A 57671-nucleotide genomic window follows, 5' to 3' on the forward strand; every position below is an offset into this window, starting at 1 on the left:
CCTATGGGACCTGCAATTGAAGGCGGCGTTGGCATTAATGCGCAACTGTCTCACAATTTCTCCCTTCATGGTGATGTCAGCTATCAACAAAAGCTTCAAAAAACTGGTATAAGTGGTGCAAGCTTTTCAGGAGGAATACGCTATCAGTTTTAAAATAAAACTGTCAAAACAGCGTATTTCTTTTCTATGCATTAACAAAAAAGGCAGCCACAATATGCTGCCTTTTCGCTTTATAAATCCTAATAACACTACACTATCCCTCCTTAAGAGAGCCCTTGCTTTTTCTACTGCCTGTAAAATCAACATCCACGCGCAACGCCCATGTTTAAAACAAAGCTTGAGACGCATCAGTGCTGTATTAGCAGCTCCAGCTTTTGTATGACAGATGGGAGCGAGGATATTGCGTATTTCTGTTTGTGTAATCTCTGAAATAGGCAAACAGCCTAATTTGAGGAGAATATGGAGTTTTAAAGGTGAAAACCCGTTTCCATCTTTACCATCATTTTTAATTCAGCTTTACAACTTTCAAAAGCATCTAAGGCAATGTCTTTTAAGTAATGGAGATTACGCATTGCCTCACGTTTTCGTTTCTCACGTTCTTTAATGGGGGCACGCCCCTCACGTAAAACAGCACGCCACCCAGTTGCCAATTCACGAGCTTGTTTTAAAGGGACATCTCTCAAGGCACCCAAGCCCATTTCACGCCGGCGCCCCCCGTGAAAGGTATAACGGTAAAGCCATTGAGCGCCCCCATCTTTACATTTGTGAAGGAGCAATCCGGCACCATCATTATATTTTCCAGCTCGTGGGTGTTGCTAAAGCCCTTGGCTCTTGAGACGATTCATAAGAGCCATTTTTAGTCCTTTCTTATACATTTTTTACCCACACGCCAGCCCCGCTTGTGGTGTGCAAGAGAATGTTTTTTCTTGATTTAAGACAAACAGGTTTAAAATGAGAGAATCTTACGTTATTCAGAACTCTAACTCAATGAAAGTAACGATAAATTATCATTATAAATCATTACATTATACCATTTTTATCAAGATAAAAGATAAGGTATTTTTATCTAGAATATGTCACAAAGTATGCAGCCTTTTCGTACATGAAATCCATTTTTTCCTGAAGTGTTTTCTTTCCACTTAAATACAATTTTTCTCCTCTTCACATGGGTTGCGCAGCTATTCATCATCGAATTTGCCCATAAAGCTAAAAAAGTGTATTTTTAGATAATATAAAGATAACAGCATTAAGAATAAATCTTAAAAAATAGAAGATTTCTTGCTTTTTCACTTATGGAAGTACAACAACTTTACCGTTCAATTATGCTCCTCTTTGAAGGTAGATATGGTGCTAATATGCGCCATAGAGCTGTCCAAGCAAAGATGATATTAGAAAAATGAAAAGTTAATCACTACACATTTGAAATAGATAGGAACCTACAGCCACTCTCATTCACTCCAAAGGATATAGAAAATGAAAAAAAGCACACTGGATAAATCATCAATCATAGCTTACAATATAACAGAGCATAATGGTGTTTTCATATGGCTACACTCTTCCCTTGTGATATCTGTACAGCAGATATCTCTAAAACTTCTATAAAAAATACTATTAAAGTTATGCTGTAAAAATGTTAATTGCCTCAACAATCATTTGTCAAAAATTTGCAAAGAATAATCAGAGAACTAACCTTTTGAACCACGAACATAATTTGTGTGCTAAGGATTTGATTTTTACCAACTTTTAACATATTGATGATCTTAAAATTAAATCAGACAGCCTCCCCAGTTAGTCCGGATAGGTAGGTATCTAACAAAAACTATTGTTAGGACCGTAGAAGATCGTACCCCATCCTTGTATGAGAAAGTGAACTTCCTTAAAAAACTTTGATATTGATGATACTAAACAGATTGGTATTCATTTTTACCTTAATCCGATAGATCCTGCCATTAAAGGTGCGTTTAGCACAATACACAGTTATCTCACAATTTAACCTTCTATATTGATGTAAACTATCAGAAAAAATTTTAAAAGACGTATAGCCGAGACAAGTTTTTCTGATAGAATACACTACCAATTTTAATATAAAATTATAAAAAAATAAGCATATTGATCCGTTTACTATTAACAAAAAAACGGAGTGTATTTTTTTGTTATTTACAATCTATTATAGCAATAAAATAAATTCTTTCTTTACGATGTGTTGTCGCTATCTATAAAGATTTATTTACACTTCCATTGCTGGTTCTTCTAAACAAACAGTTTTGAGAAAATTAATGCATGAAAAGAAAATCTAACAACAAGCGCTTTATCTTTCACATACAAAACGCTCAAAAAAGCTAATTTTTTCATTTATAAAATGAAACAACTCAATAAAGTTCTTTTTGTATCAATAAAAGATGTTTTAAATGAAATATTCAAAATATTGATTTATAATGATAATTTAGCGTTACTTTCATTGAGTTAGAGTTCTGAATATCGTAAATTTCTCTCATTTAAAATCTGTTCCATGTTGAACTAATCAAAATCATTCACTTACACATTACAAGCGGGACTGGCGTGTGAAGCAAAGTTATATAAGAAAAGCCTAAGAATTCCTCTCATGCACCGCCTCAAGTGCCAAAGGCTATCCACACAACATTGGGAGCTAGCAAAGTATGTAATGGGGTTGCTCTTTTATTAAGCCGTAAAGGTATCGGCTTGCTCCTTCGTAAGCATAAAGATGATGGGACTCTATAGCTTTAGCGTTATAGCATTCATGAAAACCATCGCGAAATGGGCTGTGCGACCTTAGAAAAATGGACTTTGCTACCCTTAAGGAAAAGCTTCTTTAAAGAAAGCCTGTGAATAGCCCCCTCATCACTTCTTCTAGCAGAGAAAATTTTCTGATCGTTTTGGTGAGTACATCAAATAATACATCTCAATGCGATAGAGCTTTTATAGCGATTTATCTTTAATAGACAGTTTTTAAATATCATACTTCATAGTGCTTTTAGCATAAGCTTAACCAAGCTAGGTTTTATGAAATCCACTTTTCTCGACTTTTTATGATCATGAACAAGTTTTTCTGAAGCAAAACTTCAAATCATAGAGAACACCATAAAATATAATTCGTTTTGTTATTTACAATAAAAACGTAATGATATAAAAATGATCGGGTACTTGCGCCATCAGGGGAATGAAGTAAGCATCAAAGCATACCAAATACTAAAGGCATATCTATGTGTAAGAAATATATTTATAAGAAAAATTTTTTGTTATGTACAATTGCTGGAACTTTCATTTTTTCTCATTTTGCTCCAACTTATGCAAATAGACAACCTCCTGAAATTATTAGTGAGTTTAAGCTGGAGAAAGGAGAAGAAAAAACTCTTAATAATGTTTTTATCCGCAATGGACCGAGCGCAGTGTATGCCAAAGAAAAAGCAATTGCCACAATTACAAACTCAACAATACATTCAGCTTCGTTTGCTTTTGCTGTATCACAAGGCGGACGTATTAATGCTAAAGAAGTGAAAGTCAATGCCTTGGATACTGGTCTATCAATTGAAAACGGTATCATTAACATTGAAGATTCATTCATAGAAACCAAAAGAAAATCCGGTATTATTTTTCATAGCATAAATTATCTGAAAGATGGTGAAGAAGTTATCAATAAGGCAATTCTTAACAATACAAAACTTCTTGTGAGAAATGGTATCGGTATTTTAGGACCGTCATCTTCAAAGTCTGTTGCCGAAGTTCAACTTAGAAATTCAGAAATTCGTTCTGATGTATTATTAAAAAACAATGTAAAAAAGAAAACAGATTCAGATCCTCATCCTGTGACTTTTGTGTTAACTGCCGATAATTCGATTATAGAAGGAAGAGCAAGAACCTTAGCAGTAAATACGACTGTTTTTAATTTAAACAACAATAGCAAATGGTATTTAAATGTAAGTCAATACGACATAAATCGTGATTTTAGTCCATATAATTATGCACTCCATGACATTAAGCAACGAGCTCTATCTACCGTTTCAGTACTGAACTTTAGTAATAGCTCTATTGTGTTTAATGCGCCACATAGGCTGGCAAAGAGTCAATATCAAACCTTGAGTGTAGGACGAACAATTGAGTTCCCTAATCCACGCGAAAACAGGGAATCTGCTATAGAAACCGTTTATAATGCAGTAGGCAATGCAAGGATTTATTTCAATACAGAATGGAGTGATGGTTTAGAAAGAGAACAACAAAAAACGGACCGCCTTCTTATCCATGGAGATGTATCAGGCACCACAACAATTAGTTTCAATAGCCTTTCAAAAGGTGTGTCATCAAAAGAAGAAGCTTCTATTCCCGCGAATATGCGTGGACTGTCGCTCATTCAAGTATCTGGAAAAACAGATGAAAATGCCTTCAAACTAGCAAATGGCTATGTCACAATGGGCGGCTTGCCTTATAAATATGTCTTAAATGCCTATGGACCGACATCACGTCTTGGAAAAGCAGAGAGCACACAAAGCCATTTAGGAGAAGTAAGTCAACAATCACAAGAAAAGGACTCAAAAACCGACATGACCTTCGCTGCATTTGGCGGAATAGCTTTAAGGGATGAGAATAATATAAAAGCTGAATCAACACCAAATTCTGAGCAAATAGGGAGCATACAAAACCATTTGAGGAAAAATCAGAATTCTTGGGATTTTCGCTTGCAAAGTGCAACGCTCGATGATGAAGGAAAGATCAGAGCTCTCGTTCCTCAAGTGGCAAGCTATTTGTCCATGCCTAACGCACTATTCTCAGCTGGACTGGCTGATGTAAACAATCAAAACACTTTACTGAACACGATACAAGAAACAGGCTTTGAGAAAAAAAATCATAAAAACAAAGGGATCTTCTTCTCGACTTATGGCAATAAAATGACATTATCCTCTCACCGTACGCCATTACAATATGGCTATGGTGCCGATATTCACTATGCTTCTTTACAAGCAGGCTTTACATTAGTAGCTCTAGAAGATCAAAACATGACCACCAATGTGGGGCTTTTCGGGACATATGGGAAATTAGCTTTCACCCCAAAAGACATGGAAGGTGCTGACAAGAGTACACTCAATAAATGGTCAATTGCTGCATATAGTGGACTGCACCATAATAATGGTACATATATCCATGCTCTCTTTTCCTATGGAATGCTCAAGGGAGATATCACCACAGCTCTCATCGGAAAGACTGCAGAATTGAAAAACGCTGATACATTCAGTGCATCGGCGACCATTGGACAAAAGTTCGAAACCAGTACGAAAGGATTGGTCTTTGAACCACAAGCACAAGTTGTTTATCAGCGTCTCATGCTTGGCACACTCTCAGATGTCGATGGCTTTGATGTAGATATGGGAAATCCTCATCAATACTTAGTGCGTGTTGGTGGGCGCTTAACACAAACGACGATTTCTATTGAAAAAGGCAGTATTCTTTCTTTCTATGGTAAATTAAATATTGTTAAAGCTTTTTCTAACAATGGCACCATACAGATTGGTGAACCATTCCACCTTGATTCTATGGGAGCTGCCCTTGAAGGTGGACTTGGTATAAATGCACAATTATCACAAAATATCGCCCTTCATGTTAATGTTAACTATCAACATAAGCTTCAAAAAACTGGTATATCAGGAGCAAGCTTTTCAGGCGGAATACGCTATCAGTTTTAAGAAAAAGCAAAAAACAATTTATAGTCTATTCATTTTTAATAAAAAAGCAGTACGCGTGTGCTGCTTTTTTTCAATCTTTCGGAAAGAGGCATCAATGATGGTTCTTTCTATACAGCTTTCTTGAAAGGATTAATTTCATTCAAACCAAATGCAATAAAACTCTTTATCTCTTAATGACTGTTGAAGTCTTTAGAGAGCTGCCTTTTTGATTTATAAAAATCGAATGGATTCAATAAAAATTGTTGTATATCAATAAAAAATACAAAATATTTTGACTCTTAGCACTTTAAAACAAAAATACTTATCAAGCTAGATTTTATGAAGTCCATTTTTCCCGACTTTTTATGACCATGAAAAACGCTTTTCTTAAAAAAACTTTAAATCATAGAGAACACCATAAATATAATTCGTTTTGTTATTTACAATAAAAACGTAATGATATAAAAAACTGATCGGGTACTTGCGCCATCAGGGGAATGAAGTAAGCATCAAAGCATACCAAATACTAAAGGCATATCTATGTATAAGAAATATATTTATAAGAAAAATTTTTTGTTATGTACAATTGCTGGAACTTTCATTTTTTCTCATTTTGCTCCAACTTATGCAAATAAACAACCTCTTGAAATTCCTACGGTCCAAGTAGCTAATGGAGAAGAGAAGAGCCTTCATAATGTTTTTGTTCGTGGTGAGTATGATGCCGTGGTTGCTAAGAAAGGTCATATTACCATTACAAACTCAATAATGCACTCAGGCTTTTCTTTGCTTTCTGCAACGTCAGGTGGTCAAATTAATGCCAAAGGAATTGTGGGAGAGGCAAAAGAGCATGGTTTGTCACTCACAAACGGCACAATCCATATTGAAGATTCAACATTAAACGTCATAGGCCACGGCAAAGCCTATGGTATCAACTTTGGTTATATTGCAAGCTCTACAATAAAAGAAGGAGAAGAAGTTGTAAACAAAGCAATCCTCAATAATACAAAACTTCTTGTAAACGACGGTGTAGGTATTTTCGGACCTTATTATTCCAAAGCTGTTGCTAATGCAGTGTACCTTAAAAACTCAGAAATTCGTTCTGATATGTTATTAAAGAATGACGTTTTACCCTTCTTCAAGATTCAACCTACTACTTTTACATTAGACGCTGATAATTCGATTATGGAAGGAAGAGCCAAAACGTTTCCTCAAAATACAACGGTTTTCACCCTAAACAATAACAGCAAGTGGCATTTAAAAATTAGTCTATTTGAATTGGAAGATAGTTTTAGTCTATTTGATTACAAGCTCCTTGATCTTAAGCAACGAGCACAATCAATCGTTTCAGTCCTAAACCTTAATAATAGCTCTATCATATTTAATGCGCCGCATAAACTAGCAGACAATCATTATCAAACCTTGCATGTAGGAAGACATCCACAAAAAGCAGAGCAAAACAGAAGCTCCGATGCAACAACGGTTTACAATGCATTGGGCAACGCAAGGATTTACTTTAATACCGAATGGAGTAATGGTCTTACAAAAGAACAACAAAAAACTGACCGTGTTCTTGTTCATGGTGATGTCTCAGGCACCACAACGATCTATTTCAACAATCTTTCAAAGCATGCAGAACCATTCGATGATGAAGAAGATTCAATTCCTTTGAATGCGCGTGGTCTCTCACTTGTTCAAGTGTCTGGAAAAGCAGAAGAAACCGCCTTCACGCTGGCAAATGGCTACACCACAATGGATGGATTACCCTATAAATACATACTCAATGGCTATGGACCAACATCCAGCCGTGGGAAAGCTGATAGGGCACAAAGTCATTTAAGCGCAATACCACAAGAATCAAAAAAGCAAGATGCGCAAAATACCAATGCATCATCTCTTGGAAAAGAAAACAACGGACAAGCTCCGTTGGAAGAAAATGAGAATTTCTGGGATTTCCGCTTGCAAAGTGCGACTCTCGATGATGAAGGAAAGATCAAAGCTCTTGTTCCTCAAATGGCAAGCTATTTGGTTATGCATAATGCAATATTCTCCTCTGGCTTGGCTGATATAAACAATCAAAATACACTGTTAGATAATATGCACTCAACAGTTTTCGGATTAGAAGGTCATAAACAGAAAGGGATATTTTTATCGACTTATGGCAACAAGATGACGTTATCTTCCAGCCGTAGTCCATTGGAATATGGTTATGGTGCTAATGTTCACTATGCTGCTATACAAGCAGGCATGACATTAGCAACGTTAGAAAATCAAAATATGACCGCGAATCTTGGTCTTTTAGGCACATATGGAAAGCTCGCTTTTGCGCCAAAGGATATGGAAGGTTCTGACAAAAGCATACTGGATAAATGGTCCTTTACGGCCTATGGGAACCTCCACCATGACAGTGGTCTCTATGTTAATGCACTTTTCTCTTACGGCATTTTAAACGGACATATTACAACAGCCCTTATCGGCAACACCACAGAATTAAACAATACGGATACATTAAATATATCAGCTACCGTTGGACAAAAACTAGCAACTGGTGTTGAAGGAGTGTCATTTGAACCACAAGCACAACTTATTTATCAACATATTGCCTTTGACACTCTTTCAGATATTGATGGCTTCCAAGTTAATATAAAGCCACCTCATCAATGGTTGGTCCGTATTGGAGGGCGTTTAACAAAAACAATGCTTCCTATTGAAAAAGATCGTGTTCTTTCTTTTTATGGTAAATTGAATGTCATCAAAGCTTTTAGTGAGAAGCGCACTATCGATGTTATGGAATCTTTCCATCTCGATTCTATGGGCTCGTCCCTTGAAGGTGGGCTTGGCATTAACGCGCAGCTTTCTAAAAATATCGCACTTCATGCTGACGTTAATTACCAACATAAACTTCAAAAAGCTGGGTTCTCTGGAATTAATTTTTCCGGTGGAATGCGTTATCGCTTTTAGAAATCTTAGCTCTCTATTTTGACGCGTAAGCAGCGCTGAGATGAAAAACAGTGCTGCTTATATTTTGCTACATTACAAAAAAACGCAATGTGTCAAAAAGTGGTTCATTTTTAGCAAAACAAAGAAAATATCTTAAGGAACATCTCTATGCATAAGAATATTTTGTTATGTACAGCCGCTTGTGCTTTATTTTTTTCTTCTTTTAATTTCACATCTACCAGCACCGCCTCTGGTCTAAGCCCCCAGGAACGCCATGCCCTTGAAGGGATCATGAAATTACCTGAACAATATCGCCATGCCATTGATTTAATAAACACACCAACACAAGCAGAAAAAAATCTTGAGAAAATAGCCTCTGGCGCCATGATGCAAGATAATTCGCACTTCAACCAAGCACTTGAAAATCATATGGATCGTGTAAGAGATACGATTAACAACTCTTTTGCAGGTGCAAGTCGTTACGGTTCTGATGCACATATAAACGTGGTGAACCACGAAATGGATAATATACGTACCCAAGCCATGGCAAACAAACATCATCTGGATATGCAACATATGATGAAAGCCAGAGCAAAACTTGAACAATTGCGTCAGAATCGATTAAAAACAAGAGAAAATTTATTACGTGGCTACGACAAAGCAGTTTCCGATGCCGTAAAGGCGGCAGCAATCCTTGAAGCTGATAACCAACAGCGTGTTAATGCTGCACACCAACAATGGGTAAGCCAAGACAATCGTGATTGGCACAAACTGCAAAATAAAGCAGAAATATCACATAAAGCAGTACAAATAGATAGTGCTTTACAAGAACACAACAAGGAACTTTCCAATATTTTACGCAAAGCGGTATTAGAAGCTTTGAACAATAATGAAATAACCAACGTGGAGAGAAAAGGAGATATAACCTCTCCTTCATCTGAAGAGAATAGACAACCTCTTATTGTCTCCAGTACAAGACAAAGACGCTCTAGTGATAAATTACCACCCGCTCATGTTGCTGCCCAACACAAGGATAATTCAAAGGACAATTCATTCACAAGAACAGATCATGGAATGAGACAGCCTAAAATAAATGAAAATTCGCAATCTGATATTGATCCCCAAACAAACACCACTTCCTCGGAATCGAAAACGACTCTTCCATCCGAAAAAGCGCATATGAATTTGCTCCCAAAAGTTGGAAATACCGCTACCGCGGCTACAGAGAGCACCTCTAAACTTACAGATGATGATAAAGCAACCGCAACTTCTACTTCTCTTGAAGGGACAGCAAAAAGAACAATTCTTACACCACAAGAAGAAAGCTCTTTAGTCATGCCTATCGCGATGTTTTCTGTTGGGTTTAGTGATGTCAACAATCAAAATATCTTGTTAGACAATATGCAAATAACAATGTTTGAACCCAAAGATCATCCAGAAAGAAGCGTTTTCTTATCCTCTTATGGCAATAAGAGCACGTTTTCTTCCAAGGTTCAAGCAGAACAAGATGGTGTCCAAGCAGATATTCGCTATGCTGCATTGCAAGCAGGAGCAACATTAATAGCGCTAAAAGATAAAAATATCAGCAGCAACTTTGGCCTTTTCGGAACATACGGAAAATTATCTTTTACTCCTAAAAACAAGGAGAGCTTTCAAAAAAATATGTTTGATAAATGGTCACTCACCGCATATGGAAATATTCAGCATGACAGTGGCATCTATGCAAGTGCATTTCTCTCTTATGGAATTTTCAAAGAAGATAACGCCACAGCTCTCATCAAACATACCTCAAAAGTGAAGAATAGTAAAACATTAGGAGCCGCAGCAACTATTGGTCAAAAACTGTCAACCAGTTTGGAAGGTGTAATCCTAGAACCGCAAGCACAACTTGTGTATCAACGTCTCATGCTTGGTTCTTTATCAGATAGGAGTTCTTTCTCAGATGACGATAACTCTAAATCAGATGGCGATAACTCTAAAATAGACATAAGCAAACCTCATCAATGGTTGATCCGTATTGGTGGACGTTTGACACAAAACAAAGGCCATGCCCTTTCCTTCTACGGCAAACTGAACATGATCAACACTTTTAGTGAAAACTTTCCGTTTGCTGCTATGGAATCTTTAATCGAAGGTGGTTTTGGTATTCAGGCGCACTTATCGCAAAATATCGAGCTTCATAGTGATCTCAGCTATCAACATAAACTCAAAAAAGATGGCATCTCTGCAATAAATATTTCCGCTGGAATGCGCTATCACTTTTAAAAATACTTATATTCCTATCTTGAAATATAACGTGCTCTCATTATGTTTCGTTTTGTCTCTTACAAAATAAACATAATGAGGCCAAGGTTTTATCTTCTATTAAGAGAGGGGAAACATTTAGGAATACATCCATATGAAAAAAAGTTTTTTACTATACACAGTTTCTGGAGTTCTGTTTTGTTCTTCCACCAGCTTGTCTAATGCTCTTCATGATACGAATACACAACCTACGATAGCTCTCTCTTCTCTGCAACCCACTCATCAAATAGGTGCATCCAGAACTTCTAATCCCTATTCAAATGCATCATCTTCGTATCCACCTTCAACATCTAGGTCTACAAGAACGACCAGAAGCTCTTCTCCTACAGGGAGTGAATCTACAACGCCTACTTCCACGAGCACTCTACCTCCCAAAACGCAACTTGAAGTAAATACAGAAGATGTACAATCTACCCCTACAGCCACACAAGACACTATTACACAATCTCCAGCGATAAGAACAGCTTCAACGACAGGAATGGAAGCAAAATCTAGAAGACGTTCAGGGGCGCCATCCTCTTCTACAAACTCTTCCAGAAAAAAAACGCCCGAAAATTCTGCTGTATCCTCACAGTCAGAACCTACAAGCACGGAAGCTACAAGACTAACAACAGAGCTATCGCCAACGCCTAAAGAACCAGAACTCGCACAGCCAATATCTTTAAGGCTAGAAACTGGACAATCAGCATTACCGGTACCGCCAAAATTCATAAAACCAGCGCCCGTGCAATCTGCCTCAACACAAAAGGTATCTGCAAAATCAGAGCTTGAAAAACCAATATCACCAACAAAACAACCTGAAAAGCCTGCACAAACTGAGGATATAAGCTCTGGAGTTGAGGCTACAAACGGTAAGACCATAACGCTACATAACAAAAAAATTCAAGACAATGGTTTTGCTGTACATGCAGATGGAAATAATTCAAAAGTCAACATGATAGGGGGAACAGTTGATGCACGTTTTGTTGCACTAAGCGTATCAGATGGTGGAGAAATTGATGCTACAGGTATTACTGCAACAGCAGAAACAGCTGGTTTGCTAAACATGAGGGGCACAATCAAACTTAAGGATTCAAGCGTACATGTCACGGGAAATCATGAAGCAGACGGTATTATTTTCCGCAATAATCAATACTATACCCCTGGAAAACAATATACACGCAATGCTGAAAGAAATGCCAACGCCGTTCAAGAACAAGCTATTCCTAATAAAGATAAAGTAACTCTAGAGAATACAAAGCTTTTTGTTGAACATGGTAGCGGTATCAACCTTTATGGAACAGGCGTAGACGGAGAAGTCAACCTTAAAAATTCAGAAGTCCATGCCGATATTTTATTAAAAAATATAAAGAACGAAAGTGCCTCCACAAACACTATTACATTAGTTGCAGACCACTCTTCTTTAGAAGGTCGGGTAAGAACTTCTAAAGATAATAGAACAGTTTTTGATCTAAAAGAGGGTACGAAATGGCTTTTAAAGGCGAATAAAAATGCCACAAATAATGATAATATTTTAAATGACTATAGACAGTTTGATGTTGATGAAAAATCATACTCTAATCTTTCTGAATTGCACCTTACAGACAGTGTCATTATGTTTGACAAGCCAATGGAGGGACATTATCAAACTCTGTTTATAGGACCTAATCTTTCGCAAGAAGACGAAACGACCCACACAGCAGCGGTTTATAGTACAACAGGTATTGCAGAAATTTATGTAAACACTCAATGGAATAAACATTCTCCTATCACGGAGCAACAGACTGATCGCATTGTGATTAATGGTGATGTCTCAGGGAGTACTGTTGTTCACATCAATCTCCAAGAAACAGATAAAAAAATAACCGATAGCTCTGCTGTTTGGGAAGAACGCATGGCGTCACTTCCTTTAGAGACACATGGGATTTCAATCATTCAAGTTTCCGGACAAGCAAATGAAAATTCCTTCACGTTAGCAGGAAACTATATGACAATAGGGAAACAACCTTATAAGTATGTACTTACAGGCTATAAACCTGGAACATCTCATGAGAGCCAAAATCTTTTTGGTAAAAACAGTAATTTCTGGGATTTTCGCTTACAGAATGCCTACATTGATAAGGATAAAAAGGTTCGAGCCCTTTTACCACAGGTAGCAAACTATTTAACCATATCTAATACTTTGTTTTCTGCTGGATTTACTGATGTAAACAATCAAAACACGTTGTTAGACAATATGCGCACAACAGTATTTGGGGCAAAAGACAATAAAAAAAATGGTATCTTTTTCTCTTCCTACGGCGAGAAAGTCACCTTATCTTCCAACCGCGATCCATTACATTATGGCTATGGTGCTGATGTAAACTATACTGCTTTACAAATAGGTGTCATATTAGCCGCCTTGGAAGGTAAAGACATAAGCACACATTTTGGTCTTTTAGGAACATACGGAAAACTTGCCTTTACGCCCAAAGAGATGCAAGATTCTGAAAAGACAACTCTTGATAAATGGTCTCTTGCCGCTTACAGCAGCATCCAACATAGCAATGGTATATATCTAAACACACTTCTTTCTTACGGAACCTTAAAAGGAAATATTACCACGGCTCTTGTTGGGAATGCCGCAAAATTGGATGGCACCGAGATGCTTAATATATCTGCAACCATTGGTCAGAAATTAGCAACCAATACAAAAGGGCTGGTCTTTGAACCACAAGCTCAATTCATTTATCAAAATCTCATGTTTGATATTTTCTCAGATACCAATGGCTTAAAAGTAGACATGGGCAATCCACATCAATGGTTGATCCGTTTTGGTGGACGTTTAACAAAAACGATAATGGCTGTTGAAGAAAACAAGGCTGTTTCCTTCTATGGTAAAATGAATGTTATCAGAACTTTTGGCGATGGTAAAACAATAAAAATTGCTGATACCTTTCATGTTGATCCTACCGGCTCTTCAGTTGAGGGAGGCATGGGGGTGAACGCATATCTTTCTCAAAATATCGTACTAAACGCCGATATCAGCTATCGGCAAAAACTGCAAAAAGCCGGTGTATCTGGCACCAATTTGTCTGGCGGAATACGTTATCGTTTCTAAAGCAGAAGTTAATTTTAACTTAAATAAAAGGGCAGCACAAAGTGCTGCTTTTTTATTTAAATTTATATATTTTTTAAAATTCTCAAAAATCATTATCACATCAAAGAAGATTTTGACTTATAATATTTCTTTTGCATATTGAATAAAAAACTAAATACCTTAGCATTCTCTCATCAAAATACCCCATAAAGTTTTATGTCTTATATCACCACACCTCAAGCGATGATGTTTTTACAGCACAACAGAATAAGCATTCATGCATATTTTTAAAAAAGTCAGCCCCTTCTTCGCTGTGGACGCTCTATTTATTTTAGATGATGTGCATTTAATATACCTGCTATAAAGACTTAGTATCTGGTATAAATTCTTAAAGGCATGTTTTTCCTCTAAAATCTCAATGCTACAGCAACTCCATCATAAGACAAGCATTTGATTTATAAAGACAATTAATTGTTTTGCATGTTAAATGAGAATCCAGAATATCGTAAGATTCTTTCATTTTAGACCTGTTCCATGTTGAATCAACCAAAACCATATCTCTTGCAAGTGACAAGGGGGAAGAGCCATAGGGATAAAAAACTATTAAGAAAGGATTAAAAATGCCTCTAATAAACCATCTCAAGTGCTAAGGGCTGTAGCAACATTGGAAGAAAGCAAAGAATATAACAATATCAAATTGCTCTTTTATTAAGCATAAAGATGGTCGTACCCTATAGATTTTATATTATTTCCATGGGGACTTTTTATTATACCATTCACAAGCGCCGTTGCATCAAAGATGTCGTTGCGCCGCCCCACAAACACCATCACGAAATAGACTTGAGAGCTTAGATATCTCTTTAAAACAAGGCAGTGAATTAGGAATAACAAATCCATTCTATTTTGAGCATTTTGTCGTGCATAAAGGACGTGCCCCCAGTAAAAAACACAATAAAAAAAGCGTGAAACAATACGTAATCTTCATTATTTAACAGATAGTGCTTTAGATACTTTTGAAAGACATAAAGCTAAATTAAAAGACGGCAGGACAGAGGGAAGCTGATTTCTCCCCCTTTATTCTTTCACAATGAGATTGCCGCCCCATTTCAAATATTACGCCAACAAAGATATACGCAATATATCCACTCAAATCTGGATGCTCTCTCCAATCTGACATACAAAAACTAAAAACAGCAGAAAGAAAATACTAAACCGCTTTAATTTTTATCTCAAACATATAGATTTAAACAACGAACCGCTTCATATCACCACACTTCAAAGGACAATACTCCATGAGGCTTATAGGCAATACTCATCACATACTCTTCATCATTCATGCTTTTTGCTGACTTGGTGGTTATGGCGGAGTGAATGCACCAAATCCCATCCCGAACTCGGCCGTGAAACGCTCCAACGCTTGATGGTACTTTGCCTTAAGGCACGGGAGAGTAAGTCGCTGCCAGATCTGCTAAATGCATGCAAAAGACTCTAATGTATGAACCTTACATTACCACAGCCCCAAGGAAGCTGTTTTTAAGGCATCACAGGCTGGTCTAAATATCCTCTTGATCGGCCTCTCCCTAAACTAAAAAATGAAGCCCCCTATTAACTTAGTCTGCAAACAATTCTCTGTAAATAATCCGCCTTCTCTGAGTTCTCTTTCAGCCAGTTTCCCAAAGCATGCGGTTCACATCACTACACCTTAAAAGACACTCTTTTAAGAACAGCATTTTACAGTACAACAGGATAATAATTTAAATACCCAAATGCACTTAAAACAAGTCTACTCACTAAACGCACTATTTATCCAAATCAACTGCCCTACCTAATCATTGTCATGACTTAGAACAGCCCGTATTAAGCAGATTTGATCATTCCTCTATTTCTTTTGCACGTCCAGATAGTTGTATAGCTCTAGAAAGATCATTAACTGCATTTAAATGTGTTTGAAGTAATTCACTATTACGCTGTAATTTTTCTTGTAAATCAGACAACAAACTTTCAACCTCATGCTCAATATCTTGATTCATGTAGCGCTTCACATCACTCATGGATTTATTAAGATCACGCAAACCACGTATTTTACGCAAATTTATTTCTTCGTAATCTGGAACACCACTGCTCTCTAGCATATTGCTTTCATAATCAACAACTTGAGCTAATCCTTTAACAGCAGCAACAAATTTTGTCATCGCCCAATCACGATCAATAAGATTATTATCAAGAACTTTTGCTTTTGCTGCAAAACTATCATCACCATATTGCACTACAGACATTTTTACTTCCCCTTCAACACTATTGTTCAATCTTACTTTCAAATGAGGGAGATTAAACAGGTTCTCTTCAATGCTGATACACTCAACCAAGCTCGTGGTGCAAACATTGCTCAAACAACAGCACGACAATCCTTCAAAGCGTATACCACTTCAACTTTCAACGCATTCTCTTCAAATATTTTTCTTGCTTTGCTCCAAAACCATCATTGCGGCTATACTAATTCATCAAAACGCTATAAACTCAAACCTTACGACAATATCGAAACTTCCATATTTGTTCTGTCTATTTCGCTTTACCGATTTTATCTTTGCCTATTTTATCACCAGTACGTCTTCAACAGAAAACAACAATGCTCTCACGAAAACTTCGGCCACAAAAACTATCTGCCGACAAAAACCCGCAGCCTATCTTGCAGCATATAAAAACGTAAGCCCATTAAAAATTTCAGCATTTTACCGATAGCAGCATTTTACCCTCCATAACCGTATGGCTCTCTCTGCACCTAAACCTGTATACCTTCTGGCGTCCCATAAGATGGCACCCTACAAGATCAGTTTGCACCTATTCAAAAAGACACCCCCTCTCCCATGCTCTTTCCGCACACATGCAGTATTTCGCATAAAACACAAAAAGAATGCTCTTTTGAACAGATCAGCCATACAGCAATATAAAAAAAGACATCTTAAAATAGCTAAACAGCCATCAATCTTCCTTTTTTAAATTATCATTCGCTTTTCTTTGCAATGAACGACTATATAAGATTTTTTGAACCTTTTCAAGAGTTTCTTAGCTAATCAGTTCGATACGTCTTCAATCGCATATTCACGCGCTTGTTTTAAAGAAACATCTCTTAAGTGCACCCAAGCCTATTTCGCGCCGCGGCCCATGAATGGTATAATGATAAATCTTCCATGACATGTATAAAATCCATTGAGCACTTTCCATCTTTACGCTTAATAAAAGAAGCAAGCCAGCACCATCACATATTGTTCTAACCCCTTATGTTCTGATACCCTTGGCACTTGAGATGGTTCATAAAAGCGTGGCCTTTCTTGTACAATTTCTCTGCGCATGGGAGCTCCCTGCTTGTAACTGCAAAAGACATTGTTTTGATTAATTCACCACGAAACAAATTTGGAATGAAAAAAATTCCAGTATTCAGGGCTCTAATTCAAGTTGAATAACGATAGATTATCATTATAAATCAAAATATTATCCAATGCATAATGCTTAATGCTCCCCCACATTGATATTTTCAGAATTTCCACAGTATCTTCCTATAGATTATTTCGCTCCATAAAACAGTTTGCTCTTAATATCGCGGCTTTACATGCGCTACTAGTATAAAAACAGAGAAACAATCATTTTATAATCAAGGTACAATTTTTGTTACGAACTTTCTCTCGTTTTTAACCTTTTAAATGCGGCTCTTCTCTTTCATAATCATCACATTTCAAATCTATTCCATGTTGAATAAATTAACATCACTTGCTTGCACATCACAAACAACGCCCTGATGTGTTGATAAAATACGCTGAAAGAAAAATGCCTCTTATGAACCTTAGCAAATGCCAAGAACTATAATAAATATTGGAAGCAAGCGTACGATGATTGTGACTTGCTCTTTCATAAGTATAAAGATGATAGCATTCTACAGATTTTTATATTATTCAAAGTTTATATTATTTCACGAGAGCTTTACTGTTATACTAGTCACATTTACCGTTATACCATTTACGAGTGTCATCGTAAAATGTCTGTCGTGTGCGTTGAGAGATGTTTCTTTAAAACAAGTACATAAATATGCAATACTAATATACAACATAAGTATATTTCGTTTGGAACGTTCTTTACTTTTGTGCAAAACATGCCCCATTAGAACAGCATTAACCAATCTTGCTATGAGATAAACGATCAAAAAACATTTTTGTCTTCCTCCGCTCACTTTAAAGGACCAAGATCTTAACTCCATCTGCTCTGTACGCAGTCCGAATTTTTGTCAAACGATCTTCTCTTGACTTCCACTCTTGTGATTCACTTAAACGAAAGGCTCAACAAATAAACCTACGAATATTCATCGCACACTAAAAAATACTTAAACATTCCAAAAAAACTTATATGCCTTATATTACCGTTATAAATGACAGTGCTTTATAGCATAACAGGATAAAAAAGTTTCCAGCAACACAAAACTTACAAAAGCAATCAATAGTCCTTTTAAAGCTTTCTTTTTTAGGATTCACAATACTCCCACTCCTTAAGCTTTTATAAAAAAGGAACGATTTTAAGCTTGCCGAATATATTGTAGCAGCATATATTACAGATATGTAACATATTGTTATTCATAAAATCACCTCAAAAAGAACAGAAAGAGGTTTTTATGGCTGATCTCGTAAAAGCCGCTATGCTTTACTCAACCTTGATTATCACCATCAATGCTTTTGTTGTTATTTTAGTTCTCGTAATAGAAATATACTAAGCATACTCTCTTGGCTTATTGTAATTTGCGCAAATAAGCATCTTAATTTCACATAAGATCAAAGAAAAATTTTAATTCTACAGATAAACCACACACCCAATTTCAAACATCACTTGCAACTATTTGAGTGTAAACTCTGCTTTTTGTATGCATTTTTAACCATCAGTGTCCGTCTTTTCACGCTATCTTGAATCTCAACTTCATTCCCACCTTAAAAAACGAAATTTTCTACCAGATCCGATCTGTAAATACTTTGTCTCCATTATTGAGTAAGTTCCTCTTTCTTCCCCCCTTCAGGGCATATCACAATTCTAAAGGATAATATTTTCATGAAGCTTATAATAAATCTATTGAAAACCATCTTTACCCTTATGAGAAAATAAACCAGCAGCATCACACACTTTTCCAGCCCCAAATGTTGCAACAATCTTTAGCACTTGAGATCGTTCATAAGAGGCATTTTTACTTCTTTCTTCAACAGTTTTTATCCACACGGCTCCCCATGCTTGTAACGTGCAAGCAGATGGTTTTAATTGATTCAACCTAGAACAGATTTGGAATAAGAGAATCTTACTATATTCGAGATCCTTATTCAGTATAAAATAATTAAATTATTTTTATAAATAAAAGTGTTATTCAAAAAAAATATTCATCACACACTCGAGAACAAAAAACACCTCATACGTAAAGTTTTATATGAGCTCCACCGCTCAACATGATAATATTACGACACAATCACGATAAAAAAATAACAAGGGAAACCCTTGCAAACTCAGAAAAGAGAAGGGAAAAATAAAAAGGTGTGGAAGGCGCTCAATTCCTCACAAATCCGGCAAAACCGTCCTAGCAAAACTGCCTCACATCTTAACTAATGTTATAATATTCTCAAATCAAAAGCAATTTTTTAAAATAGTTTGAGAAAAACATTTGAGTATGAAACGATAATAATTACATTCAGAATGTTTTTCTCTTTATTAAAACAGAGAAAAGTAATTTCCAAACAAATGTTTCCTCCCAATTTTTCCGAAATTAGCCGCAACACTTAAAGACGATCTTAGTGTGATGAAACATTTATTTGTGATAAAGGCAAAAAAACACCCCAAAGATAGATTTAATCTCATATTTTAAATACATGTAACCAAAACATTAAAAAATTAGCAGTAACACGTAACAACTCATTGAGAGGAAATACTATCTACAATTGAAAGCACTTTTGGGCTGAACAAATGACAGTATAGCATCCGTTTACACAAAGAGTACAGATCGTAAACGACTAATTCTTGAAGCCATAAAAAGACTCTCTAAAAGTTAGAGAGAGCCTAAAAAACGCAATAGAATCAAGAACTAAATAATTCCTTACTTATTGAACTGTATGTTTTTAATGAATGCCAAACATAAGTTCCATATATGCTTGTCTGGCATGTTGGCAATTTTTAGATTTCTCCATAGAAGATTGATCCAGCTTTTCACATTTTTTTGCCCACTCTTCGAGTAATGTTTTATCTTTCTTAAATTCCGCTACGCTGTAAGTTTTTTCGCAACCAGCAACGACAAGTCCAGTACAAACCAGCAATGCTATAATAATGGCTTTATTCATGATTTAATTCCCTTCCTTTTTCTCTTCAGTGTTTTTCTCGTCATCATGTACAAAGCTCGAACCAGGCCAATCTCGGGCATGAACTTCACGATACGCTTTATCTGCGTTTTTACAATTTTGAGAATCTAAATCCCCTGATATCATGCATTTCATTGCCCATTGCTCGAGTAATTTTGGATCTTTCTTAAACTCTGCTACGCTATAAGTTTTTTCACAACCAGCAACGACAAGTCCAGTACAAAGCAGCAATGCTGTAATAATGGCTTTATTCATCAATAAAATTCCCCTTTTTTTCAAATTTACAAAGTTTAGGACATAATTTAGGGCCTTAAAAAAAGTTCTACATATGCTTGTCGAAGGTTTTTACAATTTTGAGAGGATTTGAGCGGTGAATCATCCTTCTCACATTTTTTTGCCCATTCCTCGTATAATTTTTCATTTGTTTTAAATTCTTCTACGCTGTAAGTTTTTTCACAACCAGCAACAACAATTCCAGTACAAAGCAGCAATGCTGTAATAATAACTTTATTCATCAATAAATTCCCCTTTTTCAAATTTACAAAGTTTAGGACACAATTTAGCACCCGATTAAAATTGTACATTCGGTTCATTGTGCATTTTCAAAAATTTTAAAATCCACTTCTGTGCGCGATTTTTCCCAATCTATGATGATAAATCGCGTACAAAGAAAAATACCGCTATCAATATATTTTTATGATTTAATTATTGTCCTGCTGTTTTTCAGTTTCATTCCCCTTTTTGCTACTTTCACGAAGTTCCTTTGCAAGATTTCTATAATGCTCTTGAAAAAGTTCCATATCGGCTTGCATGACATTTTGACAATTCTTGATTGCAAAAGCAGAGGGGCCCATTTTATCGCATTTCTTTCCCCATTCTTGCATCAATTTTTTATCTTTCTTAAATTCTGCTACGCTATAAGTTTTTTCACAACCAGCAACAACAAGTCCCACGCAAAGCAGTAGCGCTGTTATAATGATCTTGTTCATGATTTAACCCCTCTCTTTGTTTTATATTTTATTAACAATATCTTTGGATTCACATCCCCTCCTATATTGTGACCTTGCGTCTAATTTTCCTTTGCAAATACGTACACTTCCAACGCAAACATGTTAAATCATGAAAACTGCCTTTCATTTATCAGACTTGCATTTGTAACATTATCTGCACGGCAGCTCTTTGTATTTGAAGTGTTAAAACTTCAGCAAAAATTCTGATATCTTGACATTCTCAAAAAGCTTTTTAATCATTTCTTTTCCTTCAAGAACCTCTTGGTAACGAGAAGCAGCACGATATCTTACCCAAAATTCGTCATGCCTATATCCATTGCAAATTCCCTGCAAACGAAAAAATACACCTTTTAATCAACAGATTGCGCTCTTATCATTTCTAAACCACCGGAAAAGAAAGAAAGCTTTAAGTCCCCCCTGTACTTTTTAAAAGCCAATAGAAATGCTAAAAAAGCGATCTTATACATTCCAATTGAAGAAAAAAGCCTATTGCCTTGCGTATCATTACAACTGGCATTAACTATTTAAGACTATAAAATCATATAAATGTAAGAAATATTGTCTATAATATGCTCAATGACTTCTTTTGTTTATTAGGAAAACTTATAGCGCGTCAATATCAGTAAATTTTACTTATTTTTATCCCCCCCCCTTATAAACATGAATATAATTTAATAAAACGGATTGCTGCATAACAGAAAAAAATAATCAACGCTACTCTTAATTACATTATTTACGCATGTATTAAGTACAATAAACAAAAAAATAACCTGATGTTTAAAATCATTATCAAGATAATTTTTATGGAAGAATAAACTTATCTACTCATCTAGCGGATAAGATCACAAGTAGTATGATGATTATCACATTTATAGGGAAAAATTTGAAACGGAGAATTTTTCGCAAACTCATAGCTCTTTCATGCGATGATACAGAACCTTATGAGAAACAACTTGAATGAAGCAACCATCGTGAAAAAGGAAGAGCACTTTTATTATTAACTTCGTATAAAAACAATCGATATCATCTCTAGAAAAAGCACTCAAACCAACGAAATTATCGTATCATTTTTTACACTTTTCCGTATTTTTGTGAAAGCAATTCGCGGACCTCATCAGCTATTTTAGTTCCACGACTTGCACAACTGACCTTAATCAACCGATGCAAACTTTCTGGTATATCAATCGTGAGGCGCTTCATACCTCCACTCATGCTCCCTTTGTGGCTTCCTACCCATGCATCCGCTGTTAAAGGAATTGATTTATTCGTTGGTTTTGTGCCAATTTTAATTTTTTTATTCATCGCGCTAACTCCTTGATTTCGGCTGCAACCGCTTCAATCTCTGCTGCTGCTGGTCCTTGCTTATCAACTTCATAAACCGCCTTCCCCTGTGCTGCTGCTTCTGCAAAAATCACGCGCTGCGCAACGCTAGAAGAAAGAACATGCACAGGGTATATGCCAAGAGCTTCGTTCACATCACGCCCTATCGCTGTATTGACTATTTTACGATTAATAACAAAAGCAGATTTGAGATTTTCTTTATAAACACGTGCTTCATCAATCAGCTTTACAATTCCATCCGCTGCCCAAATATCATAGGGACTAGGCAAAACAGGTATAAGCACCAAATCCGAAGCCATAAGAGCACTACGAGCAAGATCAGTTACACGCGGAGGACCATCGATAATAATATGATCATAACCATGACCAATCTGTGTAATCTCTTTGTGAACCGTTGCACGCGGTAAACCAATAACCGAAAACAAAGGTGCATCTTCACGCGCAGCAGCCCAATCCAATGCGCTTCCCTGTGGATCAACATCAATAAGCAATACCCGTGCACCGGTACGGGCAAAACTGGCCGCAAGATTAACACTCAACGTCGTTTTTCCGACACCTCCCTTTTGATTCAAAAGTCCAATAATCATTTATTACGCCTTTCAGCATTATCGTTTTTACGATTATACAGAAAGTAATAAAAGAAACAAGCATCCAATACGTGCAAAATAACCATTTCTCCTATTTTTAGGATAAATAACAATAGCCCGCAATTTTTTATAATATTCTTTTAGCATGAGCAAAAACATTATGAAGATGATATTCTTGAAAAGAACAAAATAAATTTAAAAGAGGCATGCTCTTCTTCCCCCTCCCTAAAACGAAGATTCTTAAATCCATGTCGATCTGTAAACAATGCGCTGTAAATGATCCAGCTTCTTATTTTGCGCCAGCCTTTTGGGCTTCTCCCTTCATGCAATCCACTTAATACAACTCTACAAACAAGCTCCACTCTGAATATACAACAAACTATAAGGAGAATTCATTGTTTTGCACGTTGAATGAGAGAGCCGAAATCAGGAAGATTCTCTCATTTCATGCCTCTTATATTAAATTAATCAAAATCATATCTCTTGTACGTACAAGCAGGGCTGGCGTGTGGGCAAGAACTGTACAAAAAAGGATTTAAAATGCTTCTTATGCAGAATCTCCAGTACCAAGAACTATTACAATATTGGGGGCTGGCAAATATAATAGGTGCCGACTTCCTTCTTCATAAGCGTAAAAAGGGTGGTGATCCATGAATTTTATACTCTTTGACGCTCGACAGAGTAAAATGGGCTTAAGAGAAATAAGGGTGCCTCTAGCAAGCGCGTAAACAAGCAACACAATGAAATGTCTATGTTTAGTAAACACTATAGATTATCCATAAAGACCAAACATCCGTCTTTCATAAATCGCATAACGAACATATTGCGGAGTGAGATATTTTGCATCTTATAGCTCATTTTTCCCAAATAGATTTTCTCGACAAAAAGAATATTTTTGTTAAGATGCCACTGAAAAACTTACCTTCATTATGTTCTTTCTATATACCAGACCAGAGGGTATCGTGAAGATCATGCAATTGGGAATAAACAAAAATGAATTTACAACAAATTGAACATGATATTTTTATCAGCGCCCAACTTAGCATAGAAAATATCAAAACATTGGCACAAGCTGGTTTTAAAACAATTATCTGTAACCGCCCCGATCACGAAGAGCTCCATCAACCTGACTTTTCTAGCATTAAAACGGTCGCAAATGAATATGGCATAAAAGCCTATCACATTCCCATTTCTCCTCCAACTATAGAAAAGTCAGCTGTTGAAGCCATGCAAACAATTTTAAAAACAGCCTCTCTGCCTCTTCTTGCCTATTGTCATCACGGATCACGCTCGCTGCATCTTTATCGTTTAGCGCGTCTTTAAACAGAGGTTTCGCACACTTCCTCCTCGCCTTAAAAGACTAAAATTCTTAAATACACATCGATTTGTAAAAAACAATCTGTCAATAATCTTTGTCTTGCGCCTTTCCCTTGGCTTGCCACTTCATAAAACTCTACAAGCAAGCTTTGCTCCTCAATATACAACAAGCATGCACACCCGACGCCATAAAAATGCGTAAAATTCATATGATGATCAAAGAAAATTATTTTCACCTCACTTTTTATCACTGCTCCACCTTTTTTTCTCTTCCTTTACCAATACGAGCTCATTCGTACGCCACAGACACCTAAAACGACAGTAAAACCACTAAGAAAACCCCATATTCCGAATAAAAGGCGTGCAGAGTATTTTATAAAAAAAGCCGTAAGCCATAATCTATGGTTAACTACAACATATTGATTTATAACAATTAATTATTTTGCACGTTGAATGATAAATCCTAATACCGTAAGATTCTCTCAAACCTATTTATAGTGAAGCAATCAAAAGCGTGTTTCTTGCATGTCACAAGCAGGAAGTATTCGTGTGAAATAAAACGAGTTAAGAACAAACTCTCATAAACGCTCTCAAATAGCCTAGACTGTACAAAACTGAAGGCTTGTCAATATAACGGATGGTGTCGGATTGCTCTTTTATTAGGCATAAAGATGATAGCGCTCAACGAAGCTTGCACGATACCATTCATGAGAGCCATCATGAAAATGAATATGGGAAGCGTTGAGAGATATTTCTTCAAAAGAAGCGCATAAATTAGCAAAACAAGGATATTCCAGCATTTTATTTTACCTGTGGGGCGTGATATCCTATTCAAAGAACAACAAAAGCCTGAAGCTGTTATTTTCATGATTTAAGAGATATTTCTCTGGACCCTTTTGAAAGTAGCAAAGCCGAATTTAAAAAAGACTGTCATCTGGACTGATTTTCCCCTTTATAACTTCATATTTTCCCCAATAAAGCTGTAAACCGGTTTCAGAGATTACGCAAATGGATAATGCAATAGGGCTCTCCTCATCTAGCATACAAAAGCTGTAACAGTAGAGAGAGCATTAAAGCGCTTTAATCTTTGTCTCAAACATACTGCTCGCGTTGAGGAACACTAAAGAAAAAGTTTTATAAGAAAAACAACACCATAAAGTCATGAATAGACCGAACATAGATTGGAAAGATGTTCTAACTTTTATCCAATATTTCTATCAAAAAACAACAAAACATTATTGGCTTTGTGTTTTCATATCCTTACAAGACTGTCTTTCCTTTTCATTATAGGCGTTACATTTGTGAAAGACAAAGGAAATATATGGATAGTTTTTAACTTGAAAATCTGAAAGATTGACGTGTTACGACAACAAAATTGTGCCTTTATCCATCAAAAGCATTAGAAATTTTGAAACAAATACACCTGCTTTCTCGCAATGATTTCTTTTATCTACAATCAATCGCAGTCTCCTTAATATGCATTCCCCATCACAATATACAAGAGAAACGAAACGTAAAGCATTTTCCAGCAGCTTCATTCTCGTTTACGTGATTGGTTAGCACGAAAACTGCTGCTGAGCACTAAATCTTCTTCACAAGACTCGACAAACAAAACTTTTGTAAAAATATTCATTACATAATACAAAATATCACATGCGTAAGGTTACACGAACCAACTCTCATCATAAACGATGATACGGCATAAATGACATAATAAGCCAAATTAGAAAAAAGAAACAATAAACTTTTAAAATAAAAAAAGTCATCAATTAAATTTTATCAAACTATAAGCTTAAAATCGCAAGAAATTTTAAAAACAGCCTTTCTCCTTCTTCACGTCTATTATTGCTAAATAGGCTGGTTGCTTATTCTTTACTGCATCTTTTATGATGAGTTTTAACGTATCAGAAAGAAACAAGCAGTAAAGTTTTGAATGACAACAAAAACCATAAAGTTAACTTTGAAAAAAATGATGCCAAAATCAGATCTTCAGATATTCGATTCTCCCTCTCAACAACGGAAAAAACATATATTCCACGATGTTTTGGAATATATGTTTGTGATTATAATCACTTTAAGTGCTATTTTTACGGCTATTCTCTCTTTTTCAGATCAGTTTAGGACATATTTTTAAAAGTAAGCAGCCTATCCAACGTTGATAATGGTTGTACTGTCTTTAAAATTTCTTTTGCTTTTTTTTCATCACGATGCATTTGCGCAATCAAAGGTTCAAGCCCATCAAATTTTTCTTGTCCTCGCAAAAACTGGAAAAAAGAAACGGTACAGCTTTCCCCATAAAGGTCGTCGTTAAAGTCAAACAAATAGGTTTCCAAAAGGGGCGCACCATCTTTAACAACCGTTGGACGACAACCAAAGCTTGCAACACCATCATACAAAACACCGTTCGCACGACGCAAACGTACCGCATAAACACCATGAGCCAAACGAACTTGGGGAGGCAACATTTGATTAGCGGTAGGAAATCCCAAAAGACGTCCAAGTTTTTCACCTTGAATAATATTGGAGCGTATCCGATAGTGATACCCTAATAAATGGGCTGCTTTGTCCACTTCCCCTTGTGAGAGAAGTTGCCGAATAAAACTAGAAGAAATGATCAAAGGTTGTGAATCTTGAGAACGAGAAACGCAAGAAACTTGCACAACCTCAAATCCATATTTCTCTCCCCTTTGGCAAAGAAGATGTACATTTCCGCTTTTCTGATGACCAAATTGAAAATTTTCGCCTGTCACCACAACTGAAACATCAAAAACTTCCTTTAAAAACGACTTGATAAATTCGTCCGCTGAAAGAGCGGCAAACTGTGCATCAAACGGCTGTTCAATCACGCAGTCAAAGCCAAGGGTTTTAAAAATTTCAGCTTTTTCAGCTGCCTCTGTCAAACGATAGACAGGAGCTGAATGTTGAAAAAAACTTCTTGGATGGGGTTCAAAGGTTAAAACAACTGCTGGTTTCTTTTTTATACGGGCGAAATCAAGCGCTTTTTGCAACACCACCTGATGTCCGCAATGAACACCATCAAAATTTCCAAGTGCCAACACTGCTCCCCGCCAAGCCGAGGGAAACATATGAATTCCCTGAAGACGCAAAAAATTAGTCATTACTGAAGTGCCCACATGATTGCTTGTGGTTTATAACCATGACGTTCAAGAAAAGAATGCAAAGCTTGCTTATCAACCACACCATTTTGCGTATAATCATAATGATGAATCCCCCCCATAATATAAAGGGCATCAAGACCAAAATGAGCCGCCCCCTTAATATCCGTTAAAAGACCATCACCAATAGCTAAAACTTGACTTTTTTCTACTGTTCCCCGTACTTTTTGAAGTTTTTCAAAGGCACATTCATAAATAGGCGCGTGAGGTTTTCCAGCAATGCGCACCTCCCCCCCTAATTGTTGATAAAGACGAGCCAATGCACCAGCGCACCAAAATTCTTTATTTCCATAATGGACAATCACATCTGGGTTCGCACAAATAAAAGGTAAATTCCGCGACCGCATGCGACGAAACATCTCCTCATAAGCAGAGGGTTCTTCGTCAAAATCTTCAAGAAAACCGCTACAGACGACAACAGAAGCCTCCCATTCTTCAACAAATTCACACTCTAACCCTTCAAACAGCACCAAATCATGCTGTGGACCAATGAAAAAAACTTTACGCGGAGCAGTCAGAATAAGATCGCGCGTTACATCCCCTGAAGTGATAATGGCATCATAATAGTCGCTATGAACATTCATACTTTGTAATTGAGCAGCAACATCTTCCCGTAGCCGAGGAGAATTGGTCAATAAAATGACAGTTTTTCCCATTTGTCGGATTTTATACAACGCCTTCAACGCTGGTTCAAATGCATGTACACCGTTATGCACAACACCCCACACATCACAAAAAACAGCATCATAATGCGCTATAATAGTCTCAATATGGGTAACTTCATTCATGGTGCACCTATCTCTATTTGTCATTTAAAGCTGTCTTTTACTTCAAAATTACTTACCGAAAGATAATACTTGTGTCATCTGCTTTCTCAAACCATATCCCAACTTTTTATCGTCTATAGAGATCATAAGAAATGATAAAATAACTAAGTTATCATTAAGTTGTGCAAAATTCTAAAATGCTTGATAGCAAAAGCTTATCATTCCCCAATGCTCATTTTTCTCATAAAAATTTTAATTCTAACAACAACGACGTTGGTAGAGTTTTTTATCTAAAATACTCAAATTCTTCATTGAGAAAATAAACGTATCCCCCTCTTAAAAACATGCATCATGAGAAAGCCCAATATATTTTCTCATTTCAAATCTGTTTATATTGAATCAATCAAAACTATTGACTTGCACATTATAAGCGGAGAGCCTACAGATAAAAACACGTGAAGAAAGAAAAAATAGCTCTTATGCTCCCTTTCAAAGGCAAAAACTGTCGTAATATTTTGAACTGGCCGAGAGTATATGCCGTCCGAGCATCTTTTTTTCAATATAGCTTTTATCCCATTCATAGAGGCTTTTACACTACACACTTTACGAAGCACCATTGTAAAATAGGCGCTAACATTGAGAAATATCTTCTTAAAAAAATGTGTGAATATACAACAATCAGATCTATAATGTTTTGAGTTTATTTTGCATGAGGGCTCTTTACTCATAAAAGCTTTCCCCTATCATCATGATATCTCAGACGCATCAAAACAAGCCATTTTGGTTATTGGTTAAGAGCAACACCGTAAGCGGTGCCTTGAGCTTAAAAACCAAGGTTTACCTTCGTAAAATGCATATCTGATGTCATGCGTTTAGTAAGCAAACCTTAAAAGTTTGAAAGGCAAACAACCTCTCATTTGGAAAAATCTGTCCGTCTCAAGAAAAACTATTTTTATTGCCAATCTCCTAAAATTACTTTATGAGTCAGAAAGTGTCTTGGTCGCATACGCAACGACCAATAGGGATTAAAAGCCTGAAAACTCAAACATGAATTGACCCCGCTTTGCGGATATCCCGGAATTCCGGGAGATTTTGCTATGTCCAAGTGCTTCTCAGCACTAAAAGCAAAATGCTGATTTGAGTTCAGTACTTTTAACTCCCGGAATACTCATGCGAGGGCGCTCGCAGCCGGTGGGGAAAAATGCAAGCTCCAAATCTTAATATTGATCTTTTTGTAGGCAAAAAGATTCGCTTTAGGCGAAAAATGCTAAAAATGTCTCAAAAAACATTAGGGCATCATTTAGGTGTCACTTTCCAACAAATCCAGAAATATGAAAAAGGCTTAAATCGCGTGAGCGCAGGGCGTTTAAAGGAAATTTCCAATATTTTGAATGTTCCACTTGCCTTTTTTTTACACTGATATCATCAAAAAAGACAACACCCCGTACCATTATGATGAAATCGCCTCGAGCAAAGAGGAATATTTGCTTTTAAAAAGTTTTAGAGTCCTCACATCTGTCAAACAGAAAGCGATTTTAAACTTAATTTGTGATTAAAATTAAAACGCTTTAAAAGCATAGCTATAGGGTGCTACACGCCCTATTCTTGGCTTTCTCCCCACACCTTCAAAGGATGCAACCCCCTTCTTAAACCGGTTGATGAATAATCCGCCTTCTCAAAAATAGCTCCTTCTCAGATTCCCATTTCATATGGTTCCTTTCACAAAATTATACAAGCAAGCCCTCCCTTGAATATTCACCACACTCTCTCATCAAAACACCCCATGTATAAAGTCTTATGTCTTATATCACCACACCCGCAAACGATAGCGTTTTACAGCACAACAGAATAAGCATTTATCCGTATTTAAAGGGGGCCCTTTTTTCGCTATGGACGCTCTCTTTATTTTAGATGATGTGCATTTAATATATCTTCTATTAAAGACTTAGTATCTGTTATAAAGTCTTAAAGGCATATTTTTCCTTTAAAATCTCAATGCTACAGCAACTCCATCATAAGGCAACATGTTGATTTATAATGAGTATTCATTATTGTACATGTTAAATGAGAATCCAGAATATCGTAAGATTCTTTCATTTCAAATCTGTTCCATGTTGAATCAACCAAAACTATATCTCTTGCAGGTTACAAGTGGGAAGAGGCGTATGGATAAAAACTATTAAGTAAGAATTAAAAATGCCTCTAATGAACCGTCTCAAGTACCAAGAGCTGTAAGCAACACCCACAAGCTGACAAACTGTGTCATGTTGCAAGGCTTACTCCGTTATGAAGCGTAAAGATGGGGGGCTCAATGGATTTACCCTTATACCCCTTTACGAACAGCGTCGCAAAATAGGCTTGGATACCTTGAGAGATATTTCTATAAGACAATGTATCTAGTTCTCTCATGATCATAATCCTCAATCTGATAAAGTTGAAACAAACAATAGGATTGCGAATATGATTTAGGAAGCTCATCTGAAAGATGAAAAATGATAAAAAATTCCGCTATAACAATTGAAGAAGCGAGCATTCGTTGAGCCGTAACTTCTTTATTTTAGAATTTTTATATCACACTTTACTGTTGAGATGCATGACCACTGTCTGTAACATCAAGCTTTGGCGAGAAAAACATTTCAGTATCTGCTTGTAAGACATTTTGACAGTTTTTAGATTCCTTAACAGCTTGTCCTGAAAGAAAACACCTCGTTCCCCATTCTTCTTTTAATTTTGCATCTTTTTTAAAATCTTCTACGCTATAGTTTTTTTCACACCCCACGACGAATAATAGAGCCGTGCATAATAAAATAATTTTTTTTCATTTTATCCCTCTTTAAATATCTTATCTGTTAATATCATCCCCCCAAATGAGGGTTGAATTTTCACACTGTATGAGAATACAGCCTCACTATCACTGACTTGCTTTCAAAGTGAACACTCTGAGTAAAATAACGCAAAGAAGAGCTCACAATAGCTATCATATGAGTTTGTCATAAAATACAATGAGAAGGGAAAGGGCCAAAACTGAACACAAATGACGAAATCAGAAGGCGCATTAATGCTTTTGTCCAACTGATTTCAAATAGTTACATTGCAATAGGCATCGCCCCTAGCCCTATAGAAAGCCTATGAGCATTATAATACTTAAGTCTCACGATCAATGGGTGACAAAGCCATAACAAAAAAGTATGAGCTCTTTTTACCTATTTGTATGTTGATTATTGTTCCCCCATCGAATGTTTAAATAGAAACGTTTTATGGTACATAGAAAACAATCAACAAGGCAAATCATTTTTACGAAGATTTCTTCGTGTAGAGTCTACTTGAAATCCATCCATCTTTTAGAAATCTGAATTTAGAAGCAGATAATTATGAAAGCTTTTCAAGGAATGCAACAGATTGATCACTTTTAAAGAAGTAAAAAACGTGATCCAATCCTGAAGATAAAATTCTGATGAAGAAAACTTTTGCTAGAAATTCTTTTAAGGCATTGTAAAATATTCTATCAGTTATATCAAACGTTATCCCATTTTGGGGGCTGTTCATTTTTCACTTTTTCAACTTCGCTCTAGAAATCCGTTTCTTGAGCGTTTTTTATCGTCTCACTTTCTCCTTCAAACACAAATACTCAAAAATGCTTTGCCACCAACAATGAAGTTTTCCTGCTTGTATAAAACACATAAGTAAAAATAGAAGAGCGATTTTGAGAGCAAACCTCCCTGAAAAAGGAAGTATCATCCATTTACTTCATAAACGAAAATAATCTCACGGTTTATTCAAATTTGCTCTATGGTTTGGTACAATTTTATTGATAAAGCTTTCTCTATAAAGATTTAAGTAAATATGTTCGTTAAAACCAATCACGGACTTGCAAAGGGGTTGTAAGATCCATTATCTCTCCGCCATTTTAAAGGTTCAGTGAAATCACTTGACCAAAGACCAATCTTGTTGCCACGTGCTTTTTCTTCCGCATGATGATACTGGGCTGGAATAGGATTTTTTCCCTCTTTTGAGAGTACCAACATACCTTCTGTAAGACCTGCCTCAGCTAAATCAACCCCTTGAACAAAACATTGCGCATAATAAACACCATTGTGCATCAAAGCCTGTTTACAGGATAAATCCTGCCCAAGTGTTTTGGTGACAAGCCAAGCCATTGTAACCACACCACAGGGCCATTCTTGATCATTTAATCTTGCTTTTTGACGGGGTGCACATGTGTCTACACCATAAAGATGAATATCACGGATGATATGTGATCGCCAAGATTGTGCAGAAGGCGTCAGTAATTTAAATGTAACCCCACTTGTAACAGAGGCCTTACCATGAAAAACAACAGCATTATTTGCAACATCGTTTAATGAAACACTCTTCTGCAAATCGAGATCTGATTCATTTTTTTCTAATTGCTGTTTGGTGATAAATTTACCCAACTTTTTTTCTTCTCGATAGAGATCGACAATATCTTGTATATCTTGCGTCTCAAATGTCTTAAGAATGCTGAAATCCATTTTATCTTTATATTGGCTTAATCCCCACACTATGGAACCCATAATGTAAACAATAACAATCAATTTAAATAGCATTTCTTAACACGCTCGCTCAAAAAATTCATTGTTTTTCTATCCTTTCACATTATTTATCAGCAATCCCCTTGTTTTTAAAGAAAAAATTCAAATATCTGTGTTGCATATTAACTACACTTTGTAAAGAATAATATTCCTTCTTGCATTGTTTTAATATTGTTGTTTTTGCAAACGAGTACAACTTAAAATTGCCATTTTCATGTAGCACAATCTCAATTTGAAAAGACTTCTGTCTCTTTAAGAAGAAGAGCTTGAGAGTGAACAGATCCACGATCAAGGCTTTTAAAACAAACAAATGAGGAGAATTAAACTGTCATCAAATGACAACACTCTCCAGTTTGTTAGAGGCAATGGAATGTCGACATATGAACAAATATTATTTGTTAAAGAGAGGTAAAATGACAGATAATAGATTCCAAAACATCATTTTTATCGTGACCATGCTGCTTTTTACGGCAGTTTTTGTATCTGATCTTTCTTATGCTGCTCCTGCTGCTAGTGGAGGTGGTTTCGGGAATCTTGATGGTGTTTTAGGCAACATTGTCGCAATGATGACGGGTGCAACGGCAAAGCTTATTGCAATTATATGTGTTGCTGCTGTGGGGATTGGTTGGATGTACGGCTTTATTGACTTACGCAAAGCAGCTTACTGTGTTCTGGGGATTGCTATTGTTTTTGGTGCCCCTGCTCTCGTTGGTAAATTAGCGGGCACAACATAAATGAACGAAGATACTCTTTTCCTTGCCTGTACGCGCCCAGCCATGTTTGCTGGTGTTACAATGGAAGCGATGGCGCTTAATGTCATGGCGACATCCATTCTTTTCATTTTGACCAGTGATTTTACCATGTTTGGTCTTGGGATTGGGATACACTTTATTTTGCGAGAAGTGACAAAGTATGATCACAACCAATTTCGCGTATTATTTGCATGGCTCAATACCCGAGGAAAACAAAAAAACCTCAACAGATGGGGAGGAGGTTCGACCTCCCCTTTACGCCTTATCCGCACTTATAAGGAACTAAGCTGAAGGAACGAAGCCGGTGAAACAGATGTCAATAATGAAACGGGAAACTTTGCCTGAAGAATATATTCCCTATATACGCTACATCAACCAACATGTCGTTGCTTTAAATTCACGTTGTTTAATGGTTGTGTTGGCTGTTGAGGGTATAAATTTTGACACTGCGGATATTGATCAATTAAATTCTTTACACAACCAATTAAACACCCTTTTAAAAAATATCGCAGACGAACGGCTTGCTTTATATTCTCACATCATCCGCCGCCGTGAAACGATATACCCAGAAGGTCATTTTCTTTCATCTTTTGCAACAACATTAGATGAAAAATATAAAAAGAAAATGGTTTCACAAGAACTGTATAGAAATGATTTGTTTATTTCACTGCTTTGGAATCCGGCAGCGGATAAAACAGAAAAGCTGGTTTCATTTTTTCAGCGCTTGAGCAAAGCGAAGAAAACACAATCTGAACCCGATGAGGAAGCTATTCGTAAACTCGAAGAGTTAAGTCAAGATCTTATGCAAGGTTTGGAAGAATATGAAGTCCGTCTGCTATCAATCTATGAACATGAAGGACTTTTATTTTCCGAACAAAGTGAATTTCTCCACCAGCTGGTAGGGGGAAGACGTGAGCGTATTCCTCTCACATTTGGAACTATTGCTTCAACAATTTACTCAGATCGTGTTATTTTTGGGAAAGAAATTATCGAAATTCGCCATGAAAGCAATGAACGCTTTGTGGGCATGTTTGGATGGAAAGAGTATCCTTCTAAAACACGCCCAGGTATGACTGATGGTCTGCTTACGGTGCCATTTGAATTCATTTTAACACAATCCTTTGTCTTTAAAAGTAAGGCAGCCGCCAGTGCGATTATGAGCCGCAAACAAAATCAAATGATCAATGCAGCTGATCGTGCTAGCTCACAAATCGATGCACTAGATGAAGCGCTAGATGATTTAGAATCAAACCGTTTTGTTTTGGGAGAACACCACATTTCTTTAGCTGTTTTTGCTGATCATCCCAAAATATTGTCTGAAAACTTATCAAAAGCACGTTCCCATTTAACCAATGGAGGAGCGGTGATTGCCAGAGAAGATTTAGGATTGGAAGCAGCATGGTGGGCACAGCTTCCTGGAAACTTTAGCTATCGGGCGCGTTCAGGCGCCATTACTAGCAGAAACTTTGCCGCTTTATCGCCTTTCCATTCTTTTCCCGTTGGCAAACTGAAAGATAATGTTTGGGGAGCTGCTGTCGCATTGCTAAAAACACAGGCTGGTTCACCTTACTATTTTAATTTTCATTATGGCGATCTTGGAAACACGTTTGTTTGTGGTCCATCGGGATCCGGTAAAACAGTGATTGTTAATTTTCTTCTTGCACAATTACAAAAACACAATCCAACAATGGTTTTTTTTGATAAAGATCAAGGAGCAGAGATTTTTGTACGGGCTGGAGGAGGGAAATACAAACCTTTAAAAAACGGGCAGCCCACGGGTATTGCTCCCTTAAAGGGCATGGAATACACCGAAAAAAATAAAATCTTTCTTCGTAATTGGATCTTAAAGCTGGTAAGCGCTGAAGGGCAAATCGTAACAGAAGAAGAGCGACAAGATATCGCCAAAGCTATTGATTCCTTAGAAAACTTACCCCCAACCCAGCGCTCTCTTGGTGCACTTCAACTGTTTTTTGACAACACATCCAAAGAAGGGATTGCCATACGGCTGCAACGCTGGATTAGAGGCAATGATTTAGGATGGGTTTTTGATAATGATCAAGATGATCTCAATTTAAATGCGCAATTCATTGGATATGACATGACCGATTTCTTAGACAATGAAGAAATTCGGCGTCCCTTAATGATGTATCTCTTTCACCGCATTCTTGATTTGATTGATGGGCGGCGCATCATTATTGTCGTTGATGAATTCTGGAAAGCTTTGGAAGATGATTCATTCAAAGCTTTTGCTCAAGATCGGCTAAAAACAATCCGTAAACAAAATGGCATGATGCTCTTTGCAACACAAAGCCCTAAAGATGCTTTGAACTCAACAATCGCGCACACAATTATTGAGCAGTGCCCCACTCAAATATTTTTTCCAAATCAAAAAGCAAATTATAATGATTATGTCGAAGCTTTCAAACTTACTGAGCGTGAATTTGAACTGATACAGTCAGAATTAAGCAGAGAATCCCGTCGTTTTCTCGTCAAACAGGGGCAAAGTTCCGTTGTTGCAGAACTTAACTTACGTGGAATGAATGATGAGATCGCCGTTTTAAGCGGCACAACAAAAAACATTGAACTCATGAATGAAATTATCAACGAATATGGAGCTGACCCTGACAAATGGCTGCCCATATTTTATCAAAGGAGAAAAAATCAATGAAAAAATATGGCTTAGTTACACTGTTATCTTTTTCTTTTATTTCTCATGCAATATCACAAACGACACCCGATGCGGAGGAATATTATAAACAAGCACTCGAGAACACACAAAAATTAGATGCTGCAAAATCAGAAACAGCTGAAACCATTTATAAAAGTGCAACAGATACTGCAAAAAAAATTAAAGAAATAAGTAATCAACTTGAAAATATTAAATCAAAACCAGACACAAAACCCGAAGAATTGCAAACCCTTCGACAAGAGATTCAAGTAAAGCTTTCTCTTCTTCAAGCAGATCTTCAAGTAAGTTCTTTAAAACTTCAGTCTCTCGATATGATTCAAGCAAGAGATACGAAAACAAAAGATGAATTACGTGAAGAAAAGGAACAACAAAAGCATAAACATCTTGAGGCACAATTAAAAGAAAAAGAAAAACAATTAAAAGAAAAACTTGAAAGTACGAATACAAATGTCAGACTTTAGTTTTTCTCCCTTTGAAAGCGTTTCTGGGTATATTTTAAAACCCTTAGATAATGTGATGGACACAACGGTGAGTGGGCTATCTTCTGCTATTTCAGCGCCCTTAAATCTCGCTGCAATCATTTTTATCTTTCTTTATGGCTATAATGTTATGACAGGTCGCGTTGCGCTTTCCATGCATAGTCTTCTCAATAATGTTGTTAAAATCGTTGTTGTTACAACAATGGCAACGAATGCGGATACATTTAATACTTACGTCAAGGATATTTTCTTCAAAGATTTATCCAACGCTATTGGGAATGCGCTTAACAGCAATCCTGCAAGCTCCAATGTTTTTGATTATATTTTGTTAAAGGCAAGTTCGCGCTATCAAGAAGTCTTATACAATGCTTGGTTTTTTGAAAAGATCATTGTGGGTCTTCTTGGTTCTATCATGCTTCTCGCGGTTATTCTTTTTTGTATAGGTGGTTTTATTGTGCAAATGTTTGCACAAGTTGCACTCGTCATGATTATAGGTCTTGGTCCTCTATTCATTAGTTTGTATTTGTTCAATGCAACGCGAAAATACTCCGATGCATGGATTACAACTTTGATCAATTTTACCATTTTACAAGTTCTCGTGATCATGCTTGGAACCATTATATGTCAAGTTATCCTACAGGTTCTCAAAGTTTCATATGAATCAATCTATGTTCTTTTCCCCCCTGTCATCGTCATTTCGATCATAGGGGTTATTATCTTCCGTGCGCTTCCCGGTATTGCAACAGCGCTGGCCTCTGGCGGACCATACTTTAACACTGCTGTCTCTTCAGGAGGACAGGTTTTCACAATGCTTGCCAATAGTGCAAGAGCGAGTGGGAATGCAATAAAAAGTGCCACTTTACAAATCTCAGGAGCTGCCGGTAAAGGTGCGGCAGGTGCGGCGGCAAAAGCAGGAAGATCCGGAGGTGGACGTGGTCGATTTTAAGATAAAGCACCTCTTTAAAAGAATAAGCATTTTTGTTTTTGCCTTGCGTGCGCCCTTTGGCGCACGCACCATGATCTTTTTCCATGAAAGATCTAGCATCTTGGGTCTTACAACAAAACCAATCAAAATCTTGCATCATATAAATTTGTAAAAATGTTCAGAATAAAGGCTCTCATGCATTGTATTCCAAGATATTTGTGAGTTCAAAAAATGAAACGAAAAATAACTTTTGTTATGGTCCTAACAATCGCTCTTACTGGTTGTGCCTCTTTGAGTGGCCCTAAAAAACCACCACGCTGTAATGGCAAACATACACGTGCTTTAAATAAAGATAAGTGGAATTGGGACAATAAAAACGTTGTCCACTCAGAAAAGAGCGTAAAGCCTGTTACCACTCCCATCATTCTCAATACTTTGGAAAGTGAAAAGGTAACAGCCAATTTGGCACTCAATTCAGCTTTATTAAAGCCGGTTATTCATGAAGCACGATCTGATAAAAAAGTGGAGGTTATGCGTGAAAAGTGATGCCCTTGAAGAATATATAAAAGAAGCGCGCTCATTTGACATTGATCGCATGCATAGCATGCGCGTGCGGATGAAAATTTCCATGGCTTTAACAGTGCTTTTGGGATTGATGACGATTGCGCTGGCTTTAGCTGTCGCAGCTTTGACGCCTTTGAAAACAGTAGAGCCTTTTGTTATCCGCGTTGATAACTCAACAGGCATTATTGATACTGTAAGCGCCCTAAAAGAATCCCCTAACGACTATGATGAAGCGATAACGCGTTATTTTGCCAGCCAATATGTTCGTGCTCGTGAAGGTTTTCAAGCATCCGAAGCAGAAAACAATTTTCGCTTAGTTTCTCTTTTATCTTCTCCAAAAGAACAAAACCGTTTTGCAAAATGGTACGCGGGCAATAATCCAGAAAGTCCGCAAAATATTTATCATAACATGATTGCTACGGTCACAATCAAATCAATCTCTTTTATAAGCAAAGATCTTATCCAAGTTCGTTACTATAAAACGATCAGAGACTTTAATGAAAAAGAAAATATTTCCCATTGGATTTCAATCTTAAATTTTTCCTACGTGAACGCACACATTTCAACGTCTGATCGTCTTATCAACCCTCTTGGTTTTCAAGTATCGGAATATAGATCTGATCCAGAGGTGATAAAATGATCAGACTTTTACAAACAATCTCTTTAATTTTTACGATCACTTTCAGCTTTCACACAGTTCTCTCACTTGCAGAAACAGCGCCTGTCAGTGCACGTAAAGATAACCGCATCAGATTTGTCAATTATGACCCCTACAACGTCGTACAAATCATTGGCTCCATTCGCTCTTCGGTTCAACTAGAATTTGCCGTTGATGAAGAAGTAACCTATGTAGGAATTGGAAATTCGGTTGCTTGGCAAGTTGCTCCGGCTGGACACTTTGTTTTTCTCAAACCACGTGAAGTCCAACCTGTGACCAATTTACAAATTGTCACAAGCCGCCAAGATGGAACACAACGCTCTTATCAATTCGAGCTACAAGTCCGTGAAGGTGATGTTTCAGCCGGCAATGAGACGTATTTCTTGGTAAAGTTTCGTTACCCAGAAGATGAAGCATTACGTAAGAAATTAGCCGAAGCAGAAAAAGAAAAACAACGTGAAGAAAACTTTGTCAATGATATTTTAAATATCCATGAAGATTTTGGACCACGCAATTGGGCTTATGAAGCCCAAGGCTCTTCCCTTATTGAACCCGCTTCTGTCTATGATAATGGGAAAACAACAACCTTTATCTTTTTAGGCAACATTGAAATCCCTGCCATTTACATTGTATCGCCTGATGGGCAAGAAGCGCTTATTCCCAAATCGATTAAAGGCAACAAAGTTATTGTTCATGCAACAGGTGCACAATTCACGTTACGACGTGGGAATGAAGTATTGTGCATCTTTAATAAAAGGTTCGTACCAGAAGGAATTAATCCTGAAACAGGTACGACATCACCATCTGTACAACGTAAAATGAACCTAGGAAGCAGCCATGAATAACACCGTGGATGAAAAAAGCATTAATGATCGCGATACAATAAAAAATGCTCAAGGGAAAAGTCAACAGAACAATGTGGGGAAAGCTATTGCTCTTATTATTCTTTTCAGTGTCTGTCTTTATTTAGCCTATTCAACACTTGTTACAGACAAAAAACAACCAATTGAATCTTCAAAAGAAGGAAACGTTATAAAACAAACAGAGCTTTTTCGCCCTGCAAAGCCTACCCCTCCCCCCTTTGAACAGCCTCAACGAAATAACGCTCTATTACCAAAAGTCGAGCTACCAACACCAAACATCAATCAATTAAATTCTGATAACTCACTGCTGGAAGCAGCACAACGTGCTCCTGTATTAGCTTATGCAAGTACACAACAAGGCAAAATAAATTCACAAACAAATAATGGTGTTTTGCCTCACCAACTTGAAAGCAAACCTGATGAAATAACACAACGTTTTAATCATCTTCTTAAACCCACAGTGCTTGAAGGTATTCGTGCTTCAACCCTTGGCAATCGAAACTACATCATCGCGATGGGAACGTCTATCCCTTGTATTTTAGAAACAGCCATCAACAGTGATCAACAAGGTTTTGCCAGTTGTATTGTTTCCAGAGATATCTTATCAGACAATGGTCGTGTTGTCCTTCTTGATAAAGGCACCCAAATTGTTGGTGAATATCGCGCCGGATTGAAAAAAGGCCAAACACGTCTCTTTGTACTATGGAATAGAGCAAAAACCCCCAATGGTATCATTATATCCTTAGCTTCACCGGCAACGGATGCTTTAGGGCGTTCTGGTATGGATGGAGATATTGATAACCATTGGCTTGAGAGGATTGGGTCTGCGCTTCTTGTATCACTAATAAAAGATGTAACACACTATGCCAATAAACGTTTATCAAAAAAACAGGAAAAAGAAGAAACTGAAACAGTCTCTTCAGGACAAAACATCGCAAACATTCTCGTAGAAAATTACGCCAATATTCCTCCAACATTATCCAAAAACCAAGGGGAAATGGTGAATATCTTTGTTGCCCGCGATTTAGATTTTTCCAGCGTTTATAAATTGAAAGTCATCGAAAACAAAAAACAGATTATCAATCGAGCTGTTTCAAGAAACTTTTACAAAAATTCGGCGGTAACTTTAGAATGAACTCAAACTTACATACCATGAGCGATGAAACCGTTGCGATTGTTCTCACAAAACTTGAACCCATCAGTACTTTTTTGAAAGATGATAGTCTCTTTGAAATTGTTATCAATCGTCCCTATCAAGTAATGACTGAAGGGTTTGATGGATGGAAAACAATAGAAGCTCCGGCTCTCTCTTTTAATGAGCTTATGGGGATTGCGAAAGTTGTCGCATCCTATTCCAAGCAAAACATATCGGACAAAAACCCAATATTATCTGCAACGCTACCAGGCAATGAGCGTATTCAAATTGTCATTCCGCCCGCTGTCGAAAAAGACACGATTAGTATGACAATTCGTAAACCGTCATCGCAGAGTTTTTCTCTCGAAGAGCTCGCAAATAAGGGCCTCTTCTCGCTATGTGAACGGGTATCTTTCACGCCCTTGCATGACTATCATTCTCGTTTTAACGAACTCAAAATCATCGAGCATAACTTAGCTCATGCCTACTGTAATAAAGACTTTGTCTCCTTTTTAAATCAAGCTGTAGAATGCCAAAAAAATATTTTAATTGCGGGAAAAACCGGTTCGGGTAAAACAACATTATCAAAAGCATTAATCGCAAAAATCCCTCAAGAAGAGCGTATTATCACCATCGAAGACACACAAGAATTGGTGATACCACACCCTAACCATGTCTCAATGTTCTATTCAAAAGATGGACAAGGCTTAGCCTCCGTTGGCCCCAAAGAGTTGCTTGAATCATCTTTACGGATGCGTCCTGATCGTATTCTTTTGCAAGAACTTCGAGATGGTACAGCCTTTTATTATATCCGCAATGTCAATTCAGGTCATCCAGGCTCCATTACAACGGTTCATGCCTCAACAGCCCTTGCAGCCTTTGAGCAGATGACCCTTTTGGTCAAAGAAAGTGAAGGCGGTGGTGATTTAGAGCGTGATGATATTCGAGGACTGTTGATTTCAATGATTGATATCATCATCCAATGCAAACGGATTGAAGGAAAATTTAAAGTCACAGAAATTTATTACGATCCCTTCAAACAACGAAACATCTTTGGAGGGGACTAAAGGAAGATCACACCGGCTGCCAAAGGCTCTTTTAAAGAAACGATTGCAAATAAAAGGAAAAATGCGTGAAAACCAAAGAAACAGAAAACAGAGAAAATCTTTTATCGATGACAGAAGAAGAATTGAAAAAACGCCGTGAAGCCGTTGAAGCAGCCATCAGCACCCATGCAATAGAGGGAATAGCGCTTCATTCCAAAACGTTGAAAATTTTAGAAGAATACGCAAAGGGGAATATTTCACTCGAGGAATTTAATACTCTTATGGACAACACGACATTATAAGGAAGCTACAATGCCAAAAGCAAAATTAAAAAAAACAGATGTGACATCCACAGTGCCTTCCCCTGAACATTATATGTATCCTAAAAGCAAAACATTAAAAAATAAATATGGAATAACAAACCTTGACGCTTTTACGGCAAGATGTGCGCATGATTCAGCAAAAGCGATGGTTAATCTGCGTGAAGCCCCCTTACCAGAAAAGTTTGATAGCTCCTATCTATGCCTTATTCATCAATGTCTATTTGAAAATACCTTTGAATGGGCTGGACAAACCCGCAATGTTCCCTTTACATTTGAAGATGGTACTACTGCCGTCGCTCCAGTAATGAAAAAAATAACAAATTTTGCAGTCGGTAGCGAATTACAAGAAGGTTTACAAAAATTAGATCAAACGCTTGCCGAAAAAAATAATTTGCAGGATTTATCATGCAAAGAATTTGCTTATGAAGCAGCCAAAATATTTGCCTCTCTCAACTATACACACCCCTTTAGAGAAGGCAACGGACGTACACAACGGATCTTTTTTGAAAATCTTGCCAAAGCCGCAGGGCATCAGCTTGATTTTTCACTGGTTACAAAAGAACGCATGTTGGTTGCTAGTGTTGCAGCAATACAAAATGACAATCTAGAACCAATGCAACATCTGTTTGACGATATCTCTAATCCCAATAAAATACCTCTTTTAAAGGAATTCATGAGCAACACGAAAGAACTTGGGCGTAGTGTGAATGATCGCCCTGTTATGGTCACAAAGGAAGGTGAAACCTACACGGGCACCTATAGAGGTGCTGGTCTTAACAGCTTTGCCTGCAATGTAAAAGGAGCTTACATTATCGGCAATAAAGAACATCTCACACCAGAACAACTCAAAACATTAAAACCCGGTGATAAATTTACCTTTACCGTTCCCGAAACAAAAGAGCTTGAAAGCATTCTTATTCCAGAAGAGAAATTAGCCCCTTTGACAAAAAATGAAACGGCCCAAATGGTTGCAGAAGATGCCTGTGTCCACGTAAGCCTAAAACAGGTCCAGAAACTGTCAAAAATTGTTTATGGTAATACAAAAACATTAGACAAACAGATGGTAGAAATCATCAAAAATCCAAGCTTAGGCCAACAGCTCGCCAACAAGATTGAAAGGGCACCGAGCTCTGTTTCTCGTCTTGCAGGTTTCAGTTTATGTGGACTACAAAATCAGGCACGTGCAAACGCTAAAAATCATATTGGTATGCTCTGTACTGCCGTTGCAAATTTCGCGTATGCTGTAAAATATGCTGAAAAGGAAATCACGCAAGAACATGCAACAGAACAAAGTCGCCTTGCAAAAACAATAGAAATGCCAAGTCAAAGCTTGCAAGATCTCTTCGCCTTGCCAAAAGAATTACAGCAGGAAGCTTTAGCAAAAAATCCTTTATGTCAAAAAGAGCTCAGCAACTTTGTAAAAAAGATCAACACCCGTCTTTCACCAAATGAACATAAAGCAGTTCAAAATAATGATTATGAAACACTGGCTCAAAGCATTGGTGTATCAGAAAATAAAGCCAAACAAATTACACAAATTATTAAGCAAACCAAAGAAGTACATCAGCAAGCACAAATATGCACAATGCGCCATTCCAAAGCATTCGCTATGGCCTGCTAAGAATGGATAAAACCTTCCTCCTTGATGAGAAAGGCTCATAAACGAAAACTGTTTGGCGTTATCTGCACCTTTGCAAAAAGAGATGAGAGTTAATATCACGTACCTGAAAAAGAGCATTTCGCAACATATTCTGATAGAATTGAGAGTAAAATACAATGAAATATACCAAAACACAAATGGTACTTATTTTAACACCAATCGCTTTAGGTGCTTTAACGATATTCCTTGTCCCTCATTTTTTACTGTTAATAACAAATGGACTAAAGAGCGATCAAATTTATTGGACTCTTCGTTCTGAGCCTTTATTAGTCTTAGCACTAACGGCTGCTGTTTCATTGTTGTATAGTCTGTCGCAAAAACTGCACTTACGTAAAATAATCACTTTTGTCTCCGTTGTTTTTTTTGGAACAACCGCTCTTTACTATATTGGTGGTGAAATAAAACGTTTAAGTCCCTATGTTGGCCAACAAGGAATAACGTGGAGCTATGCGCTTCAATTCATGGACCCCATGGTTGTCTTTGGCATCATCATTGGTGGTTTTCTTTCCATCATTCAATTCATAACAACCTCTCCACCTAAAAATAAGGTCAAGCGTGCAAAAAAAGGTGTTTTTGGTGAGGCCTCTTGGATGAATTTAAGAGAGGCAGCAAAAATCTTTCCTGCCAATGGGCAAATTGTTGTGGGTGAAAGATACCGTGTTGATCAAGATAATGTGTGCAAAATTCCCTTTGCGCCTGGCAATAAAACAACATGGGGAAAGGGTGGAACAGCCCCTTTGCTAACCTTTAATCTTGATTTTGGTTCAACTCATATGATCTTTTTTGCTGGTTCTGGTGGCTATAAAACCACAAGTACAGTAGTTCCTACGTGTTTAACCTATCCAGGGTCTATTGTTTGTCTTGATCCTTCAACAGAAGTTGCCCCAATGGTCAAATTTGCGCGTCAAAAGATGGGGAATAGAAATGTCATTGTTCTCGATCCCAATTCATTTTTAACAAAAAATTTTAATGTCATCGATTGGCTTTTAGACGACAGCGTACCACGCACACAACGCGAAGCGAATATTGTAAGCTTTTCCAAGTTGCTCCTTACAGATAAAAAATCAGACAATTCTTCAGCAGAATATTTCTCGACACAAGCCCATAATTTATTAACAGCTCTTCTTGCTCACGTTGTATTTTCTGATGAATATGAAGACAACGAGCGCAATTTAAAAACATTGCGTGGCATTCTCTCTCAATCAGAAACAGCTGTTGTTAATCAATTACGCATGATTCAAGAAACAACACCTTCTCCTTTTATTCGTGAAATGGTTGGTATTTTTACAGAAATGGCAGAACAAACCTTTTCAGGAGTCTATACAACCGCCTCAAAAGATACCCAATGGCTTTCTTTGTCCAATTACGCAGATCTTGTCTGCGGAGATGATTTTTTTTCCTCAGATATTGCAAATGGCAATACAGATGTTTTTCTCAATCTCCCCGCAAGCATTTTAAACAGTTATCCAGCTATTGGACGTGTAATTATTGGCGCCTTTCTCAATGCCATGGTTACAGCAGACGGTAACTATAAAAAGCGTGTTTTATTTGTCTTAGATGAAGTTGATCTTCTAGGCTATATGAATATTTTAGAAGAAGCACGCGATCGTGGACGTAAATACGGTACATCCTTAATGCTTTTTTATCAATCCTCTGGTCAGTTGGTCAATCACTTTGGAGAAGCCGGAGCACGCTCATGGTTTGAAAGCTGCTCTTTTGTCAGCTATGCTGCCATTAAAGACCTCCAAACAGCCAAAGACATTTCAGAACGCTGTGGCCAAATGACCGTTGAAGTCACCGGAACAAGCAAATCAAGAGGCTTATCCTTAGGAAAGAGTTCATACAACGTCAATTACCAACAAAGAGCCCTGATTTTACCCCATGAAGTTATTCAAGAAATGCGTCAAGATGAACAAATTATTCTTATGCAAGGACACCCCCCTTTGCGATGTGGTCGCGCCATTTATTTCAGAAGAAAAGAAATGTTAGCCGCAGCTGCAAAAAACCGCTTTGCCCCACAAAAGAAAAACTAACCTCCTATTATGAGATCTTGACTATGAAAAGAACAACCACAAAAACAACATAGATTTCTATTTTTTAAAAACCTGTTAACAAAAAGTTTTTGAACGCTTCCTCACACATATAAGGAAAACATGATAAAAAAATCCGTGTTTTTTCCTTTTTGTATTTTGTGTATCGTTTTACCAGCGCCCATCATCTTTATAAAAATACCACCCCCTCAAATCACCTATAACTAAACCAACATCTCCACTTGGGAAAGTCTGCAAATACATTCCTACAAAGCTTTTTGTGTATAATTTATCCCCTACAAACAACCAAAAACATTTCACAACGCTAATCCCCAATATCAAGACTTAAGAAAAACAAAAGATTGATCTTTGAGACAAGAACTCTCAAAACACCCACACTCAAGAACATCGATTTTTTCCCAAAAAACATTTAAGATATACATCAAAATGAATAAATCATTCTTATACAAGCTTTTCCCCCTTTACGATATCATAAAGTGTTCTATTTTAATGATAAAGCGCTGAAAAAGGCTTTTCTCCCAACCAAAGAAAGAGTTTTCTCTCTTATGGATCTTAGAACAGCGCAATACAATAAGAGCAACAATACAAAATAAAAAACATTTTGTTGCAAAAATACACAAACAAGATGTTCGTATGGCAAGATATTCATATGGAGCAGTAAGAAAAACATAATGGAGAAAAATTCTTGATAACTGCTTTTACCCATAGATTCACCAATCTGAGTACTGTGTATAAAAAGTACCAGCACCATCCGCTAACCAAGAGCGATCGCACCCGCCATATCCACGCCCCTCATCAAAGCGCTCTTGCAAACAACTTTGTTAAAGGAAAAAAACAACAATTTTAAGCAACATTTTTCTTTTTGACCTCTTCCTTACACCTCAAAGAACGAAGATTTTACCCAAAGTCAATTTGTAGAAAATTCATTTTCTAACTACTCATGGGATTCATATCAAGGCCCTCAATACCAGTATTTTACAGCACAAGGTAATAAACAAAGGAACCATCAGAAAAACTTTTCAAAAATAAATGAAAAAAGAAAATAGGCATGAAAACAATCATAACAGAACATTTTGCACCTCTTACACCAAAAACCTTTCAAAAGCATCACAAAACGATTGCTACAACTATCCATACACTGGAGGGAAAAGTGCTTCCTCTCATAACTACCAAAATCTCAAAAGAATACGCGAAGGGGAATTTTTCACATGCAGCGTTTAAGACGCTCATCAACCACCACCCTACCTACTTAGGAGAGATTATATGTTAGAGCAAAATTATCTATATAAAGGTACCCCAACACTCAAAAATAAATATGGCATAAAAGACCCCAAAAAACTGTATGAACGCTGTGCTCATGATACCGCCAGAGAAGCCGTCAATTTTCGCCACGAACCACTTCCACAAAAATTTGATGCTTCCTATCTAAAACTAATCCACTGGAGCCTCTTCCACAGAACTTTTGAATGGGCTGGAAAAACCCGCGATACATCCTTTACATTTGAAGACGGCACCACTGCCCATATGCCGGCGATGCGTCCCAAAGGTTATGAAGTTCCTTTTGCTATCGGACCGCAGATTCAAAAAGAACTAAAACAACTCGCAAAAACACTTAATGAGAAGAACAATTTAAAAGGTTTATCGCGCCAAGAATTTGCTGAAAATGCCGCAGAAGTTTTTATGGCGCTCGAGCACGCACATCCTTTCAGAAAAGGGAATGGGCGCGTCAATCGAATGTTTATGGAAAAACTTGGACAAGCCGCAGGACATACCATTGACTTTTCTTTCATCACAAAAGGACGCATGACAGCAGCTTGTATTGAAGCCGTGCAATATGGCAATCCCCAACCGATGAAAGATCTTTTTGAAGATATCACACATCCGCAAAAATCCCTTGTTTTAAAAGAATTCATCTCCCAAATGAGAAACGCGGGACTGGATGAAATTAACAATCGTGTTGTTGTTGCAACAAAAGAAGATGTAACCTACGAAGGCGTCTTTAGAGGTTTTTCAGCAGAAGGTTTTGTCATGGAAGTAGAGGGTGCTTTCGTAGTCGGCCACAAAGATGATCTCCCCCCAGAACTCGTCAAAACATTACAAAACGGTACTCGCCTCTGCTTTCAAAAAACCAACGTTCAAAATGTAAAAGAAATATTGATCCCAAAAGAAACATTAGAATCTCTCACCCATGAAGAGTTATTCACAAAGATTTCAAATGACGCTTATGTTGAAGCATGCCGAAAAGAAATCAAAAATTTATCAAAACTCGTTTATGGTAAAATCCACGCCTTAAATACAAAAATAGATATCTTAACGGCTGATCCAAGCTTAGGAAATCAATTTGCTGATGAAATTTTACAAAACCCTCAATCAATTTCTAAACTTGCAGGGAGAAAAATACTTGACATGAAAAGCCCAAATCGCAGACTGGCGGAACAAACTGCTCCACAACTCAGCCAAGCCCTTAAAAATTATGCCACAATAACACAACAAACAAAAGAAGAAATTTTAGAGCAACATCAAAGAGAACAAAATCGCCTGAGTCACGCTGTCGAAACACCTGGAAAAAATTTACAAAACCTTTTTGCCTTACCAAGAGAACAACAAAAGGAAGCTTTATTGCATTCTCCAACACTACGACAAGAACTCCATCACTTTTCGCGCCAACTACACAATCGTCTATCCTCAGAAGAGCGTAAAGCCATACAAGAAAAAGATCATACCAGACTAGCGTGCCTCCTTGGGACATCGGAAAGCAAAGCAAAAGAAATTGCGAATACTGTAAAGAACACCCAAGAAGCACAATGTCAAGCCCGCAGCTTGAAAGTTAGTCGCTCTTCATCGCTTGCTCTTACCGGCTAAAAACGCGTGAACTTTTGCCTTCCAACTAACTCTTAGCGCCAATCATTTTATCTCCATTACGCTCACCAATTGTTTTAAAATGGTACAAAAAATAGTCCTAAAAATGAATCCTTTAATTTGATGTAACTTATTGATAATATTTCATAAAAAAACTGTATAAAAGACATAAATGTCCACTATATATCAATATGAATAGCGCGAAATCTTTGGAGGTCATTTAATTTGATATCTTACCTTATCCTAAAGTTGTTATCAAAAAAGTGAGGAATGCGCCAAAGAGGTTTTCTAAAAATATTGAAAGGAAACAGCCATGAAAAAAAGTCACCCACAACCAGCCCCCCAGAACCCACAACCCCAGAGCCAAGACCCCCTCTATGCCAAGGTTAATAAACCACCCAAAGAACAGCGCAACCCACAACACTATACACTTCAACAACCACCAGAAACGGTCTTTGCTCCCAAAAAGCCACTTGACCAACAAAACCTAGGATCTCCTAATGTAGAAGACCTCTACGCAAAGGTTAATAAACCACCCAAAGAACAGCGCAACCAACAACAATACACACTTCAACAACCAGAAGAAACGATCTATGCTCCCCAACAGCCACTAGGAAATCCCTATGACAGACTTGGTGGAAGACCAAGTGATGGGCGACGCACCAACAGACTCGTAGACCCCTATAAAATAACGGACTTGGAAGCGCAAGGTTGGCAAACACCCTATGATACAATTGGTGGAGGAGCACAGGGTGGAGGACATCGCCAAGAACCGGAACATCTCTATGCAGAGCTTAACTTTGATGAACGTGGTGAGCCCTCTCCCCAAAGACCACTCGAATCTGTCTATACAACGGTTGGCATGGGGGCTGAAGGTAGGCAAGAGTCTGAACAACTAGAAAATCCTATCTACCAAGGCGTTGGAGGAGGAGCAACACCCCCTCCCAGAACCCAAAAAGATGTGGTTACAACAAGGCTTTTAAAAAACGTAGACTTTCAATATGGTGTAAGAGAAACGCAAGAGTGGTGCAGAGTTGTTTATGGTAACGAACATGCTTTGAATCAACAACTTGCTAAAATTCTTGACGATCCTCAAAGTGCAGAGCAAATCTTATGGGGCCTTGCAGAAAATCCTGAAAGCGCTGGTAAGCTTGCAGGTCACAAAATACTTGGTGTAAAGTCTCCAAGCCGCAGAGAAGCTGAAGAGAGTTTTTCTCCCCTTTGCTCAGCTCTTGAGAGGCATATACATACGGCAAAAAAGCTCCATAAACAGTTTACACGGGAGCATGAAAGAGAAAGAGGTCAAAGACAAGAAAGTCCAGAAAGAGAAGCAGAACACAGACACCACCATCATCATCGTCATGCAAGAGGACAAGAACAAAATAGTCCAGAGCACAGCCCACAAAGACAAAGACATGGAGAAAAAGGAATGGCTTTTGCCATGTAAGTGGACATAAACGTAAAAACAGATAGTTTTTGTTTTTCATTTAATCTTTTTTTCATAGAATCTCTTGGCGCAAATCATTTCATAGCGATTGCGCCAAGAGTTGTTTTAGAATGTTACAAAAAATAGTTCTAAAAGTGGATCCTGTAATTTATTGTAACTTATTGATAAAATTTCATAAAAAAACTGTATAAAAGACATAAATGTTCATTACATATCAATATTGAATAGCGCAAAATCTTTGGCGGTCATTCGGTTGGATATCTTCCTTTATATAAAAGTTATCAAAACTAAAAGTGGGGAATGCACCAAAGAGGTTTTCTAAAAATATTGAAAGGAAATATGTATGAAAAAACATCATCCACATCCTTCTGCAAATCCAGAAGCCCTCTATGCACAAGTTAAGAAACCAACCAGAGGAAACCAGCGCGGTCCAACCCCAGAAGAGGAAGTTACATACGCAACTGTTAGCAGTGTTTCTCCTTCAAGAGGGAGACATCCTGATCGGGGAAGAGAAAGTTCTGAAACCGATTACACAGAGGTTGCTCCCCCAAAACGCGAAGAAGAAGTTACATACGCAACTGTTAGCAGTGTTACCCCTTCAAGAGGGAGACATCCTGATCGGGGAAGAGAAAATCCTGAAACCGACTATACAATGGTTGCTCCACAACAAAGAGGAAGACCTTCATCTTCCCTCACAGCTGATCAAATAAGTGTCATACTTTTAAAAAATCCACAAGTTCAAGCATATGCACAAGAGGTCGTGCATTGGGGTACAACTGTTTATAACAGTGACACGCTTTTCCAACAGCACTTGCAAGACATACTTAAAGATCCCACTAAAGGAAAAGAGCTTTCAAATCAACTTGCTGAAAATCCTGAATCTATGCATAGGCTTGCTGGACGCTCCACACTTGGCTTAAAAAATCAAGCACGCAAAGCAGCTGAAGACGGTTTTAAACTGCTCGTTGATGCCATTGATGGTTATACGAAAGCTGTAGAAAATGCAATGGAACAGCTATTGCACACCCCTCTAGCGGAACAAAGACGCCATCAAGAAAATTCTCAGCAAGTTGAGAGACACCATCATCGTCATCATCATCACGCAAGAGGACAAAAACACAATAGTCCAGAGCACAGCCCTCAACGACAAAGACATGGAGAAAAAGGATTTTCTTATGCCATGTAAGGAGGCATAGACGTAAAAACAGATAGTTTTTGTTTTTCATGTAATTTTTTTTCAGTGAGTTTCTTGGCGCAAATCGTTTCATCGCGATTGCGCCAAGAATTGTTTTAGAATGTTACAAAAGATAGTCCTAAAAATGGCGCCTGTAATTCACGACAACTATTGATAACTTATTGATAATATTTCACAAAAAAACTGTATAAAAGACACAAATGTCCATTAAGCTGATTGCAAATAGCGCAGATCTTTGGAAACTCATTCAGCTCGATATTTCTTTTGTCTCAAAGCGATCCAAGCATAAAAGGCAAGAATGCACCAAAGAGGTTTTCTAAAACAATTTTTGAAAGGAAACATGCATGAAAAAAAACCACCCTCATCCTTTTCCATCCTCTTCAATACAAGAACTTATAAAGCTCTATGAACAAGCAGCGGCAGAGGTCTCAGGCGCAGCCCCCCTTCCTAAAGAAACGCCTTCAAAAAGCAAAAGACTGTCATCCATACCGGAAGAAGATGAGGAAAGACAATCTCTTTTAAGCGAAGAAACTGTATATGCATCAACAAATCCAACAGCTTCGTTAACAAGAGGCGGCTCTACCAAAAGGCAGCAAAAAACTGAAACGACACACGCAACAATTCCTTCACAAGTTACCCAAAGGACAACAAGAGTTCTCTCAGAGGAAGAAATCATTCAATTGCTTCCACACCATTCATTGGTTCGAACCTATCAAGAAGAAATCCAACGTTTATCCGCAAGTGCTTATGGCAACCCAAACATTTTGCAAGAAAAAATGCAAGAAATTCAAAGAAATCCAGCTGCAGGAGAAGAGCTCTCATGGCGCATGGCAGCCTATCCTGAAAGTATTGCTAAACTTCCAGGCACCAGCATGTTGGGCTTTAAAAATCAAGTGCGTAGACAAGCGGAAGAGAGTTATTCCACTCTCAGTATCACCATTGATTGTTATACAGAAGCTGTAAAACAGGCAAGAGAGAACCTCTTACAATCTCCAGAGCAAGAACTCAAAAACTATGAACGCTTTATGGGGAAGGAAGCCGTCGCTAAACTTCTACAAAAACCAGATCAACGTGAAAAAGCAACGCTTTCAGAAGTAGAAATTTCTACCCAAATTCACCAACATTCAAAAGTCAAAAGACACCATGCCCAAATCCAATATTGGTGCGGTGTTGTTTTTGGCAACAAAAACATTTTGCAATCACAAGTGGAAACACTTTTCCAAAACCCTGAAACAATAGAAGCACTCGCACAGCAACTTGTCGGAAATCCTCAATCTTTTCACAAGTACGCTGGTCGTAAATTTTGTGGCTTTAAAAATCAAGCACGCAGGCATGCTGAAGCTGGTCTTTCTCACCTCATTGACGCCACTGACAATTATGCAACGGCTGTAACACAAGTAAGAGAGAGCATTTCACAAACCGAGCAGATAAAACAAAAACACAATGAAGCATCTTCTGAGAGATCGCAAAACTTGCATCAACAACAAAGCGTCTCACAGTCTGCTCAACGCCCCGAGCCTTCAATAGTAACGCATGAAGAAGCAACAACCTCTACGCAACAAAGAGAAACAGATATTCGTCCTCGCAAAACTACCGCCCCAAAAGCGATGGCTTTTGCCAGCTAAACAGGACATAAGTTTTCACATTAAATCTAACATCTTGGCGCAACACAGAACAGGGGTGTTTGCGCCAAGAAAGAGAGAAAATTGATACAAAATTTATTTTTCCGTCCCTTAACCCAAACACTGGAGAAAACAATCTTTAGAAAATGATTATGATCTGAGCCAAGAAAGCCCCATCTTGTGAAACCATTCAGTTTGATATCTGCTCTCGTAAAGACCGAGTAAAAAAGCATAAAACAGAATAAAAACCAACGTACGTTTTTAAATAGTATTTAAAAACAATATTGGAAGAGTTTGAAAGGAACATGCATGAAAAAAAGAAATCCCTCCCCTTTTATCACCGAAATGATGGAAAAATTTCAACAACCGGCTGAACAATCCCCCACCAGAACCCCTCCTTCCCAAGTTTCTCAAAATTTGCCAAAACCAACTGTAGAAAAACGCCCAGAAAATTTATCACACCACCCAAAGGTTGCGCCACCGCCCCCCCCCCGCATGAGAGCAAACACTCAAACCAGCACAATGCCCTCCAGCGCTAAAATCCCCAGCACCAAAACCCAAGAGATACCTCCTCTACAAACAAAAGTAGCTCCGCCCAAACCCCCACGCACAAAAGAAAATCTACAACCCAGCTCACAAATCCAAGAACGCTCCTCTCCGCACACAAAAACGCCTCCACAAAGACCACCACGTGCAAAAGATAGAGAACAAAACAAAACAACAGCTCAAGAGAGAGAACTCCTCTATGCAACGCCTACTTCGCAAACACCCCCACGCATGAGGGAAAAAGCACAAACCGGCACAAAAATCCCCAGCTCACAAATCCAAGAAAACTCCTCTCCGCACACAAAAGCAGCTCCACAAAGACCACCACGTGCAAAAGATAGAGAACAAAACAAAACAACGGTTCAAGAGAGAGAACACCTCTATGCAACGCCTACTTCGCAAACATCGCCACGCATGAGAGACAGAGTGCAAAACGGTACAAAAATCCAAAATCCTGAAACATACGACCCAAGTGTTAGACCCAAAACACCATCACATATGAAAGTCAGACAGCAAAGCAGTTCATCATCACAAGACAGTGGAACATATGCCGTCCCTCCTTCAAGAAAACCGCTCCGTATGGGAAACAGAAAACAAAGCGATACTATCGTCCCAAAACCTGCCTCTCCACACACAGCAATTGAACAACCAAAACCGTCTCACAGACAAAAATCATCTATTAATACAATGGAAAGAGAGCTGTTACTCGTAGCATATCAAGAAGAAATACGATTTTTGTGCGAAAAGGTTTATGGCAACAGGCTTATTTTAGAAGAAAGAATAGAAGCAATCAAAGAAAACCCCAATATGGGAGAACAGCTCTTATGGGATATTACAGAACAGCCTAAGTCTATTTCTAAGCTTGCTGGTAGAAAAGTTCTCGGCATAAAAAATAACGCGCGCAAACAAGCTGAAGAAACTCTTCCTACCCTATGTGCTGCTATTAACGGTTATATGTATACTTCAAAATATACAAAAAGTGAAAATATTTCACAAGGTTTTCACACGGAACAACAACATCAGCGACAAGCACAAGAGAAAGATCCAATAAATCAACATTTACAAAATTCGCTCAATTCAGAAAAGAAAATAAAGCCTCTCTCAAATCAGGAAATTGCCCGCAGAGTTCAACAAGATCCATCGGTTCAATATGGTCAAAGAGAGATCCAATATTGGTGCCAAATTGTTTATGATGATCCATTTATTTTACAATATAGAATGGAAGATATGCACAAAATTCCAGAGATGGGAGAAGAGCTTGTATTTCAAATTGAAAAGGATTCTACATCTTTTGCTCCACTTGCTGGTAGAAAAACCCTTGGCATAAAAAACGGAGCACGCAAAGCCGCTGAAGAAAATATCCCTACCCTTTGTACCGCCATTAAGGACTATGCTGATACAATAAAACAGTTAAGAGAAACCATTGTGCAAAACCATCAGGCAGAACAACAAAAACGTTATCAACCACCTACCGATCTCGATAAAAAATTACAAAAGCAGCAAAGCTTATCGCAGCCCCCGAAGCTGCCTGAACGCTCAACAGCAAAGCGGCATAAAGAGGTTACAGAAACTTCTAGACAAGAAGACCAGCCGCATATTCGACAGCGCAGAGCCGAAGCATCAAAAGCTATAGCTTTGTCGTGATAAATCTCCTAATTGTTGGCTTTTTATCCAAAACTTTGGTGCAATTATCTTGCCAAGATTGCATCAAAGACGGTGTGTGAAATACAGAAAACTTTGAATAAGACACCCCATTATTTTACAGAATTCATTGATAAAATTTCACGATAATACTTCAAAATTATAAACTTTAACTTTGTTCCATGCGAATAAGGTCAATTTTTTCAATCATTCAAATAGGCATTCTTCTTTGAAGAAAACGCTATGAAAATAACATAAGGCAAAAAATGTAAACAAAGAAGATTTCAAAAAATAATGTTACCATTTGAAAGGAAATATGCATGAAAGAAAACACAGAACATTGTGCCTCCTCTACACAGGAAGAATTGCAAGAACAACACTCTGTAATTAATGCAGCCATTTCAAAGCAAATCAATGAAGAAGCGCAAAATTTTTTCTACCCCAATAGCAAAGTGCTTAAAAATAAATACCGCATCAAAGATAAAGAAATATTAAAAGAATGCTGTTCTAATGATGTAAAAAAAGAAATGATAAAACTGCATCAAGAACCTCTACCAGAGCAGTTTAATGCCTCTTATCTAAAATATCTTCATCAACGCCTCTTTTCCCGTGCATTTGAATGGGCCGGACAAACACGCGAAGAGCCTTTTACATTTGAAGATGGTACTGTTGCTTCTATGCCCATTTTGAAAAGAAAAGAATTTACAAAACCTTTTGCGATTGGCAGAAAAATACAGAAGGGACTAGAAAAGTTAGATAAAACGCTTTCTGAAAAGAATAATTTACAAGGCTTAACGCGCGAAGAATTCGTTGAACAAGCCGCTGGAATAATGATAGATTTGCACCACTTGCATCCTTTCAGAGAGGGCAATAGGCGCACAAAGAGACTGTTTGTTGAAAAACTCGCTCAAGCAGCAGGACATGAGCTAGACTTTTCTCTTGTGAGCAAAAAACGTAAAGACTTTGTCCGCGCCGCTGCCATGGAACATGGCGATCCAGAGCCTATGAAGCATCTGCTTGAGGATATCTCAAATCCAGAAAAATTGCTCATTTTACAAGAATTTACCAACTCTATGAGAGAGCTTGGATTGGATGAAAAAAATTATTATCTCACTGTCGTCGCAAAAGAAGGAGAAACCTATCATGGTACCTACAGAGGCAGTGGACCCAATGGCTTCATGCTTGATGCCAACGGGACTTTCATCTTAGGAAATAAAAAATATCTCACCCCAGAGCAAATACAGACATTAAAAATCGGTGACGCCCTCTCCTTTACAGCGCCCAAAACTCAAAACCCAGAAAAAAACATTGCTTCCAGAAAAAAAAGAGCCGTTCTCACAAACGATGAAATAACTGAAAAGAGCAAAGACAACGCATCCATTCAAACAAAGAAAAAAGAAAAAGCCCATTTTTCACCATGGAGTGCCCCTCATGCTTTACATGACAGCATTGAAGTTATGCCCGAAAATTTGCAAGAACAAGAACAAATGACCAAACCAATTGCTCAATCTTCTTCCTCTATGAGGCAAATGCAAAAAGATTTCCAAAAAAACATTTTACAGACCAGCAATACAGCGACAAATAATCCAATATCTGTCCAAATGACAAAGGAAAAACGCTCTGATCATCAAGAAAGAATGAAACAGCCCCCAAAAAAAGCAATGGCATACTGGGACACTGGTACAAAAAAAAACGGACACCGTCCCTCTCACCTTACAGGAGAAATTATCCTCATCGCCTCAAACCGAAGAAAATAAGACAATGTACCGTAATTTCTTTTGCCCTAATAGTATCACCTTAAAAAATAAATATGGAATAAACGACTATAAAAAATTAAAAGTGCAATGTGCCCATGATACAACAAAAGCAATCATTCATCTACGCCAAGAAGCGCCACCGCAAAAACTAACTTCCACATATCTCCAATATATTCATCACACCCTATTTAAAAATACTTTTGAATGGGCCGGACAAACACGCGAAAAACCATTTACATTTGAAGATGGTACCGTTGCTTATATGCCAATGATGAAAAAAGCTGGGATTTCTTTTGCCTCAGCAAAACAGATACAAGAGGGACTAGAAAATTTAGATAAAATACTTGC

At 37.5% G+C, this 57671-nt stretch carries 42 protein-coding genes, 1 rRNA gene and 2 pseudogenes (1 of these 45 running past the window's edge); 29 read left to right on the forward strand and 16 right to left on the reverse strand.

What is annotated here, in order from left to right; genetic code table 11:
- Positions 1-153 (forward strand): autotransporter outer membrane beta-barrel domain-containing protein (locus ACFILL_RS06970; protein ID WP_375630165.1); only part of this gene is annotated, 153 nt, incomplete at its 5' end.
- Positions 154-264: 111 nt separating this feature from the next.
- Here ACFILL_RS06970 and ACFILL_RS06975 read toward each other — a convergent pair.
- Positions 265-854: pseudogene (locus tag ACFILL_RS06975) on the reverse strand (integrase arm-type DNA-binding domain-containing protein); the annotation flags it as partial.
- Positions 855-3221: 2367 nt separating this feature from the next.
- Between ACFILL_RS06975 and ACFILL_RS06980 the strand changes: the two are divergent.
- The 5 genes from ACFILL_RS06980 (at position 3222) to rrf (ending at position 15436) form a co-directional block, all read left to right on the forward strand.
- On the forward strand, positions 3222-5693 hold the full coding sequence (locus tag ACFILL_RS06980; RefSeq protein ID WP_375643553.1) for an autotransporter outer membrane beta-barrel domain-containing protein: 2472 nt from the start codon (positions 3222-3224) through the stop codon (positions 5691-5693).
- 519 nt (positions 5694-6212) lie between these two features.
- A complete protein-coding gene (locus ACFILL_RS06985; RefSeq protein WP_375643555.1) occupies positions 6213-8630 on the forward strand; it encodes an autotransporter outer membrane beta-barrel domain-containing protein in 2418 nt (805 codons plus the stop codon).
- 147 nt (positions 8631-8777) lie between these two features.
- Complete coding sequence (locus tag ACFILL_RS06990) at positions 8778-10874, forward strand: autotransporter outer membrane beta-barrel domain-containing protein (RefSeq protein ID WP_375643557.1); 2097 nt, start codon at positions 8778-8780, stop codon at positions 10872-10874.
- Positions 10875-11007: 133 nt separating this feature from the next.
- Positions 11008-13992: an autotransporter outer membrane beta-barrel domain-containing protein gene (locus ACFILL_RS06995; RefSeq protein ID WP_375643558.1), complete on the forward strand. Its 2985-nt coding sequence runs from the start codon at positions 11008-11010 to the stop codon at positions 13990-13992.
- 1328 nt (positions 13993-15320) lie between these two features.
- Positions 15321-15436: ribosomal RNA gene (rrf, locus tag ACFILL_RS07000) — 5S ribosomal RNA — on the forward strand.
- Positions 15437-15842: 406 nt separating this feature from the next.
- Here the strand turns inward: rrf and ACFILL_RS07005 are convergent.
- The 8 genes from ACFILL_RS07005 to parA all read right to left on the reverse strand — a co-directional run bounded on the left by ACFILL_RS07005 (position 15843) and on the right by parA (position 23280).
- Positions 15843-16247 carry a flagellar protein FlgN gene (locus ACFILL_RS07005; RefSeq protein ID WP_273790974.1) on the reverse strand — a complete coding sequence of 135 codons (405 nt, stop codon included), beginning with the start codon at positions 16245-16247 and terminating at the stop codon, positions 15843-15845.
- A gap of 2827 nt (positions 16248-19074) precedes the next feature.
- On the reverse strand, positions 19075-19221 hold the full coding sequence (locus ACFILL_RS07010; protein WP_273790973.1) for a hypothetical protein: 147 nt from the start codon (positions 19219-19221) through the stop codon (positions 19075-19077).
- Positions 19222-20105: 884 nt separating this feature from the next.
- Positions 20106-20324: an EexN family lipoprotein gene (locus ACFILL_RS07015; protein ID WP_273790972.1), complete on the reverse strand. Its 219-nt coding sequence runs from the start codon at positions 20322-20324 to the stop codon at positions 20106-20108.
- 3 nt (positions 20325-20327) lie between these two features.
- Positions 20328-20597, reverse strand: coding sequence for an EexN family lipoprotein (locus ACFILL_RS07020; RefSeq protein WP_375631341.1), 270 nt, complete (start codon positions 20595-20597; stop codon positions 20328-20330).
- Between the two features lie 47 nt (positions 20598-20644).
- Complete coding sequence (locus ACFILL_RS07025) at positions 20645-20857, reverse strand: EexN family lipoprotein (RefSeq protein WP_375643560.1); 213 nt, start codon at positions 20855-20857, stop codon at positions 20645-20647.
- 186 nt (positions 20858-21043) lie between these two features.
- A complete protein-coding gene (locus tag ACFILL_RS07030) occupies positions 21044-21331 on the reverse strand; it encodes an EexN family lipoprotein (protein ID WP_375643561.1) in 288 nt (95 codons plus the stop codon).
- Positions 21332-22423: 1092 nt separating this feature from the next.
- A complete protein-coding gene (locus tag ACFILL_RS07035) occupies positions 22424-22654 on the reverse strand; it encodes a plasmid partition protein ParG (RefSeq protein ID WP_273790969.1) in 231 nt (76 codons plus the stop codon).
- A complete protein-coding gene (gene parA, locus ACFILL_RS07040) occupies positions 22651-23280 on the reverse strand; it encodes a ParA family partition ATPase (RefSeq protein WP_273790968.1) in 630 nt (209 codons plus the stop codon). The genes ACFILL_RS07035 and parA overlap by 4 nt, the downstream gene beginning before the upstream one ends.
- A 993-nt stretch (positions 23281-24273) precedes the next feature.
- On the opposite strand from parA, the gene ACFILL_RS07045 reads away from it, so the two are divergent.
- Positions 24274-24603, forward strand: a complete 330-nt coding sequence (locus ACFILL_RS07045; protein ID WP_375643562.1) for a TIGR01244 family sulfur transferase — start codon at positions 24274-24276, stop codon at positions 24601-24603.
- A 29-nt stretch (positions 24604-24632) separates the two neighbouring features.
- Here ACFILL_RS07045 and ACFILL_RS07050 read toward each other — a convergent pair whose 3' ends face one another.
- From ACFILL_RS07050 to ACFILL_RS07065, 4 genes are all read right to left on the reverse strand, one after another.
- Entirely contained in the window at positions 24633-24848 is a 216-nt protein-coding gene (locus tag ACFILL_RS07050) for a hypothetical protein (protein WP_375643564.1), read from the reverse strand.
- A gap of 408 nt (positions 24849-25256) precedes the next feature.
- Positions 25257-25397 carry a hypothetical protein gene (locus tag ACFILL_RS07055; RefSeq protein WP_375637739.1) on the reverse strand — a complete coding sequence of 47 codons (141 nt, stop codon included), beginning with the start codon at positions 25395-25397 and terminating at the stop codon, positions 25257-25259.
- Positions 25398-26714: 1317 nt separating this feature from the next.
- The gene (locus ACFILL_RS07060) at positions 26715-27716 is read right to left on the reverse strand and encodes a bifunctional riboflavin kinase/FAD synthetase (RefSeq protein WP_273790966.1); all 1002 of its coding nucleotides are present in this window, start codon (positions 27714-27716) and stop codon (positions 26715-26717) included.
- Positions 27716-28561 (reverse strand): TIGR01459 family HAD-type hydrolase, encoded by an 846-nt coding sequence (locus tag ACFILL_RS07065; protein ID WP_273790965.1) that lies wholly within the window; start codon positions 28559-28561, stop codon positions 27716-27718. Before ACFILL_RS07065 ends, ACFILL_RS07060 begins: the two co-directional genes overlap by 1 nt.
- A gap of 1180 nt (positions 28562-29741) precedes the next feature.
- Here ACFILL_RS07065 and ACFILL_RS07070 point away from each other — a divergent pair.
- Positions 29742-30096 (forward strand): annotated as a pseudogene (locus ACFILL_RS07070) (helix-turn-helix domain-containing protein).
- A gap of 706 nt (positions 30097-30802) precedes the next feature.
- Here the strand turns inward: ACFILL_RS07070 and ACFILL_RS07075 are convergent.
- From ACFILL_RS07075 to ACFILL_RS07085, 3 genes are all read right to left on the reverse strand, one after another.
- The gene (locus ACFILL_RS07075; protein WP_273790964.1) at positions 30803-30949 is read right to left on the reverse strand and encodes a hypothetical protein; all 147 of its coding nucleotides are present in this window, start codon (positions 30947-30949) and stop codon (positions 30803-30805) included.
- Between the two features lie 169 nt (positions 30950-31118).
- Complete coding sequence (locus tag ACFILL_RS07080; protein ID WP_375643585.1) at positions 31119-31352, reverse strand: EexN family lipoprotein; 234 nt, start codon at positions 31350-31352, stop codon at positions 31119-31121.
- A gap of 1048 nt (positions 31353-32400) precedes the next feature.
- The gene (locus ACFILL_RS07085) at positions 32401-33126 is read right to left on the reverse strand and encodes a hypothetical protein (RefSeq protein WP_375643565.1); all 726 of its coding nucleotides are present in this window, start codon (positions 33124-33126) and stop codon (positions 32401-32403) included.
- Between the two features lie 398 nt (positions 33127-33524).
- Between ACFILL_RS07085 and ACFILL_RS07090 the strand changes: the two genes are divergently transcribed.
- The 21 genes from ACFILL_RS07090 to ACFILL_RS07190 all read left to right on the forward strand — a co-directional run.
- Entirely contained in the window at positions 33525-33845 is a 321-nt protein-coding gene (locus tag ACFILL_RS07090) for a TrbC/VirB2 family protein (protein WP_273790962.1), read from the forward strand.
- Entirely contained in the window at positions 33846-34154 is a 309-nt protein-coding gene (locus tag ACFILL_RS07095; protein ID WP_273723684.1) for a type IV secretion system protein VirB3, read from the forward strand.
- A 22-nt stretch (positions 34155-34176) separates the two neighbouring features.
- On the forward strand, positions 34177-36531 hold the full coding sequence (locus ACFILL_RS07100; protein WP_273790961.1) for a VirB4 family type IV secretion/conjugal transfer ATPase: 2355 nt from the start codon (positions 34177-34179) through the stop codon (positions 36529-36531).
- Positions 36528-37013 carry a type IV secretion system protein VirB5 gene (locus tag ACFILL_RS07105; RefSeq protein ID WP_375643566.1) on the forward strand — a complete coding sequence of 162 codons (486 nt, stop codon included), beginning with the start codon at positions 36528-36530 and terminating at the stop codon, positions 37011-37013. Before ACFILL_RS07100 ends, ACFILL_RS07105 begins: the two co-directional genes overlap by 4 nt.
- Positions 37000-37977, forward strand: a complete 978-nt coding sequence (locus ACFILL_RS07110) for a type IV secretion system protein (RefSeq protein WP_273790982.1) — start codon at positions 37000-37002, stop codon at positions 37975-37977. The genes ACFILL_RS07105 and ACFILL_RS07110 overlap by 14 nt, the downstream gene beginning before the upstream one ends.
- A gap of 210 nt (positions 37978-38187) precedes the next feature.
- Positions 38188-38502 carry a type IV secretion system protein VirB7 gene (locus tag ACFILL_RS07115; RefSeq protein ID WP_273790959.1) on the forward strand — a complete coding sequence of 105 codons (315 nt, stop codon included), beginning with the start codon at positions 38188-38190 and terminating at the stop codon, positions 38500-38502.
- The gene (locus ACFILL_RS07120) at positions 38456-39160 is read left to right on the forward strand and encodes a virB8 family protein (protein ID WP_273790958.1); all 705 of its coding nucleotides are present in this window, start codon (positions 38456-38458) and stop codon (positions 39158-39160) included. Before ACFILL_RS07115 ends, ACFILL_RS07120 begins: the two co-directional genes overlap by 47 nt.
- On the forward strand, positions 39157-40023 hold the full coding sequence (gene virB9 / locus ACFILL_RS07125) for a P-type conjugative transfer protein VirB9 (RefSeq protein ID WP_273790957.1): 867 nt from the start codon (positions 39157-39159) through the stop codon (positions 40021-40023). The genes ACFILL_RS07120 and virB9 overlap by 4 nt, the downstream gene beginning before the upstream one ends.
- On the forward strand, positions 40016-41176 hold the full coding sequence (gene virB10, locus ACFILL_RS07130; protein ID WP_375631334.1) for a type IV secretion system protein VirB10: 1161 nt from the start codon (positions 40016-40018) through the stop codon (positions 41174-41176). The genes virB9 and virB10 overlap by 8 nt, the downstream gene beginning before the upstream one ends.
- Entirely contained in the window at positions 41173-42243 is a 1071-nt protein-coding gene (gene virB11 / locus ACFILL_RS07135; RefSeq protein ID WP_273790955.1) for a P-type DNA transfer ATPase VirB11, read from the forward strand. Before virB10 ends, virB11 begins: the two co-directional genes overlap by 4 nt.
- A 107-nt stretch (positions 42244-42350) precedes the next feature.
- The gene (locus tag ACFILL_RS07140) at positions 42351-42524 is read left to right on the forward strand and encodes an antitoxin VbhA family protein (protein WP_275065231.1); all 174 of its coding nucleotides are present in this window, start codon (positions 42351-42353) and stop codon (positions 42522-42524) included.
- Between the two features lie 10 nt (positions 42525-42534).
- A complete protein-coding gene (locus ACFILL_RS07145) occupies positions 42535-44166 on the forward strand; it encodes a BID domain-containing T4SS effector (RefSeq protein WP_375643568.1) in 1632 nt (543 codons plus the stop codon).
- A 155-nt stretch (positions 44167-44321) separates the two neighbouring features.
- Entirely contained in the window at positions 44322-46238 is a 1917-nt protein-coding gene (traG, locus tag ACFILL_RS07150) for a Ti-type conjugative transfer system protein TraG (protein ID WP_375643569.1), read from the forward strand.
- Between the two features lie 1066 nt (positions 46239-47304).
- The gene (locus tag ACFILL_RS07155) at positions 47305-47526 is read left to right on the forward strand and encodes a hypothetical protein (protein ID WP_375643570.1); all 222 of its coding nucleotides are present in this window, start codon (positions 47305-47307) and stop codon (positions 47524-47526) included.
- Positions 47520-49118, forward strand: coding sequence for a BID domain-containing T4SS effector (locus ACFILL_RS07160; RefSeq protein ID WP_375643572.1), 1599 nt, complete (start codon positions 47520-47522; stop codon positions 49116-49118). The genes ACFILL_RS07155 and ACFILL_RS07160 overlap by 7 nt, the downstream gene beginning before the upstream one ends.
- A gap of 310 nt (positions 49119-49428) precedes the next feature.
- Complete coding sequence (locus tag ACFILL_RS07165) at positions 49429-50562, forward strand: BID domain-containing T4SS effector (protein ID WP_375643573.1); 1134 nt, start codon at positions 49429-49431, stop codon at positions 50560-50562.
- Positions 50563-50905: 343 nt separating this feature from the next.
- On the forward strand, positions 50906-51748 hold the full coding sequence (locus ACFILL_RS07170) for a BID domain-containing T4SS effector (protein WP_375643575.1): 843 nt from the start codon (positions 50906-50908) through the stop codon (positions 51746-51748).
- Positions 51749-52101: 353 nt separating this feature from the next.
- Positions 52102-53382, forward strand: a complete 1281-nt coding sequence (locus tag ACFILL_RS07175; protein ID WP_375643576.1) for a BID domain-containing T4SS effector — start codon at positions 52102-52104, stop codon at positions 53380-53382.
- 306 nt (positions 53383-53688) lie between these two features.
- Entirely contained in the window at positions 53689-55569 is a 1881-nt protein-coding gene (locus tag ACFILL_RS07180; protein WP_375643577.1) for a BID domain-containing T4SS effector, read from the forward strand.
- A gap of 317 nt (positions 55570-55886) precedes the next feature.
- Positions 55887-57323: a Fic family protein gene (locus ACFILL_RS07185; RefSeq protein WP_375643579.1), complete on the forward strand. Its 1437-nt coding sequence runs from the start codon at positions 55887-55889 to the stop codon at positions 57321-57323.
- Between the two features lie 4 nt (positions 57324-57327).
- Positions 57328-57671, forward strand: the beginning of a protein-coding gene (locus tag ACFILL_RS07190; protein ID WP_375643580.1) for a BID domain-containing T4SS effector. It continues 1435 nt past the right edge of the window; the window shows 344 of its 1779 coding nt (coding positions 1-344); it begins with the start codon at positions 57328-57330; its stop codon lies beyond the right edge, outside the window.

The organism is Bartonella sp. AP20NXHL, assembly GCF_042196165.1.
Lineage (GTDB): Bacteria > Pseudomonadota > Alphaproteobacteria > Rhizobiales > Rhizobiaceae > Bartonella.

What these genes read in the sequence shown, in the direction of transcription:
- ACFILL_RS07155 (WP_375643570.1), top strand. Translation starts at nt 47,305, where the DNA reads ATGAAAACAATCATAACAGAACATTTTGCACCTCTTACACCAAAAACC.
- ACFILL_RS07015 (WP_273790972.1), bottom strand. Translation starts at nt 20,324, where the DNA reads ATGAATAAAGCCATTATTATAGCATTGCTGGTTTGTACTGGACTTGTC.
- ACFILL_RS07055 (WP_375637739.1), bottom strand. Translation starts at nt 25,397, where the DNA reads ATGCTGGAATATCCTTGTTTTGCTAATTTATGCGCTTCTTTTGAAGAA.
- ACFILL_RS07105 (WP_375643566.1), top strand. Translation starts at nt 36,528, where the DNA reads ATGAAAAAATATGGCTTAGTTACACTGTTATCTTTTTCTTTTATTTCT.
- ACFILL_RS07115 (WP_273790959.1), top strand. Translation starts at nt 38,188, where the DNA reads ATGAAACGAAAAATAACTTTTGTTATGGTCCTAACAATCGCTCTTACT.
- ACFILL_RS07075 (WP_273790964.1), bottom strand. Translation starts at nt 30,949, where the DNA reads ATGAGAGAACTAGATACATTGTCTTATAGAAATATCTCTCAAGGTATC.
- ACFILL_RS07095 (WP_273723684.1), top strand. Translation starts at nt 33,846, where the DNA reads ATGAACGAAGATACTCTTTTCCTTGCCTGTACGCGCCCAGCCATGTTT.
- virB10 (WP_375631334.1), top strand. Translation starts at nt 40,016, where the DNA reads ATGAATAACACCGTGGATGAAAAAAGCATTAATGATCGCGATACAATA.
- ACFILL_RS07005 (WP_273790974.1), bottom strand. Translation starts at nt 16,247, where the DNA reads ATGTCTGTAGTGCAATATGGTGATGATAGTTTTGCAGCAAAAGCAAAA.
- ACFILL_RS07045 (WP_375643562.1), top strand. Translation starts at nt 24,274, where the DNA reads ATGAATTTACAACAAATTGAACATGATATTTTTATCAGCGCCCAACTT.
- ACFILL_RS06985 (WP_375643555.1), top strand. Translation starts at nt 6,213, where the DNA reads ATGTATAAGAAATATATTTATAAGAAAAATTTTTTGTTATGTACAATT.
- ACFILL_RS07110 (WP_273790982.1), top strand. Translation starts at nt 37,000, where the DNA reads ATGTCAGACTTTAGTTTTTCTCCCTTTGAAAGCGTTTCTGGGTATATT.
- traG (WP_375643569.1), top strand. Translation starts at nt 44,322, where the DNA reads ATGAAATATACCAAAACACAAATGGTACTTATTTTAACACCAATCGCT.
- ACFILL_RS07085 (WP_375643565.1), bottom strand. Translation starts at nt 33,126, where the DNA reads ATGCTATTTAAATTGATTGTTATTGTTTACATTATGGGTTCCATAGTG.
- ACFILL_RS06980 (WP_375643553.1), top strand. Translation starts at nt 3,222, where the DNA reads ATGTGTAAGAAATATATTTATAAGAAAAATTTTTTGTTATGTACAATT.
- ACFILL_RS07165 (WP_375643573.1), top strand. Translation starts at nt 49,429, where the DNA reads ATGAAAAAAAGTCACCCACAACCAGCCCCCCAGAACCCACAACCCCAG.
- ACFILL_RS07170 (WP_375643575.1), top strand. Translation starts at nt 50,906, where the DNA reads ATGAAAAAACATCATCCACATCCTTCTGCAAATCCAGAAGCCCTCTAT.
- ACFILL_RS07180 (WP_375643577.1), top strand. Translation starts at nt 53,689, where the DNA reads ATGAAAAAAAGAAATCCCTCCCCTTTTATCACCGAAATGATGGAAAAA.
- ACFILL_RS06995 (WP_375643558.1), top strand. Translation starts at nt 11,008, where the DNA reads ATGAAAAAAAGTTTTTTACTATACACAGTTTCTGGAGTTCTGTTTTGT.
- ACFILL_RS07025 (WP_375643560.1), bottom strand. Translation starts at nt 20,857, where the DNA reads ATGAATAAAGTTATTATTACAGCATTGCTGCTTTGTACTGGAATTGTT.
- ACFILL_RS07030 (WP_375643561.1), bottom strand. Translation starts at nt 21,331, where the DNA reads ATGAACAAGATCATTATAACAGCGCTACTGCTTTGCGTGGGACTTGTT.
- ACFILL_RS06990 (WP_375643557.1), top strand. Translation starts at nt 8,778, where the DNA reads ATGCATAAGAATATTTTGTTATGTACAGCCGCTTGTGCTTTATTTTTT.
- ACFILL_RS07175 (WP_375643576.1), top strand. Translation starts at nt 52,102, where the DNA reads ATGAAAAAAAACCACCCTCATCCTTTTCCATCCTCTTCAATACAAGAA.
- ACFILL_RS07065 (WP_273790965.1), bottom strand. Translation starts at nt 28,561, where the DNA reads ATGAATGAAGTTACCCATATTGAGACTATTATAGCGCATTATGATGCT.
- ACFILL_RS07100 (WP_273790961.1), top strand. Translation starts at nt 34,177, where the DNA reads ATGTCAATAATGAAACGGGAAACTTTGCCTGAAGAATATATTCCCTAT.
- ACFILL_RS07060 (WP_273790966.1), bottom strand. Translation starts at nt 27,716, where the DNA reads ATGACTAATTTTTTGCGTCTTCAGGGAATTCATATGTTTCCCTCGGCT.
- ACFILL_RS07145 (WP_375643568.1), top strand. Translation starts at nt 42,535, where the DNA reads ATGCCAAAAGCAAAATTAAAAAAAACAGATGTGACATCCACAGTGCCT.
- ACFILL_RS07185 (WP_375643579.1), top strand. Translation starts at nt 55,887, where the DNA reads ATGAAAGAAAACACAGAACATTGTGCCTCCTCTACACAGGAAGAATTG.
- ACFILL_RS07120 (WP_273790958.1), top strand. Translation starts at nt 38,456, where the DNA reads ATGAAGCACGATCTGATAAAAAAGTGGAGGTTATGCGTGAAAAGTGAT.
- parA (WP_273790968.1), bottom strand. Translation starts at nt 23,280, where the DNA reads ATGATTATTGGACTTTTGAATCAAAAGGGAGGTGTCGGAAAAACGACG.
- ACFILL_RS07140 (WP_275065231.1), top strand. Translation starts at nt 42,351, where the DNA reads ATGACAGAAGAAGAATTGAAAAAACGCCGTGAAGCCGTTGAAGCAGCC.
- ACFILL_RS07035 (WP_273790969.1), bottom strand. Translation starts at nt 22,654, where the DNA reads ATGAATAAAAAAATTAAAATTGGCACAAAACCAACGAATAAATCAATT.
- virB11 (WP_273790955.1), top strand. Translation starts at nt 41,173, where the DNA reads ATGAACTCAAACTTACATACCATGAGCGATGAAACCGTTGCGATTGTT.
- ACFILL_RS07020 (WP_375631341.1), bottom strand. Translation starts at nt 20,597, where the DNA reads ATGAATAAAGCCATTATTACAGCATTGCTGCTTTGTACTGGACTTGTC.
- virB9 (WP_273790957.1), top strand. Translation starts at nt 39,157, where the DNA reads ATGATCAGACTTTTACAAACAATCTCTTTAATTTTTACGATCACTTTC.
- ACFILL_RS07160 (WP_375643572.1), top strand. Translation starts at nt 47,520, where the DNA reads ATGTTAGAGCAAAATTATCTATATAAAGGTACCCCAACACTCAAAAAT.
- ACFILL_RS07090 (WP_273790962.1), top strand. Translation starts at nt 33,525, where the DNA reads ATGACAGATAATAGATTCCAAAACATCATTTTTATCGTGACCATGCTG.